54 protein-coding genes and 1 riboswitch (1 of these 55 cut by a window edge) are annotated in these 55,615 nt (G+C 61.5%); of the genes, 32 read left to right on the plus strand and 22 right to left on the minus strand.

Features of this window, described 5'->3' with window-relative positions:
* Positions 1-338, minus strand: a 338-nt coding sequence (locus ADU59_RS26595) for a radical SAM protein (protein ID WP_139093233.1), incomplete at its 3' end; no start/stop codon positions are given.
* A 250-nt stretch (positions 339-588) separates the two neighbouring features.
* On the opposite strand from ADU59_RS26595, the gene ADU59_RS26600 reads away from it, so the two are divergent.
* Positions 589-963, plus strand: a complete 375-nt coding sequence (locus tag ADU59_RS26600) for a gamma-butyrobetaine hydroxylase family protein (RefSeq protein ID WP_068958345.1) — start codon at positions 589-591, stop codon at positions 961-963.
* 18 nt (positions 964-981) lie between these two features.
* On the opposite strand, the gene ADU59_RS26605 is transcribed toward ADU59_RS26600, so the two are convergent.
* Complete coding sequence (locus tag ADU59_RS26605; RefSeq protein WP_068958347.1) at positions 982-1,467, minus strand: MarR family winged helix-turn-helix transcriptional regulator; 486 nt, start codon at positions 1,465-1,467, stop codon at positions 982-984.
* Between the two features lie 48 nt (positions 1,468-1,515).
* Between ADU59_RS26605 and ADU59_RS26610 the strand changes: the two genes are divergently transcribed.
* The 5 genes from ADU59_RS26610 to ADU59_RS26630 all read left to right on the plus strand — a co-directional run bounded on the left by ADU59_RS26610 (position 1,516) and on the right by ADU59_RS26630 (position 5,019).
* Entirely contained in the window at positions 1,516-2,424 is a 909-nt protein-coding gene (locus ADU59_RS26610) for an alpha/beta hydrolase (protein WP_068958349.1), read from the plus strand.
* A 90-nt stretch (positions 2,425-2,514) separates the two neighbouring features.
* Positions 2,515-3,123 carry a pyridoxamine 5'-phosphate oxidase family protein gene (locus ADU59_RS26615; RefSeq protein WP_068958604.1) on the plus strand — a complete coding sequence of 203 codons (609 nt, stop codon included), beginning with the start codon at positions 2,515-2,517 and terminating at the stop codon, positions 3,121-3,123.
* 109 nt (positions 3,124-3,232) lie between these two features.
* Positions 3,233-3,622 carry a hypothetical protein gene (locus ADU59_RS26620; RefSeq protein WP_068958351.1) on the plus strand — a complete coding sequence of 130 codons (390 nt, stop codon included), beginning with the start codon at positions 3,233-3,235 and terminating at the stop codon, positions 3,620-3,622.
* The gene (locus ADU59_RS26625) at positions 3,606-4,409 is read left to right on the plus strand and encodes a M15 family metallopeptidase (RefSeq protein WP_068958353.1); all 804 of its coding nucleotides are present in this window, start codon (positions 3,606-3,608) and stop codon (positions 4,407-4,409) included. Before ADU59_RS26620 ends, ADU59_RS26625 begins: the two co-directional genes overlap by 17 nt.
* 37 nt (positions 4,410-4,446) lie before the next feature.
* Positions 4,447-5,019, plus strand: a complete 573-nt coding sequence (locus ADU59_RS26630; protein ID WP_068958355.1) for a nucleoside 2-deoxyribosyltransferase — start codon at positions 4,447-4,449, stop codon at positions 5,017-5,019.
* Between the two features lie 75 nt (positions 5,020-5,094).
* Here ADU59_RS26630 and ADU59_RS26635 read toward each other — a convergent pair whose 3' ends face one another.
* The 4 genes from ADU59_RS26635 to ADU59_RS30450 all read right to left on the minus strand — a co-directional run bounded on the left by ADU59_RS26635 (position 5,095) and on the right by ADU59_RS30450 (position 8,953).
* Positions 5,095-5,736 carry a L,D-transpeptidase gene (locus ADU59_RS26635; RefSeq protein WP_068958357.1) on the minus strand — a complete coding sequence of 214 codons (642 nt, stop codon included), beginning with the start codon at positions 5,734-5,736 and terminating at the stop codon, positions 5,095-5,097.
* A gap of 168 nt (positions 5,737-5,904) precedes the next feature.
* Positions 5,905-6,972 carry a GGDEF domain-containing protein gene (locus ADU59_RS26640; RefSeq protein ID WP_068958359.1) on the minus strand — a complete coding sequence of 356 codons (1,068 nt, stop codon included), beginning with the start codon at positions 6,970-6,972 and terminating at the stop codon, positions 5,905-5,907.
* Between the two features lie 180 nt (positions 6,973-7,152).
* On the minus strand, positions 7,153-8,565 hold the full coding sequence (gene fumC / locus ADU59_RS26645; protein WP_099050947.1) for a class II fumarate hydratase: 1,413 nt from the start codon (positions 8,563-8,565) through the stop codon (positions 7,153-7,155).
* A gap of 121 nt (positions 8,566-8,686) precedes the next feature.
* Positions 8,687-8,953 carry a hypothetical protein gene (locus ADU59_RS30450; protein WP_139093229.1) on the minus strand — a complete coding sequence of 89 codons (267 nt, stop codon included), beginning with the start codon at positions 8,951-8,953 and terminating at the stop codon, positions 8,687-8,689.
* A gap of 168 nt (positions 8,954-9,121) precedes the next feature.
* Between ADU59_RS30450 and ADU59_RS26650 the strand changes: the two genes are divergently transcribed.
* Entirely contained in the window at positions 9,122-11,005 is a 1,884-nt protein-coding gene (locus ADU59_RS26650) for a L,D-transpeptidase family protein (RefSeq protein WP_068958364.1), read from the plus strand.
* 46 nt (positions 11,006-11,051) lie between these two features.
* On the opposite strand, the gene ADU59_RS26655 is transcribed toward ADU59_RS26650, so the two are convergent.
* Positions 11,052-11,729: an HAD family hydrolase gene (locus tag ADU59_RS26655; RefSeq protein WP_068958366.1), complete on the minus strand. Its 678-nt coding sequence runs from the start codon at positions 11,727-11,729 to the stop codon at positions 11,052-11,054.
* 223 nt (positions 11,730-11,952) lie between these two features.
* Here ADU59_RS26655 and rpiA point away from each other — a divergent pair, with 223 nt between their 5' ends.
* The 5 genes from rpiA (at position 11,953) to ADU59_RS26680 (ending at position 17,192) form a co-directional block, all read left to right on the plus strand.
* Positions 11,953-12,645 (plus strand): ribose-5-phosphate isomerase RpiA, encoded by a 693-nt coding sequence (gene rpiA / locus ADU59_RS26660; protein WP_068958367.1) that lies wholly within the window; start codon positions 11,953-11,955, stop codon positions 12,643-12,645.
* A 221-nt stretch (positions 12,646-12,866) separates the two neighbouring features.
* Complete coding sequence (locus ADU59_RS26665; protein WP_068958369.1) at positions 12,867-13,418, plus strand: DUF2059 domain-containing protein; 552 nt, start codon at positions 12,867-12,869, stop codon at positions 13,416-13,418.
* 206 nt (positions 13,419-13,624) lie between these two features.
* Positions 13,625-15,016: a glutathione-disulfide reductase gene (gene gor, locus ADU59_RS26670; protein ID WP_068958371.1), complete on the plus strand. Its 1,392-nt coding sequence runs from the start codon at positions 13,625-13,627 to the stop codon at positions 15,014-15,016.
* Between the two features lie 272 nt (positions 15,017-15,288).
* Positions 15,289-16,662, plus strand: a complete 1,374-nt coding sequence (locus ADU59_RS26675; protein WP_068958606.1) for a class II 3-deoxy-7-phosphoheptulonate synthase — start codon at positions 15,289-15,291, stop codon at positions 16,660-16,662.
* 131 nt (positions 16,663-16,793) lie between these two features.
* A complete protein-coding gene (locus ADU59_RS26680; protein WP_068958373.1) occupies positions 16,794-17,192 on the plus strand; it encodes a GFA family protein in 399 nt (132 codons plus the stop codon).
* On the opposite strand, the gene ADU59_RS26685 is transcribed toward ADU59_RS26680, so the two are convergent.
* The 5 genes from ADU59_RS26685 to ADU59_RS26705 form a co-directional block, all read right to left on the minus strand.
* Positions 17,181-18,125, minus strand: a complete 945-nt coding sequence (locus tag ADU59_RS26685; RefSeq protein ID WP_068958608.1) for a hypothetical protein — start codon at positions 18,123-18,125, stop codon at positions 17,181-17,183. The genes ADU59_RS26680 and ADU59_RS26685 overlap by 12 nt on opposite strands.
* Before the next feature lie 256 nt (positions 18,126-18,381).
* Entirely contained in the window at positions 18,382-20,115 is a 1,734-nt protein-coding gene (locus ADU59_RS26690) for a pilus assembly protein TadG-related protein (protein WP_068958375.1), read from the minus strand.
* 1 nt (position 20,116) lies between these two features.
* Positions 20,117-20,539 carry a TadE/TadG family type IV pilus assembly protein gene (locus ADU59_RS26695; RefSeq protein ID WP_068958377.1) on the minus strand — a complete coding sequence of 141 codons (423 nt, stop codon included), beginning with the start codon at positions 20,537-20,539 and terminating at the stop codon, positions 20,117-20,119.
* 213 nt (positions 20,540-20,752) lie between these two features.
* Positions 20,753-21,304 carry a DUF1003 domain-containing protein gene (locus tag ADU59_RS26700; protein WP_068958379.1) on the minus strand — a complete coding sequence of 184 codons (552 nt, stop codon included), beginning with the start codon at positions 21,302-21,304 and terminating at the stop codon, positions 20,753-20,755.
* Positions 21,305-21,393: 89 nt separating this feature from the next.
* Entirely contained in the window at positions 21,394-23,340 is a 1,947-nt protein-coding gene (locus tag ADU59_RS26705) for an LTA synthase family protein (protein ID WP_068958380.1), read from the minus strand.
* Positions 23,341-23,612: 272 nt separating this feature from the next.
* Here ADU59_RS26705 and ADU59_RS26710 point away from each other — a divergent pair, with 272 nt between their 5' ends.
* From ADU59_RS26710 to ADU59_RS26720, 3 genes are all read left to right on the plus strand, one after another.
* On the plus strand, positions 23,613-25,292 hold the full coding sequence (locus ADU59_RS26710) for an NAD+ synthase (RefSeq protein WP_068958382.1): 1,680 nt from the start codon (positions 23,613-23,615) through the stop codon (positions 25,290-25,292).
* A gap of 23 nt (positions 25,293-25,315) precedes the next feature.
* Positions 25,316-26,149, plus strand: coding sequence for a TolB family protein (locus tag ADU59_RS26715; RefSeq protein WP_068958384.1), 834 nt, complete (start codon positions 25,316-25,318; stop codon positions 26,147-26,149).
* A gap of 115 nt (positions 26,150-26,264) precedes the next feature.
* A complete protein-coding gene (locus ADU59_RS26720; protein WP_068958387.1) occupies positions 26,265-27,767 on the plus strand; it encodes a diguanylate cyclase domain-containing protein in 1,503 nt (500 codons plus the stop codon).
* On the opposite strand, the gene ADU59_RS26725 is transcribed toward ADU59_RS26720, so the two are convergent.
* Positions 27,768-28,796, minus strand: coding sequence for a LacI family DNA-binding transcriptional regulator (locus ADU59_RS26725; RefSeq protein WP_068958389.1), 1,029 nt, complete (start codon positions 28,794-28,796; stop codon positions 27,768-27,770).
* Between the two features lie 103 nt (positions 28,797-28,899).
* Between ADU59_RS26725 and ADU59_RS26730 the strand changes: the two genes are divergently transcribed.
* The 3 genes from ADU59_RS26730 to bluB all read left to right on the plus strand — a co-directional run bounded on the left by ADU59_RS26730 (position 28,900) and on the right by bluB (position 31,993).
* Positions 28,900-30,093, plus strand: a complete 1,194-nt coding sequence (locus ADU59_RS26730) for a phytanoyl-CoA dioxygenase family protein (protein WP_068958391.1) — start codon at positions 28,900-28,902, stop codon at positions 30,091-30,093.
* An 86-nt stretch (positions 30,094-30,179) separates the two neighbouring features.
* On the plus strand, positions 30,180-31,001 hold the full coding sequence (locus ADU59_RS26735; RefSeq protein WP_068958393.1) for an SDR family oxidoreductase: 822 nt from the start codon (positions 30,180-30,182) through the stop codon (positions 30,999-31,001).
* A 41-nt stretch (positions 31,002-31,042) separates the two neighbouring features.
* A riboswitch (cobalamin riboswitch) is annotated at positions 31,043-31,256 on the plus strand.
* A gap of 44 nt (positions 31,257-31,300) precedes the next feature.
* Entirely contained in the window at positions 31,301-31,993 is a 693-nt protein-coding gene (gene bluB / locus ADU59_RS26740) for a 5,6-dimethylbenzimidazole synthase (RefSeq protein ID WP_068958396.1), read from the plus strand.
* Here the strand turns inward: bluB and ADU59_RS26745 are convergent, their stop codons facing one another.
* The 4 genes from ADU59_RS26745 to ADU59_RS26760 form a co-directional block, all read right to left on the minus strand.
* Positions 31,994-33,058: a DUF2865 domain-containing protein gene (locus ADU59_RS26745; RefSeq protein WP_244506525.1), complete on the minus strand. Its 1,065-nt coding sequence runs from the start codon at positions 33,056-33,058 to the stop codon at positions 31,994-31,996. It lies immediately after the preceding gene.
* Between the two features lie 248 nt (positions 33,059-33,306).
* A complete protein-coding gene (locus ADU59_RS26750; RefSeq protein ID WP_068958400.1) occupies positions 33,307-33,951 on the minus strand; it encodes an acyl-homoserine-lactone synthase in 645 nt (214 codons plus the stop codon).
* Positions 33,952-34,134: 183 nt separating this feature from the next.
* Positions 34,135-34,872 (minus strand): helix-turn-helix transcriptional regulator, encoded by a 738-nt coding sequence (locus ADU59_RS26755; protein ID WP_068958403.1) that lies wholly within the window; start codon positions 34,870-34,872, stop codon positions 34,135-34,137.
* A 171-nt stretch (positions 34,873-35,043) separates the two neighbouring features.
* A complete protein-coding gene (locus ADU59_RS26760; protein WP_068958405.1) occupies positions 35,044-37,356 on the minus strand; it encodes an NADP-dependent malic enzyme in 2,313 nt (770 codons plus the stop codon).
* 205 nt (positions 37,357-37,561) lie between these two features.
* Between ADU59_RS26760 and ADU59_RS26765 the strand changes: the two genes are divergently transcribed.
* Together ADU59_RS26765 and ADU59_RS26770 are read left to right on the plus strand one after the other, a co-directional pair.
* Positions 37,562-38,401, plus strand: a complete 840-nt coding sequence (locus ADU59_RS26765; RefSeq protein WP_068958407.1) for a UDP-2,3-diacylglucosamine diphosphatase — start codon at positions 37,562-37,564, stop codon at positions 38,399-38,401.
* Positions 38,402-38,493: 92 nt separating this feature from the next.
* Positions 38,494-39,714, plus strand: a complete 1,221-nt coding sequence (locus tag ADU59_RS26770) for an MFS transporter (protein ID WP_068958409.1) — start codon at positions 38,494-38,496, stop codon at positions 39,712-39,714.
* Here the strand turns inward: ADU59_RS26770 and dgcA are convergent.
* Positions 39,666-40,649, minus strand: coding sequence for an N-acetyl-D-Glu racemase DgcA (gene dgcA / locus ADU59_RS26775; protein WP_068958411.1), 984 nt, complete (start codon positions 40,647-40,649; stop codon positions 39,666-39,668). The two genes, ADU59_RS26770 and dgcA, sit on opposite strands and share 49 nt — an antisense overlap.
* Before the next feature lie 141 nt (positions 40,650-40,790).
* Between dgcA and ADU59_RS26780 the strand changes: the two genes are divergently transcribed.
* The 4 genes from ADU59_RS26780 (at position 40,791) to ADU59_RS26795 (ending at position 45,085) form a co-directional block, all read left to right on the plus strand.
* Positions 40,791-41,933, plus strand: coding sequence for an MlaE family ABC transporter permease (locus ADU59_RS26780; protein ID WP_099050948.1), 1,143 nt, complete (start codon positions 40,791-40,793; stop codon positions 41,931-41,933).
* Positions 41,934-41,944: 11 nt separating this feature from the next.
* A complete protein-coding gene (locus ADU59_RS26785; RefSeq protein WP_425332062.1) occupies positions 41,945-42,781 on the plus strand; it encodes an ABC transporter ATP-binding protein in 837 nt (278 codons plus the stop codon).
* A gap of 105 nt (positions 42,782-42,886) precedes the next feature.
* Complete coding sequence (locus ADU59_RS26790; protein ID WP_068958417.1) at positions 42,887-44,257, plus strand: MlaD family protein; 1,371 nt, start codon at positions 42,887-42,889, stop codon at positions 44,255-44,257.
* A gap of 213 nt (positions 44,258-44,470) precedes the next feature.
* Entirely contained in the window at positions 44,471-45,085 is a 615-nt protein-coding gene (locus ADU59_RS26795; protein ID WP_068958419.1) for an ABC-type transport auxiliary lipoprotein family protein, read from the plus strand.
* Here the strand turns inward: ADU59_RS26795 and ADU59_RS26800 are convergent, their stop codons facing one another.
* Positions 45,086-45,349, minus strand: a complete 264-nt coding sequence (locus ADU59_RS26800; RefSeq protein WP_068958421.1) for a BON domain-containing protein — start codon at positions 45,347-45,349, stop codon at positions 45,086-45,088. It lies immediately after the preceding gene.
* 157 nt (positions 45,350-45,506) lie between these two features.
* Between ADU59_RS26800 and ADU59_RS26805 the strand changes: the two genes are divergently transcribed.
* Positions 45,507-45,773, plus strand: coding sequence for a hypothetical protein (locus ADU59_RS26805; protein ID WP_068958423.1), 267 nt, complete (start codon positions 45,507-45,509; stop codon positions 45,771-45,773).
* A 75-nt stretch (positions 45,774-45,848) separates the two neighbouring features.
* On the opposite strand, the gene hemF is transcribed toward ADU59_RS26805, so the two are convergent.
* Positions 45,849-46,760 (minus strand): oxygen-dependent coproporphyrinogen oxidase, encoded by a 912-nt coding sequence (gene hemF / locus ADU59_RS26810; protein ID WP_068958425.1) that lies wholly within the window; start codon positions 46,758-46,760, stop codon positions 45,849-45,851.
* A 311-nt stretch (positions 46,761-47,071) separates the two neighbouring features.
* Here hemF and ADU59_RS26815 point away from each other — a divergent pair, with 311 nt between their 5' ends.
* Positions 47,072-47,332: a hypothetical protein gene (locus ADU59_RS26815; RefSeq protein ID WP_068958427.1), complete on the plus strand. Its 261-nt coding sequence runs from the start codon at positions 47,072-47,074 to the stop codon at positions 47,330-47,332.
* A gap of 47 nt (positions 47,333-47,379) precedes the next feature.
* Here the strand turns inward: ADU59_RS26815 and soxR are convergent, their stop codons facing one another.
* Entirely contained in the window at positions 47,380-47,895 is a 516-nt protein-coding gene (gene soxR / locus ADU59_RS26820; protein WP_068958429.1) for a redox-sensitive transcriptional activator SoxR, read from the minus strand.
* Positions 47,896-47,969: 74 nt separating this feature from the next.
* Between soxR and ADU59_RS26825 the strand changes: the two genes are divergently transcribed.
* The gene (locus ADU59_RS26825; RefSeq protein WP_068958432.1) at positions 47,970-48,539 is read left to right on the plus strand and encodes an NADPH-dependent FMN reductase; all 570 of its coding nucleotides are present in this window, start codon (positions 47,970-47,972) and stop codon (positions 48,537-48,539) included.
* A 16-nt stretch (positions 48,540-48,555) separates the two neighbouring features.
* Here the strand turns inward: ADU59_RS26825 and ADU59_RS26830 are convergent, their stop codons facing one another.
* Positions 48,556-49,020 carry a tRNA (cytidine(34)-2'-O)-methyltransferase gene (locus tag ADU59_RS26830; protein ID WP_068958434.1) on the minus strand — a complete coding sequence of 155 codons (465 nt, stop codon included), beginning with the start codon at positions 49,018-49,020 and terminating at the stop codon, positions 48,556-48,558.
* Between the two features lie 395 nt (positions 49,021-49,415).
* Between ADU59_RS26830 and ADU59_RS26835 the strand changes: the two genes are divergently transcribed.
* The 5 genes from ADU59_RS26835 to ADU59_RS26855 all read left to right on the plus strand — a co-directional run.
* On the plus strand, positions 49,416-51,269 hold the full coding sequence (locus ADU59_RS26835; protein ID WP_068958436.1) for an ABC transporter ATP-binding protein: 1,854 nt from the start codon (positions 49,416-49,418) through the stop codon (positions 51,267-51,269).
* 151 nt (positions 51,270-51,420) lie between these two features.
* Positions 51,421-51,837 carry a YkvA family protein gene (locus tag ADU59_RS26840; protein WP_068958438.1) on the plus strand — a complete coding sequence of 139 codons (417 nt, stop codon included), beginning with the start codon at positions 51,421-51,423 and terminating at the stop codon, positions 51,835-51,837.
* A 61-nt stretch (positions 51,838-51,898) separates the two neighbouring features.
* The gene (locus ADU59_RS26845; protein ID WP_068958610.1) at positions 51,899-53,767 is read left to right on the plus strand and encodes an ABC transporter ATP-binding protein; all 1,869 of its coding nucleotides are present in this window, start codon (positions 51,899-51,901) and stop codon (positions 53,765-53,767) included.
* A gap of 373 nt (positions 53,768-54,140) precedes the next feature.
* Entirely contained in the window at positions 54,141-54,719 is a 579-nt protein-coding gene (petA, locus tag ADU59_RS26850; protein WP_068958440.1) for a ubiquinol-cytochrome c reductase iron-sulfur subunit, read from the plus strand.
* 14 nt (positions 54,720-54,733) lie between these two features.
* Positions 54,734-55,615, plus strand: the 5' portion of a protein-coding gene (locus ADU59_RS26855) for a cytochrome b (protein ID WP_068958442.1). The gene runs 375 nt beyond the window's last position; the window shows 882 of its 1,257 coding nt (coding positions 1-882); the start codon lies at positions 54,734-54,736; its stop codon lies beyond the right edge, outside the window.

Genomic DNA, 55,615 nt, shown 5'->3' on the forward strand with positions numbered 1-55,615 from the left:
CCGCAATCGGCAAGCTCGGCGGCATATTTCGCAAGCTGGGAACCGTTGGTGGTCAGCGTCAGTTCGTCGAGCCTGCCGGCATGGACATGCTTGCCGAGTTCGCGCACTAGGAACATGGCGTTCTTGCGCACCAGCGGCTCGCCGCCGGTCAGCCGCAGCTTGCGCACGCCCTTGGCGATGAAGGCGGAACAGAGCCGGTTCAGCTCCTCGAGCGTCAGGAGATCCTTCTTCGGCAGGAAGGTCATGTTTTCCGCCATGCAATAGGTGCAGCGGAAGTCGCAGCGATCCGTCACCGAAACCCGCAGATAGGTCACGGCCCGCCCGAAGGGGTCGATCATCGGTGTTTTGGCATCGACCAGCTTGTGAGCGCCGGTCCTGTCGACGGTGACGGTATTCAACACAATTCTCCCTGTTTGACCAATGTCGTGACCAAACCCGGCGGCGTCAAGGCGCAAGCGCTCGAAAGCATGAGAAAACCGATGCGAAACACTTTGCCGGTGATCACGATAAGTTTGAGAAATGTGTGAGGAATTCCCTCCGGCGGGAATCTGCGCTAGTGCTGCTCCGCACCAATGGAGACTGCCGATCATGAGCGACATCTGGCCAACCGAACTGCGCGTCTCGAAAGACCGCCACCGGCTGACGGTTGCTTTCAACGACGGAAGCTCTTTCGATCTGTCGGCGGAGATGCTGCGCGTGCTGTCGCCGTCGGCCGAAGTTCAGGGCCATGGGCCGGGGCAGGGCCTGACCGTGCCCGGCAAGCGCAACGTCTCGATCATCTCGATGACGCCGACCGGCAATTATGCCGTCCGCATCGGCTTTGACGATCTTCACGATACCGGGATTTTCACCTGGAACTATCTGCGCGAGCTCGGCCAGACCGGCGATACCCTGTTTGCCGCCTATGAGAGCGACCTGGCGGAGAAGGGCATGAGCCGGGACAAGGCGGAAAAACCACGCTAACGGGCTTTCTCCCTTGTTTTAACCGAGATCGCCTTCCGCTTTCAAAAGACGGGCGATCAGCCGTTCCATCGACTGGGCGACGAGCAGGCAATCCTCGATCGGTTCGTTGTCCAGCGACGTGTCGATCAGCGCGGTCTGGATCTCCATTGCCTGCTCCGTCAGTTCACGTCCGCTCGGCGTCAGCGACAGCCGCAAGACGCGCTTGTCCTTGGCATCGCCACGCCGCTCGATCAGCCCGCGCTTTTCCAGCTGCGGCAGCAGCATGCTCATGTTCGAGCGCCCGACCAGAAGTTTTCGCGCCAGCTCCTGCTGGGTGATGCCCTCGAATCGGTAGAGGTTGATCAGGATATCGAGGTGGGGCGGCTTGACGTCGAGTTCGGCGAGCGCGCGCGTCAGCGTCTGCTGCATCAGCTGGCAGGCGCGGGCAACGGCGATCCAGCTGCGGAAACGCGGATGGTCCCAGGGGAAATGATGTGGTTCGATCGTTGCTTGCTTTTTGTTCATCGTTGTACAATAATGTTCATCATTGAACATTTAAACAGGAATCCCACTATGGCATCCTTTGCGATCGAGGTCACCCGTCTCGGGCTCAAATGCGTGTCGGCCTTTTCTCCGCAGGCAGCGGGCCGGCTGGTGTTTCGCCTGTTCAGCCTGACGCCCTCGCGCAAGGCATCGAATGCCAAGGAAAAGGCGGCGCTGGCAGCGGCGGTGCCTGTCATGGCACGGGCGCGGCCTGTCACGCTGTCCTATGCGGGCGGCTGGGTCATGGCGCGGCACTTCGAGGCGCGGGCCGAGCAGGGGGCCGGCAAACGTATCCTGCTGGTCCATGGCTGGGGATCGCGCAGCGATTATCTGGCCGCCATGATCGAGGGACTGACGGCGGATGGCGCCGAGGTCGTGGCGCTCGACTGGCCGGGACATGGCGCCTCGCCGGGGCGGACGCTGACCATGCCGGCGGCCGTGCGGGCGATCGATGCCGCCTGGCGGCATTTCGGCGGCTTCGATGTTGCCGTTGGCCATTCCTTCGGCGGGGCGAGCCTGGTCTGCGCCGCCGGTGGCCTGGTTTGCGATGTGCCGTCGCACAGTGCGAAGAGAATGGTGCTGGTCGGTGCTCCCAGCGAAATGACATGGCTGTTCAAGGGCTTCGGCAAGCTTTTCCGTCTTTCGCCGAAGGCGCAGGCGGCGTTCGAAGGCGTGGTGGTGCGTCTCTCCGGCCGGCGTGTCGAGGAATTCGATGCCGCCCGCGTTCTGGCGCGTGTGGCCGTTCCCGTGCTGGTGATCCATGCGGAAGACGACAAGGAGGTTTCGGCCGATCATGCGCGCCGCTATGCGGCGGCGGGGTGTAATGTCGAACTGCACTGGGCCAACGGTTTCGGCCATCGCCGCATCGTGTCGGCAGCGCCGGTGATCGCGCGGATCAATGCCTTCGTTCATGCCGGGGATCGGAAAGCCGCCGCCTGAGCGTTTCTTGTGGGTTCCGTCATAAAGGTGTCATGCTATCCGTTGAAAGGATCGCCCAGTTTCGATGAGCAAGGGGCGATGGAGGATGGCATGACAATCATTCGCACGGTGGAAGAACTGAACGCACTTTACGGTGGCGCGAGCGAGGCGTCGCTGGTCAAGGTCACCAGCCGGCTGACGCCGGACTATGCTCATATGATCGAGGCGGCTCCGTTTGCAGCGCTTGCCACCGTCGGGCCGGAAGGGCTTGACTGTTCGCCGCGCGGCGACGATGCCTGCGTCGTGCGGATCGCCGACGAGAAAACCGTGCTGATGCCGGACTGGCGCGGCAACAACCGGGTCGATTCGCTGGCCAATATCGTCCGTGACCCGCGCGTGGCGCTGATGTTCCTCGTTCCCGGTTCGAATACGACGATGCGAATCAACGGCACGGCCGTGGTCAGCGTCGATCCGGAGCTGACCGGTTCCTTCGAGGTCGATGGCAAGCATCCGCGCAGCGTCATCGTCGTCACCATCGGCGAAGTCTATTTCCAGTGTGCCCGCGCGCTGATCCGCTCGCAGATCTGGAATCCCGAGCGCTTCGTCGATCCGCAGTCCCTGCCGACACCGGGTACGCTGCTGAAGGCGGCCAAGGCCGATTTCGACAAGGACACCTACGACCGCGAATGGCCGGAGCGCGCCGCAAAGACGATGTGGTAGGCCGGAACTGTCTGAATAAATCCCCGTGGCGAAACGTTTTTCCAGCAACGGATGCGGTGTGCTCCGTGGAATGGGAGGCGGAACGCCGGTTTCGCACGTGGGGGAACACATGAGACACAGGATCGCTTTTCTTCTGGCCGCCACGATGACGCTCGGCCTTTCGGCGGGTGCCGCAAAAGCCGACAGGCTGGTCGAGGAATACAATGCCTATATCGGCGCGGAAGATCTCACCAATTCCTACGGCGAACCATTGACCGAGCCGTGGCAGGTGATCCGGCAGGACAGGGCGAATTACCATCGCTATGGCGTGACGCAGCCGGGCGATGAGGGAGACAGTTTCTTCGCCTCCGCCAAGAACCGCGAGAGAGCCGAGCGCATGCTCGAATACGGCACGATCGAGCCGCGCGCCGCGCGGGCATTGCTGCGTGGTGGAGCCTTGATCAATGTCCAGATCTTCCGGGGACCCCAGGGCGACTATATCAATGTTACGGTCGATTGACCGGAGGCCCGGCTGGGTGATTGCTGCGGCGATGCTGGTTGTGGCATTGCCGGTGCAGGCTGCCGAACTCAGTCTCGCAGACAAGGTGGATCTGCTGATTGCAGCCTATCCGGATTCTCTTCTCAAGAGCCAAGACGGAACCATCCGTTTTCGCGACGGCGGGTCGCTGCCGGTCGATGACGGCAAGGCCAAGGACCATGCGGGTAAACTGGCATCCGGCGATATCGAAGACAGCCTGTCGCAGATTTATCCCGCCGGGCCGTGCGAAACCACTCTTGATGTCAATTTCGATCCGGGCCGCATCCGCAGCGATGCGCTGATGATGCGGCTTTATGGTGCGTCGGCCCGGGAAGTCGAAGCCTCTCTCGTGGATGTGGACTGGTTCGGCAAGACATTGCGCGTGACCAAACGGCAGGGCGCGGCGGCGGCGCTGGAAAAGGTGCGCGACGCGCTGAAGGAAATGCCTGATCTCAAACCCTTTCTCTCGCCATCGGCCGGAACCTTCAACTGGCGCAAGGTGGCGGGGGCTCCAAACATGTCGGTGCACAGTTTTGGTGCGGCTATCGATATCAACACGAAATATGCCGATTACTGGATCTGGTCGGGCGGCAAGCCGGGCAGGGTACCGCACTACAGGAACAGATACCCGATGAAGATCGTCGATGCCTTCGAGCGGCACGGTTTCATCTGGGGCGGGCGCTGGTATCACTATGACACCATGCATTTCGAATACCGGCCCGAACTTCTGGCGATCGCCAGGGTAGCGGGTGGCGACGCTTGCCGCTAACGTCTGCCTTTCGATCGAATCCAAGGCAGACAGTCATATGCAGAAGAAAATCTACCTCGCCGGACCGGACGTGTTTCTTTCCAACGGCAAGGAAATCCTCGGCAGGAAGGCCGACATGACGCGTGCCGCCGGTTTCATTCCGCTGTGCCCTGGGGATCTGGCGCCGCCGCCGGTGGAGACCAAGAATGCGCGGGGGCTGGCCATCAGCGGCATCAACGAAGGCATGATGCGGCAGGCGGATGCGGTGCTGGCCAATTTGACGCCGTTTCGCGGTCTGGCGGCCGATGTCGGCACGAGTTTCGAACTGGGCTTCATGTGCGCGCTCGGCAAGGCAGTCTATGCCTATACCAATGTTCCCGACGATCACTTCAAGCGCTGTGCCGAATATTACAAGGGCGATCTAACGCAATCCGCGGACGGACGCGTGCGCGGCCCGGACGGGTTGTCGCTCGAGGATTTCGACATGGCCGACAATCTGATGCTGGACGGCGGGATCAAGAGCCGGGGCGGGGCTTTCGTCATCGGCAATGCGCCGGCCGACCGGATCTACACGGATCTTACGGCCTTCGCCGAATGCCTGCGGCTCTTTGCCGAACGCCACGGCGATTGAGACGATGCGCGGTTGATAAGGTGGCGGGACCGAAAGACCCCGCGTCGTCATTGTTATCTCCGGCGGTCGGACGTCTTAATCGCGGACGATGACCTTGGTGCCGATCGTGACATTGGCGTAGAGATGCTCGACATCCTCGTTGGCCATGCGGATGCAGCCGGATGACATTGCCTTGCCGATCGAGGACGGCTGGTTGGTGCCGTGGATGCGGTAGATGGTCGAGCCGAGATACATGGCGCGGGCGCCGAGCGGGTTCTCGATGCCGCCCTTCATGGTGACGGGCAGGATGTGGCCCTTCTTCGCTTCACGGGTGCGCATCTCTTCCGGCGGGTTCCAGGTCGGCCATTCGGCCTTGCGGCTGACCGTGTTGGTGCCGGTCCAGATGAAACCCTCGCGGCCGACGCTGACGCCGTACTGCATGGCAACGCCGTTGCCGAGCACGTGGTAGAGGCGGCGGTCGGAATTGTCGATGATGATCGTGCCGGGGGCGACGTTTTCGGTGAAGGCGATCAGTTCGCGCGGGACGGGCGACAGGTTGATGTTCCTGCCGGCGGTCTTTGCCTTGGCCGGCTTGCCTTCCGAGAGCACCTGCAGCCAGCCGGTCTTGGCGGATGAGGACTGGAGCGAGGCGACGTCGAAGGAGCCGTCCTTGCCGGCGGCATGTGCTGCGGGCGCAAGAATGGCGGTTGCGATCAGGGCTGCGAGAATGGTCTTCATGTCCGTATCTCCCGGTTCGTGCGGGAGATTTTCCGGTTCATTCCGGCGCGCTCCCTTGTCTGGAGCTTTTCTAGCCAATCGGCGGGAGCGGGGCTGTTTCCTGGGGAACGCGGCGAAAACACGGCAGAATGCGTTGCCGCCATCCCGGTCCGTTCTGGCTGCAACCGCCTATTTGCGGTAGATCAGCCAGTTCTTGCCGGTATCCTTCTTCATGCCTTCCTCGAACAGGATCGTCCTGTTGCGGCCGGCATTCTTGGCGCAGTAGAGTGCGATATCGGCCTTGTTGTAGAGATCGACCGGATCATCGGCATGCGATGCCTGGCAGACGCCGAGAGACAGCGTGATCGGGCCGTAGTTGACGCCGGTCTTGGAGTTCTTGAAGGGCGTGGTCGAAAGCGCATTGCGGATACGCTCGGCCACCTGCAGGCTTTCCTCAAGGCTGCTGTCGCCGAGGATGATGGCGAATTCCTCGCCGCCGGTGCGCGCCACGAAGGCGTCACGGCGCAGATTGGCGCGGATGACCGTGCCGACGGTCGCCAGAATCTTGTCGCCGACCGGATGGCCGTAGCTGTCGTTGACCTTCTTGAAGTGGTCGATATCGGCAATCAGCAGGCCGGTATAGGTGCGAAGCTGCTCGGAATTGTAGACGGATGCCAGTTTCTCGTCGAAGGCCCGGCGGTTGGCAAGGCGTGTCAGCGAATCGGTGTTGGCGATGCGCTTGTATTCGTCGAGTTCCTGGCGGATGACTTCCATCTCGAAGGATTTGAGCGAGACGTTTTCGGCCCGTTCCTTGCCCTGGTTCATCGTGTCGGCGGTCGCTTCGGTCAGGATGCTGACGCACTGGCGCAGGATTTCGGCGCTGGAGCTGCTTTTGCCGGTGATGTTCTGGTAGGTCTCGTCCAGCAGCTTGTTGTAGTTTTCAAGCGCGAACTGTTCGTCCTTCAACAGCTTGAGGAGATCGCCGAGTTCGCTTGCAAGATGATTGTGGGCCCGGTCGATGCCGGCCGCATGGTGGACATGGGCGAAGTAGCGCGCGCCGATCTCGTCCAGTTCTTCCTGGGTCGCCCGGCTGCCGAGTGCGGCCAGTTCCTTGGTCAGCTTCGGGTTGGAACCGATATAGGCTTCGTAATAGAGCTCGTAATTGCGCGGTAGTGGCGAGATGCCCATGATGCGCATCGCATAGGTCACCTGCGCTGCAATATCGGGTACTTGCGTTTTGTTCGAAGCCGCTTGCATGGCAAGCTCCTGTCCTGTTGTCTCCGGTTGCTAGTTTTAGGGATGAAAGATTTTGGAAGGCTTAACGTTTGAGAAAACAAATCGCTCAGATTGTATGTATATTTTGTGGCACGCAAAAGTAACAAGGCCGCGATGTCCGCGGCCTTGTTATGCGTTACCGGATGATACCGGACGCCAGGATCAGGATGGGCTGATCATCGTTTCCGGGCGAACGACGGCGTCGAACTCGGCGTCGGTTACGTAGCCGCCGCCAACGGCTTCCTCGCGCAGCGTCGTGCCGTTCTTGTGGGCAGTCTTGGCGATCTTGGCGGCATTGTCATAGCCGATCTTCGGGGCCAGCGCCGTGACCAGCATCAGCGAGCGGTCGAGCGCCGCCTTGATGTTGTCCTCGCGGGCCTCGATGCCGACGACGCAATTGTCGGTAAAGGAGACGGCCGCATCGGCCAAAAGCTGGACGGACTGGAGGAAGTTGTAGGCCATCAGCGGATTGTAGACGTTGAGCTCGAAATGGCCCTGGCTGCCGGCAAAGGTCAGTGCTGCATTGTTGCCGAACACCTGCACGCAGACCTGCGTCAGCGCTTCGCACTGGGTGGGATTGACCTTGCCCGGCATGATCGACGAGCCCGGCTCGTTTTCCGGCAGCGACAGTTCGCCGAGGCCCGAGCGCGGACCGGAGCCCAGAAAGCGGATGTCGTTGGCGATCTTGAAGAGGGCGGCAGCTGCCGAATTGATGGCGCCGTGGCTGAACACCATCGAATCATGCGCGGCCAGCGCCTCGAACTTGTTGGGCGCGGTGACGAAGGCGATGCCGGTGATCTTGGCAATCTCTTCGGCGACCTTTTCGGCAAAGCCGATCGGCGCGTTGAGGCCGGTTCCGACCGCCGTGCCGCCCTGTGCCAGTTCGCAAAGACCGGGCAGGGTCATCTCGATGCGCTTGATCGAGGAGGCGACCTGCGCGGCATAGCCGGAGAACTCCTGGCCGAGCGTCAGCGGGGTGGCGTCCTGCGTATGGGTGCGGCCGATCTTGATGATGTGATCGAAGGCCTTCACCTTGGCTTCGAGCGCCTGATGCAGATGCTTGAGGGCCGGCAGGAGGTCGTGAACGACGCGCTCGGCGCAGGCAATGTGCATGGCCGTCGGATAGGTGTCGTTCGACGACTGGCTCATGTTGACGTGATCGTTCGGATGCACCGGCTTCTTCGAGCCCATGACGCCGCCGAGCATTTCGATGGCGCGGTTGGAGATCACCTCATTGGCATTCATGTTCGACTGCGTGCCCGAACCGGTCTGCCAGACGACGAGCGGGAAATGGTCGTTGAGCTTGCCGTCGATGACTTCCTGTGCGGCTTCGATGATCGCCTTGCCGACGGTCGGGTCGAGGCCCTGCAGCTCCATGTTGGCGCGGGCGGCGGCCTGCTTGACGATGCCGAGCGCACGTACGATCGACAGTGGCTGCTTTTCCCAGCCGATCTTGAAGTTGCCGAGCGAGCGTTGCGCCTGTGCGCCCCAGTAGCGGTCGCTTGCGACTTCGATCGGGCCGAACGTATCTGTTTCCGTGCGCGTTGATGTCATCGTAATCCCTGCTTTCGTCATTCGATGTCGAGACCGGCGATATCGAGACCGGCGATGTTGAGACCGGGCGGTGTCGAGACCGGAAGGTGGATGAGGCCGCCGCGCTGCGACGGTCTGAAGCTTTGATGCGGTTCTCTCTGGCTCAGGAGGCCGGTGCTTGTAAAGGGGTTGCATGCCTTCGGGGCATGCTACAATCGTTTGAAATGCCGGCTTGCGCGTGCACCGGGCATTGCAGTCTGCCGATGGTCTGCCCGGCAGCCTGCCGGCGGTGTTCCTGTGCCTTTTCAGACACAAGCGGGTGGATAGTTTGCAAGGCGATCGCCGGGATTTTTGCAAGGGACTGCGATTTTTCGCGGGTGTCGAAAAATAATCCAAGGAATTCAAATTTTTGGACGGCCTCATCCGTCATTCTGCTGCCGGTCTGTCACGCATTTGTGAGGGTTGGCGCAGGGCCGGAAGGGGTGGCGTTTCCTTTTCATTCACCATCCTTTCTTATAAGTACGAAAGCTCGGTGACATGATGGGCATCGGGCGCGAACCGCTGACGGCGGCAATGCGATACGGGGACGAGTAAGCCAATGAAATTGATGAAGACTGCAGCGATTGTGACACTGATGGCCGGGTGTGCGCTCACCTCTCTTGGTGTTCATCGCGCGGAAGCGCTGAATTTGCTGGATATCTTTCGCAAGAAAAAGCCGGTTGTCGAAGAGGTTCAGCCGCAGCCAAGCGTCCAGCAGACGCCGCGGGCCCAGAAGCAGGCCCAGGTCGTGCGGCCGCTGCCAAAGGTGACCGCGCCGCAATATTATACCTACAAGGCCGAGCCGTTGCGCCGTATCGCCACGGCAAAGCTGCTTGATCCGGTGGTGACCGGTTCCGTCGACAGCGATCCCCAGCCGCCGGTGCCCGGCGCCTCGCTGGCCGATGCCCGACGGTTTCTGCCTGATGTCGCGGTCTATGCTCCGGCCGATGTCGCCAAGGCGATCGAGACTTTCTATACCGGTCGCGACGGATTTGTCTGGATCGATGGCGATGCGCCGAATGCGTCAGCCAGGGCTGCGCTCGCAGTGCTCGAGAAGGCGGCCGATGTCGGGCTCGACCCGAAGGATTACGCCGTTACCGTGCCGTCCGATACATTCGACCGCAACGACATGGCGGCGCGCGAAAAGGCGCTGGTCGAATTCGAAATCCAGCTTTCGGCGGCATCGCTGACCTATATCGCCGATACCGTGCGCGGCCGCATCGACCCGAACAAGATTTCCGGTTACCACGATTTCAAGCGCAAGGACGTCAACCTGACGGGCAAGCTGGACAATATCGCCAGAAGCCACGATGTCGCGGCATACCTCAATTCGCAGACGCCTGCCGGCCCCGAATTCCTTGCCCTGAAGAACGAGCTGAAGACGCTGCAGGCGGCGACGGATGATGCGCCGCAGATCACGATTGCGCCGGGCACGCTGCTGAAGCCGGGCATCAGCAATCCCGAGCTTGCCAATGTGGTTGACGCCATTCGCGTCAAGGGTTCGGATGCGCTGAAGGCCGAGCACGTAGCGACCCTCTCTGCCTATCAGGGAACGCCGGACTATACGCCGGAACTGGTGGCGCTGATCGAAGGCTTCCAGAAGGAAAACGGCCTGAAGCCAGACGGCATTGTCGGCAAGGCCTCGATCCGTATCCTGACGGGCGGCGACAGCACCGCCGGCAAGATCGACAAGGTGCGGATCGCCATGGAGCAGGCGCGCTGGCTGCCGGCCGATCTGGGCAGCCGCTATGTCTTCATCAATCAACCGGCCTTTATGGTCTATTACCACGACAAGGGCGCCGAGCAGTTCTCGATGCGGGTCGTGGTCGGTTCCAAGGCGCACCAGACGTTCTTCTTCGAAGACCAGATCCAGACGGTCGAATTCAATCCGTTCTGGGGCGTGCCGCAGTCGATCATCATCAACGAGATGCTGCCGAAGCTGCGCAGCGATCCGGGTTACCTCGATCGTCTCGGCTATCAGGTGGAGGTTGGCGGGCGTCCGGTTTCGTCCTACGACGTCAACTGGAACGGTTCGACGGCCGGCGTTTCCGTCCGCCAGCCGCCGAGCAGCGACAACGCGTTGGGTGAGCTGAAGATCCTGTTTCCGAACGCGCATGCCATCTACATGCACGACACGCCGTCGAAGAGCTTCTTCAAGAAGGATGATCGTGCCCTGAGCCATGGCTGCGTGCGGCTGGCCGATCCGCGCCGGATGGCGGCTGCCGTGCTGGGCACGACGGTCGATGATGTCGCCAAGCAGATTGCCGGCGGCCGCAACAAGGGTGTGTCCGTGCCGCAGAAGATTCCGGTCTATGTCGCCTATTTCACCGCATGGCCGAACAAGGACGGCACGGTGGAATATTTCCACGACGTCTATGACCGCGACATGTACATGAATCGCGCGCTCGAAGCGACGCGCCTGGCGCGCCGCGCGGAAGGCTGAGCGTTGTTCAGAAGATGATGAAAAAGGCGGCTTCGAGCCGCCTTTTTCATGCCCGCGCGATCAGCCGTTCGATCAGTTCGGGGGTCAGGTCGTCGAAGTGGCGCACGATCAGATCGGGTTCCAGGCTTTCGATCGACACGTCAGAATAGCCGAAGGGAACGCCGATCGAGCGGACGGAGGCGTTTTTCGCGACGAGAATGTCGTTGAGGCTGTCGCCGATCATCACTGCCTTTTCCGGTACTCCACCGGCAAGACGGATGGTCGACAGCAGATGTTCGGCATCGGGCTTGCGCACGGCAAACGTATCGCCGCCGGTGATCGCCGCGAAGCGGGGGGAAAGCCCAAGCCCGTTCAGCAGGCTCCTGGCAAGCATTTCCAGCTTGTTGGTGCAGACGGCAAGCGTGTAGCCGGCAGCGGCCAGGCGATCCATGGCGGTGACGACACCCGGATAGGGGATGGAATCGCCCGGCATCGAGCCGTGATAGAAATCCACGAATTCCTTCATCTGCCAGTCGAGGTCAGCGGCGCTGAGCGGCTTGCCGCGCAGCGTGAAGGTGCGCTCGATCATCGCCTTGGCGCCGTGCCCGACCAGATGGGTCAGGTCACCGTAACTCACCGGTGCGAGGCCGGCCTGCGTGATCGCATGGTTGAGGCTTGCGACGAGGTCGGGAGCGGTATCGACGAGGGTTCCATCAAGATCAAAAACGACTACGGATGCGGACACGGGACCCTCTTGAAACAGGTATGAATGGCTGCAATCCGGGTAGGGGAACCGGTGGCAAAAAGCAATCGCGACTTTGCCAGCAGGCGCAGTTTCGCCATTTGCGTCTCGCCTGCTATTTTGGCTTTTGTTTGCCGTTGCAGCCGTGTAAACGTCTCAGCGGAATGGCAGGATGGCATTTTTGGCCCCTGTCTGATCGATCAAGCGGCTGAGGAGAGCGTGGCGCATGGACGCCCGTGAAATGAAGATCAAGGCTGCCCAGGCAGCGCTCGACTATGTCGAGGATGGTATGCGGCTCGGTATCGGCACCGGCTCGACGGCGGAAGAGTTCGTCCGGCTGCTTGCCGAAAAGGTGGCGTCCGGCTTTCGCATCGAGGGTGTGCCGACATCGGAGCGCACGGCCCGGCTTTGCGTCGAACTCGGCGTGCCGCTGAAATCGCTGGAAGAACTTCCCGAACTGGACCTGACCATCGACGGCGCGGACGAAGTGGATCCGATGCTGCGGCTGATCAAGGGCGGCGGCGGCGCGCTTTTGCGGGAAAAGATCGTTGCCTGCGCCTCGGCGCGGATGATCGTCATTGCCGACGAGACCAAGGTGGTCGATACGCTCGGCGCCTTCAAGCTGCCGATCGAGGTGAACGTCTTCGGGCTGGCTGCCACGCGCATTGCCGTCGAGAAGCTGGCGGCGCGGCATGGGCTTTCCGGTGAAATCGCCGTCAGAACCTCGGGTGACGGGCCCTTCATGACCGATGGCGGACATCTGATTCTGGATGCATCTTTTGGCCGCATTCCTGATGCAGATGCGCTGGCATGCGAACTGAACGCCATTCCCGGCGTGGTTGAGCATGGGCTGTTCATCGGCATCGCATCGCTGGCCATCATCGCCGGTCCGGCGGGGGCGAGGGTGATGACGGTCTGACCGGCTGCGGTTCGGGTGGCTGCCACCGCCTGAGCCTCTTGCCGGTGGTTGCAAGGTTTCTACCTGTGGCCGTGCGCGGTTGCAGAGGATCGTTACAGTGTCGCCGCCGGCGGGGATTGTCCCGGCAGGGTGGCGATGGCTTTGAAATTGGATTATGCAGGGGTTTCGCAGATGCACGACGCGCGTGGAACCCGGCGTCAACTGACAGGAGCGTTACAGACATGATCAATCTCGCAGGTCTCGGCCGTACAATGGCTGCAACTGCCATCATTCTTTCCGCCGTCATGGTCCCGACCCTGCGGGCGCAGGACGTGACCGACGAGCAGCTCAAGGCCGCCCGTGGCGCGATCGAGGCGATCGCTGCCACCAACGGTTTCGACAACATCCTGCCGAGCCTGGCCGAGCGGCTGAAGACCACGCTCATCCAGTCCTCGCCGAACTACGAGGACCTGATCACCAAGACGGTCGATGCCAAGGCGCTCGAACTGGCCGCCCGCCGCGCCGATCTGGAGCGTGAAGCGGCAACGATCTATGCCAAGACCTTCACCGTCGATCAGCTGAACGCGATCACGGCGTTCTACACGTCCGACGCCGGCAAGAAGCTTCTGAACGACGGTCCGATCGCCTCGCGCGAAATGGTCAAGGCTGCCGATATCTGGGCGTCGGGCATCTCCCGCGACCTGAACGCGGCCGCGACCAAGGAACTGAACGCGACCCTGACCGCCGGCCAGCAGCCGATTGAAGGTGCGACGACCACACCGCCTGCCCAATAAGGCGATGATCGCCGGTTCCGTCCGGCAGATGTTTCGTCATGAATTGCTGAAGCCCGGGTCATTCCGGGCTTTTCATTTTGTATCGTGCCACCCTATATCAGCATCACACGGCGGATTCGCCGGCGAGGCGCTGTATCGCGATTGCGGCTGTAGCCCTCCCGCGACCCGTCTTCCTTCGCATATGACCCGGCCGGGAGTTTTTCAGCATGGCTTCTTACGATTATGACCTCTTCGTTATCGGTGGCGGTTCCGGGGGCGTGCGCAGCGGGCGCCTCGCGGCGGCCCTGGGCAAGAAGGTCGCGATCGCCGAGGAATTCCGCTACGGCGGCACCTGCGTCATCCGCGGCTGCGTGCCGAAGAAGCTCTATGTCTACGCCTCGCAATTTGCCGAGCATTTCGAGGACGCGGCAGGCTTTGGCTGGAGCGTCGGCGAAAGCACATTCGACTGGCAGAAACTGGTCGCCGCCAAGGAAAAGGAAATCACCCGGCTGGAAGGGCTCTACCAGAAGGGCCTCGCCAATGCCGGAGCCGAAATCCTGCATACAAGGGCGGAGCTGACCGGACCGAACACCGTCAAGCTGATGGACAGCGGCAGAACCGTGACGGCGGAGCGGATCGTCATCGCGGTGGGCGGCCATCCGACGCCGCACGATGCACTGCCGGGCCATGAACTGTGCATCAGCTCGAACGAGGCCTTCGACCTCAAGGAACTGCCGAAATCCATCGTCATTGCCGGCGGCGGCTATATTGCCGTCGAATTCGCCAACATCTTCCATGGCCTGGGCGTCGAGACGACGCTGATCTATCGCGGCAAGGAGATCCTGTCGCGCTTCGACCAGGACATGCGGCGCGGTCTGCATGTGGCGATGGAACAGAAGGGCATCCGCATCCTCTGCGAGGATCTGCTGCAATCCATCACCCGGACGGCCGATGGCCGGCTGGCCGCGGAAACGCTGAAGCATGGCACGCTGAGTGCCGATCAGGTGATGCTGGCGCTCGGCCGTGTGCCGAACACCAAGGGGCTGGGGCTGGAGGCGGCGGGGATCGCCGTCAACGAGCGCGGCGCCATCATCGTCGATGCGTTTTCGCGCACCAGCGCGCCCGGCGTCTACGCGTTCGGCGATGTGACCGATCGGGTACAGTTGACGCCGGTCGCCATCCATGAGGCCATGTGCTTCATCGAGACGGAATACAAGGGCAACCCGACATCGCCCGATCACGATCTGATCGCCACCGCCGTCTTTTCCCAGCCGGAAATCGGCACGGTCGGGCTTTCGGAAGAGGACGCGGCCAGGAAATTCGACGCGCTGGACGTCTACAGGGCCGAGTTCCGGCCGATGAAGGCGACATTGTCCGGGCGCAGCGAAAAGACGATCATGAAGCTGATCGTCAATGCGGCCGACCGCAAGGTTCTGGGCGTGCATATCCTCGGGCACGAAGCGGGCGAAATGGCGCAATTGCTTGGAATCACGCTGAAAGCGGGCTGCACCAAGGACGATTTCGATCGCACCATGGCGGTGCATCCGACAGCGGCGGAGGAGCTGGTGACGATGTACACGCCGAGCTACCGTATCAAGAATGGCGAGCGGGTCGGCTAAGCTACCGGCCTACCGCTTGCAAACCAGCCGGCAATTTGTGCGCGAGCCGCCCGGCAGCGCGCAGTTTGCTGGTACAATGGCTTTGCAATCGCCATGTTAACGTTTATAAGCCCGCATCCGCAAAATCGCCGTTTTCCCGAGAGGGGGAGCTGCGGCCGGGGATTGTGCCGCCGAAACGCGGTTGAAATCCGGTTTCAGGCGGCATTGCAGGGACATGGATCCGGCGATGCGACTGCTGCGGCGGACCTTGCGCAAGAGAACAGGTGATCGACATGGCACAGAATTGGACCCCGAACAGCTGGCGGCAGAAGCCTATTCAGCAGGTGCCGGACTTTCCGGATATGGCAGCGCTTGCGAGCGCGGAAGCGCAGCTTGCGACCTATCCGCCGCTGGTCTTTGCCGGCGAAGCGCGCCGCCTGAAGAGCCAGCTTGCCAATGTTGCGGACGGCAAGGGATTCCTCCTGCAGGGCGGCGATTGCGCCGAGAGCTTTGCCGAACATGGCGCGGACACCATCCGCGACTTCTTCCGCGCGTTCCTGCAGATGGCCGTTGTCCTGACGTTCGGCGCCCAGCAGCCGGTCGTCAAGGTCGGCCGCATCGCCGGCCAGTTCGCCAAGCCGCGTTCGTCGAATATCGAGCGCCAGGGTGATGTCGAGCTGCCGAGCTATCGCGGCGATATCATCAACGGCATCGAATTCACCGAAAAGGCCCGCATTCCGGACCCGGAGCGCCAGATCATGGCCTACCGGCAGTCGGCTGCGACCTTGAACCTCCTGCGCGCTTTTGCGATGGGCGGCTATGCCAACCTTGAAAACGTGCATCAGTGGATGCTCGGCTTCGTCAAGGAAAGCCCGCAGGCCGAGCGTTACCGCAAGCTCGCCAACCGGATTTCCGAAACGATGGATTTCATGAAGGCGATCGGCATCACCTCGGAGAACCATCCGAGCCTGCGCGAGACCGATTTCTTCACCAGCCACGAGGCGCTGCTGCTCGGCTACGAGCAGGCGCTGACGCGTGTGGATTCGACCTCGGGTGACTGGTACGCCACATCCGGCCACATGATCTGGGTCGGCGACCGGACGCGCCAAGCCGATCACGCGCATATCGAATATTGCCGCGGCATCAAGAACCCGCTCGGCCTGAAATGCGGTCCGTCGCTGACCGGCGATGGTCTGATCGAGCTGATCGACATCCTGAACCCGTCGAACGAAGCCGGCCGTCTGACGCTGATTTGCCGCTTCGGCCATGACAAGGTGGCGGAAAACCTGCCGCGCCTGATCCGCGCCGTCGAAAAGGAAGGCCGCAAGGTCGTCTGGTCCTGCGATCCGATGCACGGCAACACGATCACGCTCAACAACTACAAGACCCGTCCCTTCGAGCGGATCCTGTCGGAAGTCGAAAGCTTCTTCCAGATCCACCGCGCCGAAGGCACGCATCCGGGCGGCATCCATATCGAGATGACCGGCAACGACGTGACGGAATGCACCGGCGGCGCCCGTGCGCTTTCCGGCGCCGATCTCGGCGACCGTTACCACACCCATTGCGATCCGCGTCTCAACGCCGACCAGGCGCTCGAACTGGCCTTCCTTCTGGCCGAGCGCATGAAGGGCGGCCGCGACGAAAAGCGGATGGTCGTCAACGGTTGATCCCGGGCCGATCAGCGCTGCTGATCCGCGTGTGAGCGAATTGAAATTGACAGAACCGGGTTGGCTGACGAAGCTGGCCCGGTTTTTTCATGCCTGTTTGACGGGCCAATACGCATTTTTAGGGGATGAAGATGGCGGAAGAGCATACCGGGTCGTGCAATTGCGGCGCTGTCCGTTTCCGGACGCATGGCAGGCTGCGCGAAGTCATCGCCTGCCATTGTTCCCAATGCCGCAAGCAGACGGGGCTTTACTATGCGGCCACCAATGTTTGCGACAGCGAGCTGGATCTCGACGGCGCGGAGAACGTCACCTGGTACCGGTCAAGCGCGGACGCCCGTCGCGGCTTCTGCCGGACCTGCGGCTCGGCCCTGTTCTGGAAAATGGACGCCCTCGACTATACGTCGATCATGGCCGGTACCTTCGATACCCCGACCGGCCTGGCCTTCGGCGTCCACATCTTCTGTGCCGACAAGGGTGATTTCTATGAGATCAATGACGGCCTGCCGCAGTTTGCGCAGTCAAACGGGTGATGTGCCGGCACCGGGCGTGCCGGTGTCGATCGAGCGGACAGCATCGTTATAGGCCCTGTCGAAGGCGCACAGCTTGATGGACTGCCAGCGCTTGTAATCCTCAACGAACGCGGCTGTCGCCCAGGTCCTGTTCCTGCTGCTGCCGCGATCCTGCCAGCCAAGCGAGCCCAGCGCTTCGGCACGGGAAAACAGGCGGCGGACATGTGTGCGCGACAGGGAATAGTGGCTGGACAACTCGGCAAAGCGCAGGTTTTCGACCCAGTGGCAGCCGTCCTGCGGCACCGCGTTGACGATCCGAGAGATGAAATCATCAAGGATCAGGCCGCCATGTTCGGTCCAGACGAAACAGGAAATGCTGAGCGGCGGTTCGCGCCATGCCCTGTCGGCGATCAGCTGTTTTGCCACGATCGGCTGGGCGCGGTGGAAAATCTCCGGATTGGCTTCCAGCCGCGCGACGCGGCCACCACTGTCGAGCAGGTCGAGGCTGTGCATCTGGCCACGAAACCACAGCGTCATCGCCTCGTGGCTGACGTCCGTCGGCTCCAGAGGACGGCTGCGTTTGCTGGGGGAGCCTGGAACATCGCGGATGAGCTTGTAGGCCAGCATTTCCGCCAGAAAGGCGGTCGCCGTGTTGCGGCTCGCCGCGTCGAATTCGACGATGATATCGAGAAGCCGCGACGCGGTAATGCCCGATAGCGGATCCGTGGGGTCGCGTTGCAGATGCAGCGCGTAAGCGGCCTGGGTGAGAAGCCATTTCTGCTGGGACGCGACCAGGCGGGCGATCCTTGGGAAATGGTCGTAAAGCCCGATCATGTACTGCGTGCTCTGCTGCAGGACGCCAAGCAGCGCCGGGTTCGCCGCCAACGCATCAACCTCCGGGGAGGAGCGGCCGGTGCCCGGGGTTTCGATCGGTGATGGCTGTATGCCGGTCATGAGCTTGGCGAGAATCCAGTGAAGAGATGAAACAGCAAGATGAATCAATGACGGGTTGAACGGGTATTATGTCACCCGCAAAACGGCCAAAGTCTACCCTTTGTTCGCGGAATGGCGGGTAATAGCGGGGAACGATGACGTGAACGCGCCGCATGGCTCAAACGGCTTTGCGGCAAACCGCGGTCTCCATGCAGCAGAAAAGCCGGACAGCGATTTGCTATCCGGCTTTGGAGGAGGAGGGCGCAGGTTGCGGTGGTTACTGCACCAGCACCGGCTGCAGGCAGTTGACGCCGGTTACACGGAGATCAGCTTCGCCGATCCGCACGCCGACGGCCAGCAGCAGATTGTAGAGCAGCGTATCGACCGCGGGCGTGACCGCGCCCAAGGTATTGGCAAGAGCCTCCAGCACGGCTTTCGGAGTGCCCAGCGTCAGGAACAGCAGCTGGATCTGGACATCCAGGTTGGAGAGCAGAGACTGCGTGACCGATGTCAGGGCGTCCTTGGTCGAGACGGTCTTGACGACGCTCGAGGCGACTTCGGATGGGCTGAATGTCACCCGCTGCGCCTTCGTGTTCGTGGCTTCGATATGGGCCATGCCGTCGATCTGCAGCAGCAGGGAATCGAGGATTCTGGCTTTCTGAACCCGCGCGGTGGTGCTGAAATTCTGCAGCGCCGTGGGGTCGACCGTACCGATGGCGATTTCTGCCAGACCGGGGACGGTATCGATGGAGACGCTGGCATTCGTGTTCGAGCCGCCATAGCAGCGGATATCGGCCAGCTTGCCTTCCGCATAGGCGATTTCGACATAGATAGGCAGCTTGATCTTCAGTCCGAGCAGGACGGCCAAGCCGTCGACGTTGACTTCGACCATCAGCCGCGTCTGCGCGGTGCGAACGGCCGAGCCTGGCGAACCCAGCTTGTTGGATGGCGTTGCAACAGGCGGTTCGCCTATGGCGAGCTTGACCGTGGCCGAGGCTATTCCGGGCAGGCCCGCCATGGCGCCCAGCGCTATCTGGTTGCTGCCGTTGGAAAGCGCGGCGGTGGTCGAGATGATGTTGAAAGCGTTGATCTTCATGTTCCAGTTCGAGCCGGCATCGACGCTCAGACCCTTCTTGGGGTCGATGTTGAGAAGCTGCGACAGCGTGAAGGTCTTCTTGTTCTTGCTGGTGGCCGTTTCCAGCGACTTGAGGGCGGAGTTGACAGTGCTGGAGAGCCCCTGGACCAGTTGCATCGAGGCTAGCAGCTGCGGCATGGTCAGGTTCGCCTTCAGCACGTCGTCATAGGTGGCGGCCGTCAGGTTCAGGCGCGTGGAGATGATCTTCAGGAAAGGCTGGATATCGATGTCGGCATTCAGCAGCGCCTGGTAATCCATCACCTTGAGCGAAATCGTCGTGCCCAGCATCTGGCCGAGAAGGCTGTTGAGGATGCCGCCGTCGAGGCTGGCGAGCCGCGAACCGATCGAGAAGGATGCAAGCTTGGTGCTGGCCGCCGTACCGACGGCACTCATCGTCGGCGGAGGGCTGAACATGGCTGCGAGATGAAGCGATCCCTGCTTTTCGATCGAAATCTGGGCCGCATCCTCGGGCGTGGCATTGGCGACGAACCGCTGACCGGTCGGCAGGGCGGGATCCGGCACATAGCGGCCCTTGACGATGGTGAGGATGCCGTTTTTGATCGCGGTAAGGTCATTCGGGATGATCTTGCCGTCCGTAGTCATCAATCCACTCTTGGTTGCAACGGCAAGGTTGAGGCCATTGGTCTTGAGGTGGTTGAGCGTTGTCGCTTCCGCGTTCGGCAAATCCGATGCCGCGACGATGGCGGTAATGTCGGCAATTCCCTGCATTTCGCGCTTTTGCAGCGTCAGGTAACCGTAGTCGACACCCAGCCCGAGCGATAGAACGACCAGGGGCAGGACGAAGGCGGCGGAAATGCCGATATTGCCGGCCTTGTCGGCAAAAAAGCTGCGATGCTTCGAAGTTGTGTGGGGCATATCAGATTCCTCCCAGCCTGATTGTTGCGTATCGTCTGATCACCTTGTCGGGCAACGCGAAGGCAAACAGGTTCCAGATCGGTAAGTCACTGGAATCATAGGCAACGGTGACGGTGAATTGATTGAGGTTGCTGGCATCGTCCTTGACGTCGACGTTCAATTTGCTCTTGTTGATGAAGGCATAGTCCAGCTTTGACGACTGAATGTAGGTGTTGCTCAGGCTCTTTCGTTCCACCGACGATAGACCCGCCACGGCTGTTCGCGCCGTATCGGCGGCGATCTGCTGGACCGAGTAGCTGGCACTCAGATAGATGCCGTAACCGATCATGGTGAATATGGTCATGAAGAACAGCGGAGCGACGAGCGCAAATTCCAGCGCCGCGGTCCCCTCGACATTCCTGCGCATTCGCGTAAGGAGAGACATGAAACACACTCCCAGGTTTATATCGGGGCAATATACTGGCCTCGATACACCTATATCGTGTGCTTCATTTGTTAATTTTTCGATATACCAATAAATTGTATTTTATGTTTCTGCGTCTCATTGTTGTATTTCATATATTTAGGGTTGTATCATTCTTGGCCGGCCGGGCGTTCCGGCTCCGATGCCCGCACCGGAATGACACAGACGGGACAATCATGCCGGTGAACTGTCTCCACTCTTGTATTGTGCCAGCTGTCCGTGCAGCCGGCTCACATCGGCGCGCAGCTCGGCGATTTCGCGCAGCAGCACGGTATCGATCTTGTGGTGCAGTGAAATCAGTTCCACTTCCGACTTGAGGTTGACCTCATAATCCTTCGAAGCGTCGAAGCGATCCTTCATGGCCTGCCGGTTCTGCGACATCATGATAATCGGCGCCTGCAGGGCCGCGATCATCGACAAGAGCAGATTGAGGAAGATGAAAGGGTAGGGGTCGAATGCATCCCGGGTCAAAAGGATGGTGTTGGCGGTGGCCCATACGGCCAGGAATATCAGGAAGCCGATGATGAAACCCCAGGAGCCGCCGATGCGGGCAATGGTATCGGCCATCCGGTCGCCGAAGCCCTGTTCGGCGACGAAGGCGGCATTGGTGTCCTGCGACAGGGTTTTCCGTTCCTTGGCGTGGTGCAGAACATGGCGTTCCACCGGGCCGAGCTCACTGCTCGGTTTGCCGAAAAGAAGGTGGGAGACTTCATCGATATGCGACATGGGGTGGCTCCGCTGGAAGACGTTGCCGTTGTTTTAACCCATGCCGCCGATTTGCGGAAACGCCGAACGTCCGGCGTCCCCTGTGTCTTTTACATCGCGCCGGCGAACAGGTCGGCGTGGGACTGGAAGAAACGGTCCGTGCCGTAGCGCTTGCCGAACATCATGTCGTGCTGCAGGAAGCGATAGTCGCGGATGAGCGACGGGATGGTTTTCTTCCGCCCCCAGGCCGGCGTGTCCTTGCCGTCGGTATCGATGAGCATGTAGCGGTCGATGACGGGATACTTGTCGAAGATGTTGCCAAGGAAACCGGTGTAGTAGGGATGCTCGAAGCCGCCCTGCTTGAGGATCTGGTAGGACAGGAAAGCCGGGCTGATCGTGCCGATATCCTTGACCGGGCCGGTCTTGTTCGACCAGACCACCAGCGGCGTTTCGTGCTGGGCCTTCATCTGCTCGAGCGATCCCTTGCGCGAGGCCGTCAGGCTGTTCATGAATCCGGTGTTCGGATAAACCGTGTTGAGTGGCGGCAGGTGATCGCCGAACAGCACGATGATGGTTTCGCGGTCGCGCTCGTTGGCCCAGTCCATCAGTTTCTTCAGGCTGTCGTCGGCTTCCTTGATCCCCTGCGCATAGGTCGCCAGCGCCGCGCGGTCGGATTCGGGCAGGTTGCCCTCCACCTTGATGGTATTCCGTGCATAGCGGTTGGCCTCGTAGGGACCATGGCCCTGCAGCGTCACGGTAAAGAAGAAGAAGGGATCGCGCAGATCGTCGGCCTGGCGGATGATCTCCTCAGTCAGCGATTCGTCGGAGGCGAAGATGCCGCGCTTCTGCATGGGCGGCATGTTTTCCTCGGATTTGAACTGCTCGAAGCCGAAGGCCTTGTAGACGGCGCTGCGGTTCCAGAACCATTTCTGGAACGGATGCACGGCGCGCGCGACGTACCCTTCGCCACGGAAGAAGGTGGCAAGCGAGGGGATCGGGTTACGGATATACTGCTGGTAGGGAATGCTGCCATAGGGCAGGAAGGCGTTGGAAAACCCTGTCAGAGCCTCGAATTCGACATTGGCGGTCATGCCGCCGAATTCCGGCGAGAAGACGTTGCCGGACTGCATTTCGCGGATCGTCGGCATCGGGTCGGGCGAGAGCTTGACGTTTGGCAGGCGGGTCGGATCCCAGAAGGACTCGCTCATCAGCACGATGACATCGGGCTTGCCGCGATGCGACGTGCCGGCCGGCATCGGTCTGGTGGGGATGTTGTCGATGGCGTTCGCCATATAACCGGCTGGCGCCGTGACGTTGGCCATCGGCAGGTTGAGCGCAAACGCCATGGCAAAGCCGTTGTGACGGTAGTTTTCGGTCTGATCCCACATGATCGGGATGACCTGCAGCCGGTCGCGCACCCAGGAGAAATTGTTGTAGTCCATGATGTGGACGAAGGCGCCGAGCAACGGCAGGGCGACGGCCAGCCGCGCGATGCGCTGGCGGCGGGCGAGAACCGGGAAACGGCGCCATGCGAACCGGCCAAGCCAGACAAGGGCGAAGACTGCGACAATCAGGCCGACGACGATGCCGGCCGCCGTCCACGGGCGGTCACGCACCAGAACCGGCATCAGTTCCATGATCTGGCGCCCGAACAGGAAATCGGTCGGATAAAGCGGATCGGACAGGAAGATCTGCTTCTGGCGGCTGACGAATGCCGGGATGAGGGCCAGCGGCGCAATCAGGATAATGCTGTAGTTCTCGCGCGCGAAGGCTGCGTCGAGCGCCAGGAAGAGGAGGAAGAACACGCCGATCGTGGTCCAGGCCGGGCGGGCTGGGTTCAGCAAAAACTGGGTGGCTTCCAGAGCGGAATTCCGGGCGATCCATTCGACGAGAAAAATCAGTGTGATCGACAGAAGCAGCGACAGGATGAGACGGCCGGCAATCGACAGCGCCTTGGCTTGGCGGGCACCGAAACCGATTTGCGGGCCATAGGCCTTAGAAGCGGTGGCAGCGTGAACTGCCGTCTCAAAACTGGCCAAGGCCGTCTCCAATTTCATAAAACTATCGTAGGGATGTCATATAGATGTCATCTTGAACGGAGGATGAATAATTAAAAAGGGTGTTTCCCCGATTTTTTCAACGGTCTGCCCGACCGGGAAAACAGGCCGTCCGCAGCCTTCAGTCGTCATTTCGGTGCAGAGATTGCCGAACCGGACGGATTTTTTTCTGACTTGGCGGCAAGCACGGGGTATTTTGACGCGGAATGCGATAAACAGCTCTCCGGATGCGCAAAACATCCGCGATAGCAAGATCAAGCACAGGCCTGTTCATGACCGCGCAAAAGACCATTTCCACGACATTCCGCATCGCCGTTGCCCAGCTGAACCCGACCGTGGGCGACGTTTCGGGCAATCTTGCCAAGGCGCGAGAAGCCCGCACCGAGGCGGCGCGCAGCGGCGCCGACCTGCTTCTGCTGACGGAGCTGTTCATCTCCGGCTATCCGCCGGAAGATCTGGTGGTGAAGCCCGCCTTCCTGAACGCATGCCGCAAGGCTGTCGATGCGCTGGCTGCGGACACGGCCGATGGCGGCCCGGGTATCATCGTCGGTTTCCCGCGGCAGGACGAGACCGGGCGCTACAACGCGGTTGCCGTCATCGATGGCGGACAGGTGATTGCCATCCGCGACAAGGTGGACCTGCCGAATTACGGCGAATTCGATGAGAAACGGGTGTTCGATCAGGGACCGATGCCCGGACCGGTCAATTTTCGGGGCATGCGGCTCGGCATCCCGATCTGCGAGGATATCTGGGGCGACCTCGGGGTTTGCGAAACGCTGGCCGAAAGCGGCGCCGAGATCCTGCTGGTGCCGAACGGTTCGCCCTATTATCGCGGCAAGATGGATGTCCGTCATCAGGTGGCGATCAAACAGGTGATCGAGACCGGCCTGCCGTTGCTCTATGCCAACCAGCTCGGCGGCCAGGACGAACTGGTCTTCGACGGGGCAAGCTTCGCCGTGAACACGGACAAGCTGCTGGCTTTTCAGATGAGCCAGTTCGAAGAGGCCATATCGATCTGCGAATGGAAGAAGCAGGAGGCCGGCTGGGTCTGCCAGAGCGGAATGATGTCGCGCCTGCCGCAGAACGAGGAGGCCGACTACCGCGCCTGCATGCTCGGCTTCCGCGATTACGTCAACAAGAACGGCTTCAAGAATGTCGTGCTCGGCCTTTCGGGCGGTATCGATTCGGCGATCTGCGCGGCGCTTGCCGTCGATGCGCTGGGCGAGGAGCGGGTGCGCACGGTGATGCTGCCCTATCGCTACACGTCGTCGGATTCGTTCAAGGACGCCGAGGATTGCGCCAAGGCACTTGGCTGCCGCTACGATATCGTGCCGATCGAGGAGCCGGTGCAGGGATTTCTCAGTGCCCTTTCAGACATGTTCGAGGGCACGGAATCCGGCATTACCGAGGAAAACCTCCAGAGCCGGACGCGCGGCACGATCCTGATGGCGCTCTCCAACAAGTTCGGCTCGATGGTGGTCACCACCGGCAACAAGTCGGAAATGTCGGTCGGCTACGCGACGCTCTATGGCGACATGAACGGCGGCTTCAACCCGATCAAGGACCTCTACAAGATGCAGGTCTACGGCCTGTCGCGCTGGCGCAACACCACCGTGCCGCCGGGCGCGCTTGGGCCGTCCGGGGAAGTGATCCCGAAGAACATCATCGACAAGGCGCCGTCGGCCGAACTGCGCCCCAACCAGACCGACCAGGATTCGCTGCCGCCCTATCCGGTGCTGGACGATATCCTCGAATGCCTGGTCGAGAAGGAGATGGGCACCGAAGAGATCGTGGCACGCGGCCATGACGAGGCGACGGTGCACCGGATCGAGCATCTGCTCTACATCGCCGAATACAAGCGCCGCCAGTCGGCGCCCGGCGTGAAGATCACCCGGAAGAATTTCGGCCGCGACCGCCGCTACCCGATCACCAACCGGTTCCGCGACCGCTAGAACGAGAAGCCGGAGGAGACGAAATGCGCAGTTCAGTCGAAATCTACACGCTTGCAACCGGCAAAAGCCGCGTCGTCTGGCAGACGGAGCAGCTGGTCGAGGCACCCAACTGGTCGCCCGACGGACAGTCGCTGGTCATCAATGGCGACGGGCTGCTCTACCGCTTGCCGCTTGCGGGCGGCGAGCCGGCGTTGATCGACACCGGCTTTGCCCGCACCTGCAACAACGATCACGGTATCTCGCCGGATGGCCAGACCATCGTCATCAGCGACAAGACGGAATTCGGCGCATCGACCATCTACACGCTGCCAGCCATAGGCGGTCAGCCGAAACAGGTAACGCAGAACCGGCCGTCCTACTGGCACGGTTGGTCGCCGGATGGGAAAACGCTTGCCTATTGCGGCATTCGCGATCAGGTCTTCGATATCTACACCATCCCGGTCGACGGCGGCGAAGAGACCCGCCTCACCTTCGGAGAGGGGCGCAATGACGGCCCCGACTACAGCGCCGACGGAGAATGGATCTACTTCAACTCCAGCCGGACCGGCCGGATGCAGATCTGGCGCATCCGGCCTGATGGTTCGGATGTCACCCGGATCACCGACAGCGCCTATGGCGACTGGTTCCCGCATCCGTCGCCCGACGGCAGGCACCTGCTCGTCATCTCCTATGACGGCGACGTCTTCGATCACCCGCGCGATCTCGACGTCCGGCTGCGGCTGATGGATCCGGATGGCGGCAACGCCCGCACGCTGTTCGAGCTGTTCGGCGGGCAGGGCACGATCAACGTTCCCAACTGGTCGCCCGACGGTACGGAATTCGCCTTCGTGCGCTATGAACCGGTCGTTGGCGATTAACGGTTTTCCAACCAGCTTGTTTAAATGAAACTTCCGCTTTCCCTGCTAGGCTTCGTTCCAATCAGCAGGCCGGAGCCCTTTCATCAGCTTCGGCGCAATGGACCGGTGAGGCGGCATGGCGGCAAGGGTGGCGACGCGGAAGACGGACGGGGCGGTTCTGGGTATCCATGCGGCCTGCACGCTTGTTGCGCTCCTGCTGGTTGCCAGTCTTGCCTTCGTTCTCGATCGCTCCGCCACCGAGGCGGATCGATTCGGACTGACCGCCGAGCGGACACTCATCGAAAGCGAGATGCAGCATCAGATCGATGCGGTGGTGCAGTATCAGGCGCAATTGTCCTATTGGGACAAGAGCTTCGCCCAGCTCGAAAACGGCACCTTCACCGATGCGTTCGTTCAGCAGGAGTTGACGGACTGGCTGTGGAAGGATTTCGGCTTTTCCTGGATGATCTTTGCCGATTCCTCCGATCGCACATTGCTGGCCATGGAGAACGGCCGCAAGGCCGCCCTTCAGGATGGCAACAGTACCCTGAAATGGGCCGACGACCTGATCGAGAAGGCGAACGATCTTTACGAAGCGGCGCTGGTGGCCAGGAGCGGCGGCTGGGCGCTGCGATCCACTGCGCCGGACAAGGATGCATTGACGGCACCGGTGCCGAATATCCATGCCGCAGATCTGCGGATGATCGATGGCAGGATGAGCATCGTCGTCGCTCAGGCCGTCGTGCCAAGAACGGAGGATATTCCGGCGAGCCGCCGCAGACCGGTGTTCATGATCACGGTCAAGCCTTTCAGCGACCGGATGCTCCGCGACATGGAAGACAGGCTTGGTGTTTCCGGTCTCGGCTTTGCGCCGCTGCGTCAGGTGCCGGAAGGCTCCATTCATGTGGCGATGAGCAACTGTTCGCAGCCCGCCTGCATGGTGGCGTCCTGGGTGCCGCGCGCGCCGGGCAGTTTCGTCCGCTCCGAGACACTGCCGAGCGTCATCGTCATCGCGATGGCCGGTGCTTTGCTCATGGCCTTCATCGCCGCGCGGTTCGGTTCGGTATTTTCCGCTCTGCGGACAAGCGAGGCGGAAAACCGGCATCTTGCCAAGCATGACCGGCTGACCGGGTTGTTGAACCGCAGCGGTTTCGATGAGCTGCTCGAAGCGTCGCTCGCCAGTGTCAGGCTGCATCCCTTTTCGCTGCTCTGCATCGATCTCGACATGTTCAAGGCGGTCAACGATACCCATGGCCATCCGGCCGGCGACGCTGTGCTGAAGACGCTGTCGTCCCGCTTTGCCGCACGTGTCGGGGATCGCGGCGCCGTTGCCCGGCTTGGCGGCGACGAATTCATCATCCTTCTCGATCGAACGGTTGCACGCGATCAGGTGGTGGCGTTTGCCAATGCGCTGATCGCCGAGGCGCAGGTGCCGGTGCCGTTCGATGGACAGATGCTGCACGTCGGCTGCAGCATCGGCGTCGCCTTTGCCCCGGAACACGGCGGTATCGCCCGCGAAATCGTACCCTTGGCCGATCAGGCGCTGTATCTGGCCAAGAACCGCGGCCGCAACCGCGTCCAGACGGCCGATGATCTGGTCAATACGGACTATCCTTCGCAGACCGGGCAGGCTGCCTGATCAGCGCCCGGAGGGCGGGATGTTGTAGGGCGTGATGACTTCCACCGCCGACAGCCGTGCGGCGCCCGGCCCGGCCAAAGCGCCGCGCCGGCTCATGATCGCCCGGAACGCGGTCCGCACGTCGGCTTTCAGATCATGATGCAGGATGAAATGGATCTGCCCCTTGCGCAGGAGTGCCAGATTGTCAGTGTCGAGATCATGCGCCACGAAGATCGAGCAGGCCCGACCGGCAGCGGTGAAAGCGGCCAGCACCGCCCGGTTGCCGCCGCCGATCGAATAGACGGCGTTGATGCCCGGATGGCTGGACAGCGCGTCAGTTGCAAGCGCGCCCGTTGCGTCGTCGCGGCCAAGGCCTTCGCTGATTTCGACAATGCCGATCGCCGGGTAGCGGTCACGCAGGGTGCGGCGAAAGCCGATTTCCCGCTCTTCCTCGCCTCGAAACCGGCTGCTCGACAGCGTTGCCAGCACCGTTGCCGGAGTGCCGGCAAAGCGCTCGCCGATCAGATAGGCCGCCGTCTCCCCGGCAGCCCGGTTGTCCGCCCCGGCATAGGCCGTGCGCGGCGCGTTCGGCAGGTCGGTGACCAGCGTCACCACCGGAATGCCGGATTGTTCGAGCCGCGTGACGGCGGCGCTGATATCCGGCACATCGGGCGCCTTGAGCACGAGACCGTCGGTGCCGCGCAGGCGAATGCGGTCGAGAAGCTGGACGATGTCCTGCGGCCGCATGGACTCGGCGACATGGAAGCGCGACCGGAAGACCGTCGGCAGGAAGGTCGTGCTCTCGCTTTCGAAAGCATCGCGCACGGTGTCGGTAAAGCGGTCAGGCGCTTCCATGACGATGTCGATGCTGAATTTGCGGCCCTGGATCTCGACGCCGGCCTGCTGTTTTTCCAGCTCCCGGATGGCGGCGCGCACCCGCAGTTCCGTCTGCCTGCGCACGCCCGTCCGGCCGTTCAGCACGCGATCGACCGTGGCGACGCTGAGGCCCGCCTGAAAGGCGATGTCCTTGACCAGAAACTCGTGCGCCATCGTGCTCCGTTCTGATGGTTTTTTGATGGGTTCCTGCTCTATATCAGCTTTTGGTCCCGCGTATAGTGCTGCCATCGAGGAGCATCCGACGGGAGGAAATGGGATGAAAACCGACAATCTGCTGAAGCAACGCGCGGACCGGGTCTGGCTGACAGAGGCCGCGTGCGATCTGGAGGATTTCCGCATTGAGGTGGAGCGCACCACACAGCTGGGCGACTATCCGCATGCCGCAGGCGTGGAGAAGAATGTACTGATCTACGACGGCGCCAGCGTGCTGAAGGCGGCGGCGACCGAAGAGGGGCGCCGGGCGGTGCTGGCCGAAATCTGCGAGGCTTTTGCGACAGGCCCCGGCGTTGTCGTGCTCAAGCGCGCCTATGCCGATACCGCCGTCATCGATGCGGCGAGCGGCATCTTCGACGAGATCATCAACGAGCAGCACCGCACCAATAGCGGCGGCGGCGACCACTTTGCCAAGCCCGGCGCCAACGACCGCATCTGGAATTCGCTGGAAAAGCACTGCCTGAAGGATCCGGAGAATTTCGCCGCCTATTACGGCAATGCCCTGATCGCGCTGGTCAGCGAAGCCTGGCTCGGGCCGAGCTACCAGATGACGGCGCAGGTCAACCGGGTCAATCCGGGCGGGGCGGCGCAATCGGCGCATCGCGACTATCATCTCGGCTTCCAGACGTCTGCCGTCATCGAGCAGTTTCCGGCCCATGTCCACCGGCTGTCACCGGTGCTGACGCTGCAGGGGGCGGTGGCCCATTGCGACATGCCGCTGGAAAGTGGGCCGACGCTGTTCCTGCCCTATAGCCAGACCTATGTGCCCGGTTATTTGGCGCTGAAGCGTCCGGAATTCCGCGACTATTTCGACCGCAACCATGTGCAACTGCCCCTGTCGAAGGGCGATCTGGTGTTCTTCAATCCGGCACTCTATCACGCCGCCGGCACCAATCGCTCCGAAGGTATCAAGCGGGTCGCCAATCTGCTGCAGGTATCGTCGGCTTTCGGCCGGGCGATGGAGACAGTGAACCGCGAGCGGATGAGCGCAAAGCTTTACCCGGCGCTGAAAGCCATGTTGGCAGACGGCCGTCTGTCGGAGGCGGAGGCCGCCTGCGCTATCGCATCCTGCGCGGAAGGCTATTCCTTCCCGACCAATCTCGACCGCGATCCGCCGGTGGGCGGATTGGCGCCGAAGACGCAGGCGCAGCTGATGCACGAGGCGCTGGCCGAAGGCTGGGAAGCGGCTGCCTTGACCGCAGCGCTTGCGGCGCAGTCGGAAAAGAAGCTCAGCTAAATCAGGCAGACTAAACGTGGCGAACTTCCGTCCGGTTTCCGGGCGGGAGTTTTGCGTATGACCAGCATTCAAATGGAGGAAATGGAATGAGCAATGATTATGGCCGGCTTGACGGCAAGATCGCCATCGTTACCGGCGGCACGCAGGGGCTGGGCGCGACGATCGCGGCGCTGTTTGCCGAACGCGGTGCCACCGGCATCGTGATCTGTGGCCGCAACGCCGCCAAGGGCGAAGCCAAAGCCGCCGAGATCGGCAAGGCGACTGGCACCAAGGTGGTTTATGTGCAGGCCGATCTTGGAGAGGTCGAGGACGCGCGCAAGGTGGTGGCCACCTGCGACGCGGAATTCGGCCGGGTCGACGCGCTGGTGAACGCGGCGGCGATCACCGATCGCGGCACGATCCTCGATACCAGTCCGGAACTGTTCGACCGGATGTTCGCCGTCAACGTGCGTGCGCCATTTTTCCTGATGCAAGAGGCCATCGGCGTGATGCGCCGGGAAAAGATCGAGGGAACGATCGTCAATATCGGCTCGATGTCGGCCAAGGCCGGCCAGCCGTTCATATCGGCCTATTGCGCCTCCAAGGGCGCGCTGGAAACGCTGACCAAGAACACGGCTTATGCGGTGCTGCGCAACCGCATCCGCGTCAACGGCCTCAACATCGGCTGGATGGCGTCGGAAGGCGAGGATCGCATCCAGCGCGAATTTCATGGGGCTGCCGGCGACTGGCTGGAAAAGGCGGCGGCAAGCCAGCCCTTCGGCCGGCTGGTCGATCCGGCCGAGGTGGCGCGGGCCTGCGCCTATCTGTCGTCGGCGGAATCCGGCCTGATGACCGGCTCGGTGATCTGCTTCGATCAGTCGATCTGGGGCGCCTATGACGGCTCGCCGCATCCGGTCGCTGCCCTTTAGGGAGAACAGGCGGGCCGCCTTGCATTCGGCGGCCCGCTATGACCATATCGCTCTCGTTCAGGTGCCCGTGAAAGCGGGAGAATCGGGAATCCGGTGAAAATCCGGGACGTGCCCAACGCTGTGACGGGGACGGTTTTGCATTGATGAATCTCTGAGTGTTCTCAGAGTTCTGCCACTGGATCTTCAAGTAATCCGGGAAGGCGGCAAAGCCGGATGATCCGCAGTCAGAAGACCGGCCTGACGCGATAGACCAGACCCGCGCGGACGGCGGGAGGTTTCGCATTGTTGGGGATCAAACGATGCAGGTTGAACCACAGGACCGCCTTGTGAAGGCGGACGCATTTTCATCGGACGAGCGCGCCGCCGTCTACCGTGCCATCGAAACCCGCCGCGACGTGCGCGACCAGTTTCTGCCGCAGCCTCTGCCGGATGACGTGATCGCACGCTTGCTTGCGGCCGCGCACAGCGCGCCCTCGGTCGGCTTCATGCAGCCCTGGAACTTCATCGTCGTGCGGGACGAGGACAGGCGCGCACGCGTCTTCGACGCCTTCCAGCGGGCCAACGAAGAAGCGGCGCTGATGTTCGAGGGGGCCGCACAGGACAAATACCGGTCATTGAAGCTTGAAGGCATCCGCAAGGCGCCGGTCAGCATCTGCGTCACCTGCGATCCGACGCGCGCCGGCAAGGTCGTCCTCGGCCGGACGCACAATCCGCGCATGGATGCCTTTTCGACGGTCTGCGCCGTTCAGAACCTGTGGCTTGCGGCACGCGCCGAAGGGGTGGGCGTCGGCTGGGTCAGCATTTTCCATGAGCAGGATATCAAGACGGTGCTCGGCATTCCCGATCACATCGAGATCATCGCCTGGCTGTGCCTTGGCTATGTCGATAGGCTCTATGCGGAGCCGGAACTGGCGGTCAACGGCTGGCGCCAGCGGCTTCCGCTGGAGGACCTGGTGTTTTCGGACGCCTGGGGCGTCCGGCCTGCCGGTTGATCAATTGGTCTGCTGCGGTTGATAGCCGGGGCCGGCCGGATGCCTGAGGTCGATCGACGTTTCCTGCGAGGGCAGGAAGCTTGGGCCGACGACGCGCACCTTGCTGTCCTGCGGATTGTAGGGCCGATCCGCGATGGTGCTCTTGACCTCGGTGTCGACCTTCCTGGGGGTATCCGTGGTGTCGTCCGCCTTCTTGCGCGTGCGAAACTCGATAATGCCTTTGCCATCGTCGGGCGTGCTCTGGTTCGTCGCCGTGCGTCCGGCGGGCGCGCAGCCGCACTGGCCGGGCTGGCTGAGGTCGCGTGTCTTGTAGGCGAAGGCGGCCGGCAGTGCGGCATAGGGTTCGCCGGTGGCGGCGGAGACCATCTGATTGGTCTCCTCGGTCGCCAGCGCATGGTAGTAAAGCGCCGTCTCCGTTCCCGGGCAGCGCCGCTGGCAGGTCTCGGCGTCGCGCTGGAAATCGGCGGGCGATGCATTGGACGAGATCGGAAAGAACGCCCCGTCGCACGTGCGCACGCAAAGTGTGCGCAGGGCGCCGGAATAGGCGTCGCCCGGCCCGAAGCCATCGTCCAGCGTGAAATCGGACATGGTGGTACTGCCGCGCAGGTCCGAATAGGTTTCGCTGATCGGTGGCAGGTCTTTGAGGATATTGCGATGGGTTTCCGGCTCTTCGGCCGCGGCCCTCAGAATGTTGTCCTGTTCTTCGGCGCAGCGATTGACGTTGAGCGCGGCGAGAATGCGCCGCCGGGTGATATCGCTGTCGCTTCCGTTGACGAGATACTGGCGGCGGGCCTTCAGCGTTTCCAGATCCATTTCCATCTGCGCGATTTCAGCGCTGAGGCTTTCGCAGGCTTCCTCATTCGGGCCGCCGATAACGATCACGCTTTCCGAGCTGCACCCCAGCCGCCGGCGGTCGCTGCGGGCCTGGCGCAGATTCAGGTTCTGGCGCGAGATGGCCCCGGTATAGTCACGCAGATTGGCGTTGGAGGCGACGATCTTCGGCAGGCTGGCGAGCCGCGCGTTCAGCCGTTCGCACACGGACGAGGCACCAGCCGTGGTCGCCATGACCAGAAGGAGCGGCGCTACCAGCGCCGCGAAGGATACCGAACGGACGATCACGTGTTTCTCTCGCCTGAGTAGACCGGCATCTCGCCGGGTGCGCGGGAACACCCCCGCCCTAGACTCTGCGCCCATCATAACGCCATTCGAAAGCGGTGCAACGCAGACCGTGTGCCAGCGTTAATGCGGCCTGGCAGATTTAAGGCAGGCGAGGCGGGAGCGCCACAATCGGTGGCGCTCCCGAGCCGGAATACTCAGGCCGCGCGGGCGGATTCGAGCGACATCGGCCGTTCCAGAACCGAACCGCCGATTTCGGCGACGGCCTTCATCCGCTCCAGCAGGTCGGTCGTCACGTCCCACGCGACGGCGACGGCATGGACGGAGCCGATCCGCTGCGGTTCGCCGATCCGTTCGCCGGGGCATCCCATCCGCCGGAACATCCGCTCGAGGAAGACATCGGTGACCGTGACGATATGGCTGAGGCCGGACGACAGCCCGAGTTCGCCGACGCCGCACATCAGTTCCGCCGCAGCGATCGTCACCTGGTTGGAGCCGCGATCCTGCGAGATGGCGGGATCGATGCAGAAGCGGCTGGATTCCCAGATGGAGGCGCTGCGTACCTGCGGATTGTCGCCGAGCAGGATCGGGAAGGTATCGTCGAGCATGTTCGGCCCAAGCGTCGGCAGTAGCCGCAGCGAGCCGCGCAGGCGTCCGGTCTGGTCGGAATAGGACAGGACATAGAGCGGATTGGCATCGTCATAGTGGTCGATCTCCCAGTCGCCGCGCACCGAGACGTCCCATTTGAGCAGATCGTGAAAGACGCGCTTGCGCAGCTTGAACATCGCGTCGATGTCGCGGGGATGGTGTTTGCCGGTGTTGCTGTTGAGAATTCTGATCATCGTTTGCTCCTGTGATCGAAAGCGAGGAGCAAATGCTGTCAGTGATCGTCAGCGGGCATAACTGTCGGTAGTGACAGGTTTCCGATACACGCGGATATGCGATGCTAGCCGGTACGTCCCAGGGACGAACCGGCTAGATAGGGTTCGTGGGTGGGCGTCGTAGGGGCTTGCGTGGCGGAAAGGTCAGAATGTCGGGATCAGATCGCGCCGGACCGCCTGGGCAACGGCCTGGCTGTTGGACACGACGTTCAGCTTGCGCCGGGCGTTGGTCATGAAAAAGCGGACGGTGCGCTCGGAAATGCCGAGGATGGTGCCGATTTCCCAGTAGCTCTTGCCGGCCGCCGCCCAGCCGAGCACTTCGGTTTCGCGGTTGGTCAGGGCTGCGGGGCACTCCTCCGGATCTGAAATCTCGCTGTCGTTTTCCAGAAGGGAGGCATGGAAGAGATTGGCCAGCAGTTGAAAGTCGCGCAGATGGCAGCGCCTGTAGGCGGGCCATTCCTCCGTCGGGACATCGGCCTGGATCGCCAGAAAGGCCAGCCGCCGTGTCGGGGCGGTGAGCGGCAGCGTGACGCCGTCGAGGCCGAGGCCGAGTTGCGTGGCGGTGGAAAACAGCGGCTCGCTCTCCGGGTGAAGCTTGCGGGCGGTTGCCCAGTCCACAGGCCTCAATCCGCCCATGGTCATCCGCAGGACCGGATCGATCCGCTGGTAACGCTTGTCGACATAGGTTGTGAGGCTACGCGCGCTGAAAGTGTGGTGCAGCCGGTGGATGACGAAGCCCGCGGTTAAGACGTCGACGTCGAGATAGAGCAGATTTGCAATGCTGAAAGTGCCGCGCATCAGGTCGAAAAACCGTTTTGGTTCAACGAGTTTCTCATTTTCCATAATGTCCAGCAGGTCAAAGAATGCCTGTTGGTCAGCCATGCTGCAATACCCTTTTATTTTAGGTATTTTAGCATGGTAACGGTTTAAGTCTTTGTCCAGTGCAATCTTTGGTTAACTGTGTAATTTTAATACATTAAACTATAAATTGTAATTTTGATCAATTTTATGAATAGACTGAGCCGGCTCCGGGCCGGCTCAGTCTGTGCTGAATTACGCCGGGTACGATGCTTCCACGACGGCGAGAGCGGCCATGTTGACGACGCCGCGCGAGGTAACCGACGGCGACAGGATATGGGCAGGCAGAGCCGTTCCCAGAAGGATCGGTCCGACATGCAGGCTGTCGGTCATCGTCTTGACCACGCCGAGCGTGATGTTGGCTGCGTCGAGATTGGGGAAGACGAGCAGGTTGGCTTCACCGGCTAGCGTGCTGTCGGGCATCACACGCTTGCGCAGGATTTCCGAGATGGCGGAATCCCCGTGCATTTCGCCATCGGCTTCCAGATCCGGCGCCAGTTCGCGAACCAGCTGCATCGCCTTGCGCATCTTGAAGGCGCTTTCCGAATCCCGCGAACCGAAGTTCGAATGGGAGACCAGCGCTGCGCGCGGGGTAATGCCGAACCGGCGGATTTCCTGGGCGGCCAACACCGTCTTCTCGGCGATTTCCTCCGCCGTCGGGTTGAAGGTGACGTAGGTGTCGGTGAGGAATGTCGCGCCGCGCTGTGAAATCAACAGGCTGAGGCCGGAAAAGTCGAGTACGCCTTCGCGTTTGCCGATGATCTGCGAAACGGCCCGCAGGTGGGCGCTGTAGCGGCCTTCGACACCGCAGATCAGCGCATCGGCTTCGCCGCGCCGCAGCGCCAGCGCGCCGATGACCGTCTGGTTGGTTCTGACGATCGTGCGGGCGGCTTCCGGGATGACGCCGAGGCGGCCGACCAGTGCGAAATACTCGTCGACATAATCGCGGAAACGCGGATCGCCTTCCGGATTGATCACTTCGAAGTCGGTGTCCGGGCGGATGCGCAGACCGTAGCGCTTCAGCCGGGTCTCGATGATGTGGGGGCGGCCGATCAGGATCGGGCGGGCCGTTCCGTCTTCGAGCAGCACCTGGGCGGCGCGCAGGACACGCTCGTCTTCGCCTTCGGAGAAGATCACGCGGTTCTTCTGCGCATTCTTGGCGGCAGCGAAGATCGGCTTCATGATGAAGCCGGAGCGGAAGACGAAGCGGTTGAGCTGATCGAGATAGGCGTCGAAATCGGTGATCGGCCGGTTGGCGACGCCGCTGTCGGCGGCGGCCTTGGCGACGGCCGGCGCAATGCGCAGAATCAACCGCTGGTCGAAGGGCGAGGGGATCAGATAGTCCGGGCCGAAGACCGGCGTTTCACCGGAATAGGCGCGGGCGGCAACATCGGACGGTTCCTCGCGGGCAAGGGCGGCGATGGCGCGCACGGCGGCCATCTTCATTTCCTCGTTGATCGTGCGGGCGCCGCAATCGAGCGCGCCGCGGAAGATATAGGGGAAGCACAGGACGTTGTTGACCTGGTTTGGAAAGTCCGAGCGGCCGGTGCAGATCATCGCATCGGGACGGGCTGCGCGCGCCAATTCCGGCATGATCTCGGGATTGGGGTTGGCGAGCGCCATGATCAGAGGTTTTTCCGCCATCTGGACCAGAAGCTCCGGCTTCAGGACGCCGGCCGCCGACAGGCCGAGGAAGACGTCGGCACCGGCAATGCTGTCGGCCAGCACGCGGTTTTCGCTGTCCTGCGCGTAGATCGACTTCCACTGGTCCATCAGAACCTCGCGGCCGACATAGACCAGGCCTTCGAGGTCGTGCACCCAGATGTTTTCACGCTGAGCACCGAGCGTGACCAGCAGGTTGAGGCAGGCAAGAGCGGCAGCGCCCGCACCCGAGGTGACGATCTTTGCCTTGGCGATGTCCTTGCCGGCCAGTTCAAGGCCGTTGAGAATGGCGGCTGCGACGATGATCGCGGTTCCGTGCTGATCGTCGTGGAAAACCGGGATATCCATCTTCTCGCGCAGCCGGCGTTCGACCTCGAAACATTCCGGCGCCTTGATGTCTTCCAGGTTGATGCCGCCGAAGGTCGGCTCCAGCGCGGAGATGACATTGACCATCTGGTCGATTTCGGGCGCGTCGATCTCGATGTCGAAAACATCGATGCCGGCGAATTTCTTGAAGAGGACGGCCTTGCCTTCCATCACCGGCTTGGAGGCCAGTGGGCCGATATTGCCGAGCCCGAGCACGGCCGTTCCGTTCGAGACGACCGCGACCAGATTGGCACGTGCCGTATAGTCGGCGGCGGTCGATGGATCGTCGCGGATCGCAAGGCAAGGGGCTGCGACGCCCGGAGAATAGGCGAGCGCCAGGTCGCGCTGGTTGCCGAGCGGCTTGGTCGGCTGGATCTCGAGCTTGCCGGGGCGCGGGTAACGATGGAAGAACAGTGCCTGTTCATCGAGATCGCCGCTTGCGGGAGCCGCTGGGGTCTTGGCCTTGTCGCCGGTGCTCATCTTTGTCTATCCCTACCTGTTCGTCGCGGCTCTTTTTGCATGAAACGGCCGCCTCGTACAGTTTCGAACCGACCGTTTATCCCCGGTTTTCCCGAACACGTGTTTCTCCCGGTCAATGGCTGGTTCCACAGGCTGTCATTCTCCTGAAACAAGAGTCTGTTTTTGAGGGGCCTGAAGAGAGGCCGATAGACCGTTGCGAGGCAGCATGACCGAGAAAGAGCACGTTGAAGCCATCAGGCATTTCAGAACCCTGTTCATTTCCGACGTTCATCTGGGATCCAAGGCATCCAAGACCGATTATCTGCTCGATTTCCTGCGCGTCACCGAAGCCGAAACGATCATCCTGGTCGGCGATATCGTCGACGGATGGCGGCTGAAGCGCAGCTGGTACTGGCCGCAGGCCTGCAACGACGTCGTCCAGAAGCTGTTGCGGAAAGCCCGCAAGGGTAGCCGCATCATCTATATCCCCGGCAATCACGACGAATTCATGCGCGATTTCCCGGGCGTGCATTTCGGCGGGATCGAGGTGGCGCAGCGCCACATGCACGAGAGTGCCGACGGCCGCAAATACCTGGTGCTGCATGGTGATGAGTTCGATGTCGTGGTGCGCAACGCGCGGCTGCTCGCCTATCTCGGCGACTGGGCCTATGACATGGCAATCCTGATCAATATCGGACTGTCGGCCGTTCGCCGGCGTCTCGGTCTGCCCTACTGGTCGTTTTCCGCCTGGGCGAAGCTGCAGGTCAAGCACGCGGTCAATTTCATCGGTGAGTTCCAGCAGGTCGTTGCCGACGAGGCGCGGCGCGAAAATGCCGACGGGGTGATTTGCGGCCACATCCATCATGCGGTGATCGAGGATATCGGCGGTATCCGCTACATCAACACCGGCGACTGGGTGGAAAGCTGCACGGCGATTGCCGAGCATCACGATGGCACGATGGAACTGATCACCTGGAGCCAGCTGAGCGGCGTTCCCGCCGTTCGCGAGGACACGGCCGAGGTGGAGGCGATCATGGCGCGGGCTCTTTCGCAACAGGCGGCATAAAACTGCGCGCACAGAGGCTGTCGGGAAATCTAGCTTCTGGCGCCGCTCCAAGCCGCTGTGATAAATCATGGGCGTATTCATCAGGTCCTCCCATGATTCCCTCGTCTCCGCCTCCTTACCGCGAGGAAGCGCCACCCTATTTCGTGCCGCGCATCGCCTTGCTCTTCTGCGCGCCTTTGGTCGTCAACGGCTTTGCCATGCCGTATTTTCCGGTCTGGCTAAGCACGCTGTCGCTGAACGATTTCGAGATCGGCATCATCCTGGCGGTGCCGATGTTCGTGCGGGTTATCACCGCGCCGCTGGTCGGGCTTTTGGCTGACAGGATCGGCGAGCGTGCCAAGGTGCTGATCTGGTCGGCGGTGCTGTCGCTGCTGACGGCGCTGGCTTTGTTCGTGTCCCACAGCTTCTGGTTCGTGCTGATCATCTATGCGCTGCAGGGCGGGGTCTATTCGCCCTATGTGCCGATCGTCGAGGCGATTGCACTCACCGGCGTGCGGCGCTGGGGATATGACTATGCGACCATGCGTGTCTGGGGCTCCGTTGCCTTCATCGGGGCGACGATGTTCGGAGGCGTGATGATCGGCCTGCATGGCGGCTCGATCGTGCTGCCCGCCATGGCCGGCGGTTTCGTGCTGATGATCCTGTTAACCTTCATCGCGCCGCATGTCGGGCGGCCACGCCGGCCATCGACCTTGACGGCGCTGACCGAGCCGCCGCCGAAAGCCCTGCGGAAACTCGATCTGCAATTGCTCCTGATCGGCGTGACGCTGGTCAACGGCAGCCATGCGATGCTGTTTGCCTTCTCGGCGATCTACTGGCAGCACATCGGCTTTTCAGGAACGCAGATCGGGCTCCTGTGGAGCGCCGGTGTCGCGGCCGAGGTGGCGATGTTTTTCTGCGCCAGGATGATCATCCGCCGGTTCAGCCTGTGGACGATGATCTTTTCCGGCTGCGGCCTTGCCGTCGTGCGCTGGATCGTCTTTCCGATGGATCTCGGTTTCTGGGGCTATTTCGCCCTGCAGTGTTTTCACGCCTTCACCTATGCGATCATGCATACGGGCATGCAGAACATTCTGGTCCGGCGCGTCTCGGAGGAACAGGAAGCCTCCGCGCAGGGGCTGTATTTCTTCTATACCGGCGTGTTCTCGGCGATCTTCACCTTCACCTCCGGCTATTTCTATACCTGGTTCGGCGTCCATGGTTTCTACTCGATGTCGGTGGTCGCGCTCGTCGGCTGCGGTTCGGCGCTGGCGGCCTGGTATCTTCAGCCCCAGAGATCGGGCAGAGGCGGGAACACCAGCGACGCCTCGTAGCGCAGGCCGGGTTCGCGGTCACGGGCCAGCAGCAATGGCCCGTCGAGGTCGACGAAATCGGCCCCTTGCGCCAGCAGCACCGCCGGCGCCATGCCGAGCGAGGTGCCGACCATGCAGCCGACCATGATTTTCAGGTTGAGTGCTCTGGCCGCATCGCGCATCCGCAGCGCCTCGGTCAGGCCGCCCGTCTTGTCGAGCTTGATGTTGACGGCGTCGTAGAGCCCGGCGAGTTTCGGCAGGTCCCCGGTCTTGTGAACGCTTTCGTCGGCGCAGACCGGAACGGGGCGGGGAACGGATGCGAGCAGGCCGTCCTTGCCGGCGGGCAGGGGCTGTTCGATGAGGGAAACGCCCGATTCGGCGCAGGCGGCGAAATGATAGGCGAGATTGTCTTCCGTCCAGCCTTCGTTGGCATCAAGGATGATGGCACTGGCTGGCGCTGCGGCCCGGACGGCGCGGATGCGCGAGGCGTCATCGGCCGTTCCGACCTTGACCTTGAGAAGTGCGCGATGGGCATATTGCTCTGCTTGTGCCGCCATCGTCTCCGGCTCCCCGAGCGAAATCGTGTAGGCGGTAGTCAGCGGGCCGGGCTCGGCAAGGTTGGCGAGGATGAAGGCGCGCTTGCCTGACAGTTTCGCTTCAAGGTCCCAGAGCGCGCAATCGACGGCGTTGCGTGCGGCACCTGCCTTCATCGTTTGCCGCAGTTCCTCCCGATCGATCCCGGCTTCGACCCGCGGCCGGATCGCCTCGATCTCGGCCAGCACGCTGTCAATGGTTTCGCCGTAGCGCGCATAGGGAACGCATTCGCCGGCTCCGGTGGAGACATCGTGGGAAAGACGGCAGGTGACCACGGAGGCTGTCGTCTTGCTGCCGCGTGAAATCGTAAAGCTCCCGGCGATCGGAAAGTGTTCGACAGCGGTTTTCATGAAACGGGGCATGGGCTTCTCCTGTGGCATCGATATCTCAGCGGCGGACCCGTTTGGTACGGAAACGTTTCAATCGGTGACAGATGGGGTTCGAGCGGCTATGAGTCGCTGACGTTTTATCAAATGCAGCCATCTCCGGAAGACCCAACAGACGTGACGCGTTCCCAAGAGAAAACCGACACCGACGTGCAGCTCGATGAGGCTGGCAAGGACGGGTCCCGGATTTACCGTTTCAGCGGTGATTGGCGGTGCGTCTCCATTCACACGGTCATGCCGCGGCTCGATGAGCTTGCGTCCGCGGGCGGGCCGGCGGGAAATGTCGATCTAAGCGCCGTGACCGCGATGGACACGGCCGGCGCCTGGGTCATCCGCCGATTCATGAACAGAATCGGCGATGCGACGCTGACCAGCGACAAGCCGCGCTATATCGAGCTTTTGAGCGCTCTTCCCGAAGAGTTGCCGGAGCCAGCTGAAGAGAGCAAGCCATCCGATTCTCTGTTTGTGCGTTTCTTTACCCCGATCGGCGCGGCGGTGATGTCGGCCTGGGGAGACACGATCGCGGCGATGTTCATTCTCGGCTCTGCCGTTCGCGGCGCGCAGCTGAAGCTCGGACGTCACAGCGGCTTGTCGCCGGCGGCAATCGTCAACCAGATCGACCGTATGGGCGTACAGGCCGTACCGATCATCACGCTGATGTCCTTTCTGATCGGCGCGATCATCGCCCAGCAGGGGGCCTTCCAGTTGCGCTATTTCGGTGCCGAGCTGTTCGTCGTCGATCTGGTCGGCATTCTGCAGCTGCGCGAGATCGGCGTGCTGTTGACGGCGATCATGATCGCCGGCCGGTCCGGCAGCGCGATCACCGCTGAAATCGGCTCGATGAAGATGCGCGAGGAAATCGACGCGCTCAAGGTCATGGGCCTCAGCCCGATCGGCGTCCTGGTGTTCCCGCGGCTCGTTGCGCTGACCGTGGCGCTGCCGCTTTTGACGATCATCGCCAATTTCTCGGCCCTGACCGGGGCTGCCGTGGTGACCTGGAGTTATTCCGGCATCACCTTCGCCACCTTCCTCGCACGTCTGCAGGAGGCGGTTGATTTCTCCTCGGTGCTGGCCGGCATGATCAAGGCGCCGTTCATGGCGTTGATCATCGGTGTTGTCGCCGCCGTCGAAGGCCTGAAGGTCGGTGGCAGCGCCGAATCACTCGGCAAGCACGTGACGCAATCGGTGGTGACGTCGATCTTTGTGGTTATTCTCGTCGATGGCCTGTTTGCTATTTTCTATGCGTCGATCAATTTCTGATGGGGGAGATTTTGCCGGTGCAGACCAGAGATGACAGGACGGCGGCGGAAGAGGAGCGCCGCGAAGGCGGTTCGGAGATCGTCCTGTCGGTGCAGGACCTGACGGTCGGATTCGGCTCCAATATCGTTCTCGACAAGCTCAATCTCGATATCTACCGCGGCGAAATCCTCGGTTTCGTCGGTGCGTCCGGCACCGGAAAGTCGGTGCTGATGCGCACCGTGCTGCGGCTTCTGCCGCGCCGCTCCGGGTCGATCAAGATTCTCGGTGCCGAATATGATGCAGTCAGCGAAGAGGAGCGCATGGAGCTCGACATGCGTCTCGGCGTGCTGTTCCAGCACGGCGCGCTGTTTTCGGCGCTGACGGTCAAGGAGAACATCCAGGTGCCGATGCGGGAATATCTCAACCTGCCGCAGGAACTGATGGACGAGCTTGCGCGGCTGAAGATCGACATGGTGGGACTGGCGCCGGAAGCGGCCGAAAAGTTCCCCTCCGAACTGTCCGGGGGCATGATCAAGCGCGCTGCTCTGGCCCGCGCGCTGGCTCTCGATCCGGATCTGGTTTTCCTCGACGAGCCGACCTCCGGTCTTGATCCGATCGGGGCTGCGGAGTTCGACAACCTGATTGCCAAACTGCGCGACACCCTGGGATTGACCGTGTATATGGTGACTCACGATCTCGACAGCCTGTTTTCGGTCTGCGACCGGATCGCGGTGCTGGGGGAAAAACGGGTTCTGGTCGAAGGCACGATCGAGGACATGCTGGCCTGCGACGATGCGTGGGTGAAGTCCTATTTCCAGGGCAAGCGGGCGCGCTCGATTGTCCGCGAGGACGATAAGCAGGCTTCCTGAAGACGCAGTGCTTTCAAGTGCTGCGTGAGTGATGTGATTGAAGCCGAGTAATTTGATTGAAGCAAGGAGCCGCAGTGGCGGCGTCCCCCAAGGGTACCGGTAGCAATGGAAACAAAAGCCAACTACACCATCGTCGGATTTTTCACCGTCATGGTCATCTTCGCGGCCTTCGGCTTCGTCTACTGGATGTCCCAGTATGGCCGCAGCGGCGAAATGGTGGAGCTGGTGATCAGCATTCCCGGATCGGCCAACGGCCTGAGCGTCGGTTCGCCGGTGCGCTTCAACGGTATTCCTGTCGGTTCTGTCCGCAATCTGGCGATCAATTCCAACGATCCGCGCTATTCGGTTGCCGTGACCGAGGTGTCCGCCGATGCGCCGGTCTTGAAGTCGACTACGGCGACGCTGGAAATCCAGGGCCTCACCGGTGCTGCCTATATCGAACTCAGCGGCGGCAACAAGGGTGAGGAAAACATCCTGCAGAAGGCGCTGGAGACCGGAAATTCGGCCCAGATGACGGCCGATCAGTCCAGCGTCACCAGCCTGCTTGCCACCGCCGACAAGATTCTCGACCGTGCGAATGGCGCGATCGGTGACATTCAGGGATTCGTCAAGGATGTGCGCGGACCGCTGACCGCCACGATTTCCAACGCCGAGCGCTTTACCAAGTCGCTTGCCGACAATTCGCAAGGCATCGATCAGTTCCTCAAGAGCGTCAGCGCTCTGTCCACCTCGATCACCGCTGCTTCGGTCAAGCTTGATTCGACCCTTTCGGCGGCGGACACGCTGGTGAAATCCGTCGATCCGAAGAAGATCGATCACATCGTCAGCAATGTCGAGAAGATGAGCAACGACCTGAGTGCTGCCTCCGGCGGCGTTGCCGATACCATCGCCTCGTTCAAGAAGACGGCCGAGACCTATGAGCGTTTCGGCGAAAAGGCGACGGCGACGCTCGATCGCGTCGATACGCTGATCGCGGCCGTCGACAGCCAGAAGGTGACCGGCGTCGTCAACGACGTCTCGGCAGCCAGTGCCGATGCCCGCAAGGCAGTTGCCTCGATTGCTGAGCTCGCCGATCGGATCAAGGGCCGTCAGAAGGATATCGACCAGATGATCACCGACGTGACCCAGACGGCCAGCAAGCTGAATGCCGCTTCCAGCCGCGTCGATGGGATTCTCGTCAAGCTCGACGGCTTCCTTGGCGATGCGGACGCGCCGTCGCTCTCGGCCGATGCCCGCGCGACACTCGATTCCTTCCGCAAGTTTGCCGACAATCTGAATGCGCAGATCGGCCCGATCGCCGAGAACCTGAAGCGGTTCTCCGGTTCCGGATTGCGCGATATCGAGGCTCTGGTGAGCGACACGCGGCGCACCGTGAACACGCTGGACACCACGCTCTCCACCTTCGACAAGGATCCGCAGCGGCTGCTGTTCGGCGGCGAAACCGTGAAGCAGTATGACGGGCGCACGCGCCGTTGACGCCTTGATGTCACGTTGTCCGTTCAGGCCTGTGATTTCTGCCGGCCGGAACCGCGAATCGGGTATGGCCTTGCAATGCGTCCGGTTTGCGTGGCACGGCTGCAAGCCTCGCCAGGTTTTTACCGTATCTGTCCCGGGTTGGGCGCTTTTTTGATTTGTTTTGGCCGGATCAGCCTCTAAGTTGCTGCTGATTGGCGAAGGATCGTGTTTGAAATGAATTTTCCCGGCGTTGCGAGTGGTCGAAAGGCAGGATTGATCCGGGCCTGCACAATCTTCGTTCTTGCGGCTGCGCTGTCGGCCTGCGCCAGCAAGGCGAGCAACGATACCTACAGCCTGTCCGCTTCGCCGATCATCGAAGGCCCGTCGTCCACTGCCAAGCAGATTCTCGTTCCCGAGCCGACGGCGCTGAAGGCGCTCGACAGCGATCAGGTCGTCATCCGGCTGTCCGGCTCTGAAATCCAGTATCTCGCCAAATCGCAGTGGAGCGACCGTCTTCCGAAGATGGTTCAGGCCAAGCTGGTGCAGGCGTTCGAGAATACCGGCAAGATCGGTGGTGTCGGCAAGCCGGGCGAGGGGCTCGCCATCGACTATCAGGTGATCACCGAAATCCGGTCGTTCGAAATATCGACGGTGGGGGGAAACACCGCCATCGTCGAGATTTTTGCCAAGATCCTCAACGATCGCAACGGCACTGTCGGCGTGCAGAAAGCTTTTCGCGCCACCATGCCGGTGCGTGGCAGCGGAGCGCCCGCGTTCGTCACAGCCCTTGACGGGGCTTTTGCCCAGGTCGCCGCCGATATCGTCCGCTGGACGCTGAAGGCCATCTGATCAGCTAACCGCAATCCGGTTGACGACCTCTGCGACGCCGGCAATGCTCCTTGCGGCGTCCTCCGCTCTTGTCGCCTCCACGGCGGTGGCAACCGTGCCCGCCAGCAGGATCGTGTTTCCCTTCGACACCACCGAAACATCCGATGCATCGAGCCCGTCCACCGTCGCCAGGCAATTGGCAACCCGGGTTTCAAGGTCGGCCTGATCCGGAGGAACAGTCCCTTCGGGTGGCTCGCCGTAAAATGTGCGTTCCTTGAAGACCATGGCTCCGTTCTCCGGTTTCGGTTGTCTGCCGATAACGCGGCTGAAACGCTTTTGTTCGGGCCTGTTCCATTCGAAACAGCGCGGATAAGCGGCTCATGAGAGTGTTGGGTCACTGGATGAGACAACCTCATCAGCAACCAACAGAGGAGAAGCCATCATGCGCAAGTTCATCATTTCCGCCGCCATCGCCGCCGTCGCCGCCCTTTCGTTTGCCACCCCCTCGCAGGCCGGCGGTCATGGCCATCACCGGCACCATGGCCATCATCACGGCGGCGGGTTTTCGATCGGGTTCTTCGATACCGGCTACTATGGCGGTGGCTACTACGGTGGCGGATATTACGAGCCGTCCTGCTACATCCAGAAGGTGAAGCGCTGGGACAAGTGGGGCAACCTGCGCATCAAGAAGATCAGAATCTGCGACTGATCCCCCGGCGTTGCACTCAACGAAAGACCCGGCCGTTTGCGCGGCCGGGTCTTTCGTCTGGAAAGAGGACCTGCATCAGGGCCAGCGGACCACCGGCGGCAGCGACGACAGGATCGAATCGACATTTCCGCCGGTCTTCAGGCCGAAGATCGTTCCCCGGTCGTAAAGCAGGTTGAATTCGACATAGCGGCCACGGCGCACCAATTGCTCGTCGCGGTCTTCTTCCGTCCATGATTTGTTGAAGTTGGCCCGCACGATCTTCGAATAGATCAGGCTGAAGGCCTTGCCGACATCCTGGGTGAAGGCAAAATCGGCGTCCCAGCCGCCCTTTTCGTCATCCGAATGCTGCCAGTCGAAGAAGATGCCGCCGACGCCACGCGCCTCGTTGCGATGTTTCAGGAAAAAATACTCGTCGCACCACTGCTTGAAACGCGGATAGTCGGCAACTTCGTGGCGCTTGCAGGCGATCTCCATGCCGCGATGAAACAGCATCGTATCGGGATCGGTCTGCGTGCGGCGGCGATCGAGCACCGGTGTCAAATCGGCGCCGCCGCCGAACCAGTGGCTGGTGGTGACGACCATGCGGGTGTTCATGTGCACGGCGGGCACATTGGGATTGACCGGATGAGCGATCAGCGAAATTCCGGAGGCCCAGAAGGTCGGGTCCTCATTGGCGCCGGGGATCTGGCTGCGGAATTCCGGCGAGAATTCGCCGTGGACCGTCGACGTATGGACGCCGACCTTTTCAAAGACGCGGCCTTCCATCATCGACATGCGGCCGCCACCGCCGGCGCCTTCGTCGCGCAGCCAGTCCCTGGCCATGAAACGGCCCGGTTCGCGGTCGGACAGCGGGCCTGCCAGTTCGTCCTCGATGGTTTCGAACGCAGCGCAGATGGTGTCGCGCAGGGATTGGAACCATGCCGTGGCTTTGGCTTTCTTGTCCTCGATATCCGCGGGCAATCCCTGCGGCAGGTTCGGTCGTTCCATGAAAAGTGATCCTGTTTGGCGGGTAAAGCGCGTCGCATGAATGCGTTGGGCGCCGCCGTGCTTCATTTCTTTGTCTTATCTATGCCGTGGTCCCAAAGCCGCTGCGCATTTTTGGGTGACATGCAGCCGGAGCGGCCCGAAACCGCCGATTCGCATATTGGCTGACAGTTCATATTTTTGCCATCTCTGGCAACGGTCGAGCGTGCTCCCGGTCAGTCTGCCGCAGGGCGGGGCAATGAAATTCCGGCTGGCAAAAGCGGCAATATCTCCCTATCTTCGGTTTCGAGGCTCAACTGGCGAAAGGTGAGCTTATGGCAAGGATTCCGGCAGGGCCGCCGCTCGACGGGTTGAAACGTCAGATCGCCCGGCACCGCAATGGCAAACCCGCTCGCAGCGACGGATTGTTCGTGCGCGAAACGTTCCGGCTCGACCGTGTCCATGCCCGGGAAAAGGCACAGGAATGGTTCGATGCCTGGCCGAAGGCGGCTTATTGGACCGAGGTCGAAAGCTGGCGTCAGCTTGACGGCGACGAGATCGAATTCACCATGCGACGCCTGCCCAGCGCCGATTGATGTCTGAAAGACGCCGGGACTGCGCTTGCCAAGCGATAGAGGTGACCTCAGAGCGCATCCGGTTTTGGCGCCTGGCAGGCTCCGGCGCTGTCCGCTTCGCCTGCATGCTCGAGCAGATAGGCGCCTGTACCCGCCTGCGAATAGGCGTCATCGGGATTGCGTAGCGGACAGTCCCGCATCGAAAGACAACCGCAGCCGATGCAGGAAGTCAGCTGGTCGCGCAGCGCGGTCAGCTTGGCGATCCGCTCGTTCAGGTCCGCCTTCCAGTGTTCCGACAGGTGGGCCCAGTCACTTGCCAGCAATTGGCGGTCGTCGGGCAGGGTGGAGAGCTCTCTCTGGATATCGGCGAGCGGTATGCCGGTGCGCTGAGCAATCTTGATGACGGCGATGCGGCGCAGCACGTTGCGCGGATAGCGGCGCTGGTTGCCCTGGCTGCGCATGCTTTTGATCAGGCCCTTGGTCTCGTAGAAATGCAGGGTGGAAACCGCCACGCCGCTGCGTGCGGCGACCTCTCCGACGCTCAGTTCACGGCGCAGCAGATCGTTTCGATTTTTTTCCGGCATGGCTCTTGACCTCAAGTTTAGTTGAGATCTTATACCGTGAGTTCCACGGGTTCAACAATGGAGCATTCGCAACTATGAACGAAAAAATGACCATCGCCATCGTCTATGGCAGCACACGCCAGGGCCGCTTTTGCGATACGATCGTCAACTGGACCCTGACCGAACTCTGGGCCGAAAGCGGTGTCCGCGTCATCCTGATCGATCCGCTCCAACTCAAGGGACCGGCCGAGAACGCAGCGGTGAGCGAAGCTGCACTGGAGGTCAAGATCGGTGAAGCCGATGCCTTCATCGTCGTGACGCCGGAGTATAATCATGGTTATCCGGCGGCGCTGAAAGAGCTGATCGATAGTTGCTACGAGCCCTGGCATGCAAAGCCTGTCGGTTTCATCTCCTATGGCGGCGTCTCGGGCGGATTGCGGGCGGTCGAGCAGCTGCGCCAGGTGTTCGCCGAACTGCATGCCGTTACACTCCGCGACAGTGTCAGTTTCGCCAATGCCTGGGCGCAGTTCGACGAGGCCGGAAACCTGTTCAAGCCGGCGGAGGCCAAGGCCGCGCTGACGGTGATGTTGCGGCGGCTGAAATGGTGGGCAAGGGCGCTGAAGGCCGCGCGGGTTGAAAATGCCTATGGCGAGGTCGCCGCGTGAGAAAAGCCGGCAGGCTTCAAGCCGAGACCTGCCGGATCGCTTCGCCCGCGATCATCGCCACCGACATGGCGACGTTCAGTGAGCGCTGCCCCTCGACCATGGGGATGATGATGCGCCCGTCCGCTTTGTCGTGGACGTGATCGGGGACGCCGGCGCTCTCGCGGCCGAAGAGCAGGGTATCGCCGGGCTGGAAATGGAAGCGCGTATAGGGTTCGGCAGCCTTGGTGGATGCCAGGACCAGCCTGCGGCCCTGCGCCAGCCGTGCGTCTTCGAACCGCTCCCAGTTGACGTGCCGGGTCAGCGTCACCGAGGCGATGTAATCCATGCCGGCGCGCTTGAGGTTCTTGTCCGACAGATCGAAGCCCGCGGGCTCGATGATATCGACGGCGAGCCCGAGGCAAGCGGCAAGGCGCAGGATCGTGCCGGTATTGCCGGGGATGTCCGGCTGGTAGAGTGCGATGCGGAGCGGATGTGATGACATATCAACAAGTCTTATGGGGTCCATCACTGCCCGTAATCAATCTGTGCCGTAATGGCAACAGCAACTGGCCAGCGCCAGAAGTGATGAAAAAAGTGCCTGCGACAATCTGGCATATCGTCGCGAAACACTTTATGTCTGCTGCATCTTCAACGCGAACCACAGGAGGCATGCATGGATTACCGAATGATCACCAGCCTCCAGGCTGTGCCTCCAGTCCGAATGGACTGACCGGTTTCGCGCTTTTCCTTATTTGGCACCATTGCGCTCGACCGCCCGCTTTCCGGACGAACACGTCTCGCGTGCAAGATTGAGCTGTTCTTCCTGTTTTTGACTTTCTGATCGATGAATGCGGGGCTTCCCGCCTTCCTTCACAGGATTCCTGAAGGAGCTTGATAATGTTCGGCTGGTTTGAATCCCGCCTCAATGCCTATCCCGCCGAGGAGCCCAAGGTTCCGCCGCAGGGTCTGTTTGCGTTCTGCTGGCACTACACGAAGCCGGCGGCCCCCTGGCTGCTGACCATGTCGATCTGCACCATGCTGATCGCCATCGGCGAAGTGGCGCTGTTCCAGTTCCTCGGCAATGTCGTCGACTGGCTGTCGTCTGCCAGGCAGGATACGTTCCTGGAGAGCGAAGGCACGCGCCTGTTCTGGATGGGCGCGCTGATCCTGATCGGCCTGCCGGCCATCGTCGCCTTCGATTCGATCATCATGCATCAGGTGCTGCTCGGCAACTATCCGATGATCGCCCGCTGGCAGATGCACCGGTATCTGCTGCGCCAGGGCATGACCTTCTTTGCCAACGAGTTTGCCGGCCGTGTCGCCACCAAGGTGATGCAGACCTCGCTTGCCGTGCGCGAAACGGTGATGAAGATCCTCGATGTCTTCGTCTATGTCGTCAGCTACTTCGTCTCGATGCTGGTCGTGGTTGCGGCGGCCGATTGGCGGCTGCTGGCGCCGCTGGTCGTCTGGATCATCACCTATATCTGCATCGTCAGCTATTTCGTGCCGCGCCTGCGCAAGATTTCCAAGGATCAGGCGGATGCGCGCTCGATGATGACCGGCCGCGTCGTCGACAGCTATACCAATATCGCCACGGTGAAGCTGTTTTCGCATGCGGGCCGCGAGGAGGTCTATGCCAAGGAAAGCATGGATGCCTTCCTGCAGACCGTGCACCGGCAGATGCGCAAGGTGACGCTGTTCCATGTGCTCGTCTACACCAACAACTGTATCGCGCTGTTCTCGATCTCGGCGCTCGGCATCTATTTCTGGATGACCAGCGGCATGTCGGTGGGCTCGGTCGCCATTGCCGTGTCGCTGGCCATGCGGATCAACGGCATGTCGCAATGGGTGATGTGGGAGGTCTCGGCGCTGTTTGAAAACATCGGCACCGTCTATGACGGCATGAGCATGATGACCAAGGCGCATGACATCGTCGACAGTGACGATGCCAAGGTGCTGAAGGCGCCGCAGGGCGCGATCGCGTTCGAGAACATCGGCTTCCACTACGGCAAGAACAAGGGCGTCATCGACAACCTGTCGCTCGATATCAAGCCGGGTGAAAAGATCGGTCTTGTCGGCCGCTCAGGTGCGGGCAAGACGACGCTGATGAACGTGCTGCTGCGCTTCTACGATCTCGAATCGGGCAGGATCCTGATTGACGGACAGGACATCGCCACGGCGACGCAGGACAGTCTGCGCGGCCAGATCGGCGTGGTGACGCAGGATACCTCGCTGCTGCACCGCTCGATCCGCGACAACATCGCCTATGGTCATCCGGAAGCGGATGACGCCGACATCATCGCCGCGGCCAAGCGGGCCAATGCCTGGGACTTCATCGAACTGCTCGAGGACAACCAGGGCCGCAAGGGCTTGGATGCGCAGGTCGGCGAACGGGGCGTCAAGCTGTCCGGCGGCCAGCGGCAGCGTATCGCGATCGCCCGCGTCTTCCTCAAGGACGCGCCGATCCTGATCCTCGACGAGGCGACGTCGGCGCTGGATTCGGAAGTGGAAGCCGCGATCCAGGAAAACCTCTTCGCCCTGATGAAGGGCAAGACGGTGATCGCGATCGCCCACCGCCTGTCGACGCTGACGGAGATGGACCGGCTGGTGATCCTCGAAGCCGGCAAGATCGTCGAGACCGGCAGCCATGCCGAGCTGATCGCCAGGAGCGGCCTTTATGCCGATCTCTGGTCGAGACAGTCCGGCGGCTTCATCGCAGACGATGCGGAAAAGGAAGTGGCGGCGGAATAGGTTCGCTTCCAGCGCGCTCGGCGAACATCGCGTCGACGCGCGCAAGATCCACCGCGGATCACGATCGATTCGCGGTGGTCTGCTGTTAGAAAGAGTATCGAGATCCTGATTCGTTGAAACGGACACTGTTGGTGGCAAGGCGAGGTGCGATGTGAGGTTCAGCGCCTTTTTAGAGAATGCGACACGCTGGGGGCGGCAGATCAAGCGGGATGTCGTGGCTTTGTGGATCGCCGCACGAGACCGTCGAACGCCGCTTGCGGCAAAGCTGGTTGCCGGTGCCGTCGCCGCCTATGCGCTATCTCCGATTGACCTCATTCCGGACTTCATCCCGGTTTTCGGTTACCTCGATGACCTTTTGATCGTGCCGCTCGGTATTCTGCTGGCCGTGAAACTGGTGCCTGTTGGTCTCATGATGGAGTTTCGCGCCACCGCCGCAGAGCGCCATGGTCGTCCCGTCAGCCACGCCGGTCTTGCTATTATCATCGCCATTTGGCTTTGCGCCGCCGTTTTGACTGCCTGGTGGGTTTGGACCGGTCCCTTTGGGGGCATGACAGCCCACCAAACATGAAATTTTGGACACATTTCGCCCGGTGCTTTGCCGCAACGGCGAAAGCGCCTATATCGGAACCATGATCCTGCGCGCCCTCTTTGCCCTGTTCGAGAACTGGATACAGCCTTTTGCGGCGCGCGACGGGTTGCAGCCGCCCGAGAGGCTGATTCCCTACGTCTGGTTTTATATAAGGCAGGCGAAGGCGCCGTTCATCGCCATGCTCGTTCTCGGCGGCATGACGGCGGCGATCGAGGCGACACTGTTCTGGTTCGTCGGCCGCGTCGTCGATATCCTCGCCACCGTCAAGCCAAGCGACGGCTGGAGTGGGTTGCTTGCTGCCCACGGCGCCGAATTGTTCGGCATGCTGGTCCTGATCGGCATCGTGCGATTCGTCGTTTCGCTGCTGATGTCGCTGGTCGATCAGCAGGTCATTACCCCGGGTTTTTACAATCTGGTGCGCTGGCAGTCCTATCTGCATGTGGCGCGGCAATCGCTGTCCTTTTTCCAGAACGATTTTTCCGGCCGAATCGTCACCAAGGTCTGGTCGGGCGGGCAGGCGGTCGGCGATGTCGTCACGTCGCTCATGGAGAGCGTCTGGTTCGTCGGCATCTATTCGGTCTCGACTCTGGTGCTGGTCGGCCAGCTCGACATGTCGCTCGCCGTCGTCGTCCTGCTCTGGCTGATCGGCTTTGCCTTCCTGGCGCGCTATTTCGTGCCGCGCATCCGGCAGCATTCCAAGGAAACGGCGGAAGCCTCTTCCATGCTCAGCGGCCGCATGGTCGATTCCTACAGCAATATGCAGACGCTGAAACTGTTTGCCCGCGACGAAGAGAACGACCGCTACATGCGGCAGGGTTTCGATATCTTTCAGGACAGCATCATCCGTTTCACTCGGTTCATCACCGGCGTGCGTGCATCGATGGCGCTTTTGTCCGGCATCATGATCGTCAGCATGGCGGCGCTGAGCGTCGATCTCTGGCTTTCGGGGGCAATCAGTTCCGGCGCGGTCGCCTTCACCATGGCGCTCATCCTGCGGCTGAATTTTCTCCTCAGCCGGATGATGGTTCAGTTCAACGGCATCATGCGTAATATCGGCACAATCCAGAACGCCGCCGAAATGATTTCGCAGCCGGTGCAGCTTGTCGACCGGCCCAATGCGCCAAACCTCACCATTGAAAGTCCGGCGATCCGGTTCGAGGGCATCCGCTTCCATTACGGCAAGGGTTACGGCGTCATCGAAGACCTGTCCCTGACCGTCAAACCGGGCGAAAAGGTCGGGATCGTCGGCCGCTCCGGGGCGGGCAAGACCACGCTCGTCAATCTGCTGCTGCGCTTCTACGATCTGGAGGCCGGCCGTATCCTGATCGATGGGCAGGATATCGCGATGGTGCGCCAGGAATCGCTGCGCACGCAAATCGGCGTCGTCAGCCAGGATACGTCGCTGCTGCACCGGTCGATCCGCGACAACATTCTTTTCGGCCGGCCGGATGCGGATGAGAACGGCCTTCGGGAGGCCGCGCGAAAAGCCGAAGCGCTCGATTTCATCGAACATCTGCAGGACCAGCGGGGCCGCAAGGGATTCGACGCCCATGTCGGCGAGCGCGGGGTCAAGCTGTCCGGAGGGCAGCGCCAGCGGGTGGCGATCGCACGGGTGATGCTGAAGGACGCGCCGATCCTCGTGCTGGACGAGGCGACATCGGCGCTCGATTCGGAAGTCGAAGCGGCCATCCAGTCCAATCTGGACCGTTTGATGCGCGGAAAAACCGTGCTGGCGATCGCACACCGGCTTTCGACGATCGCCGCGCTCGACCGGCTGATCGTCATGGACGCGGGCCGGATCGTCGAGGACGGCACGCACGACCAGCTGATCGCTGCCGGCGGCCTTTATGCGGACCTCTGGCTGCGCCAGTCCGGCGGCTTTCTGGCACGCGACGCGGCGGCCGAATAGTGCGCTGAAAAACCGCGGCCGGCAACCGCGGTAAAGCCGTGTTCCGGCCTCACCGGACCGCAAAAAGCGGTTTGCGAACATTGGCTTCGGTTTTCCCGCGACATTGTGGCTCACCTCTTGTGCTCAAGGCTGGACATCACCAGCGATCAAGCATAGAACGCGCCGGATTGCCGGGGAATCTGCCGTTTTTTTGACGTGCGAGGTTTACCCGGTTTTGATGCATGAGGCGGAAAGACGAAAGTTTTCTTCAAATCGTGTATCGGCTTATTGATTTGGCGCCGCTCTTTCGCTCAAGTGTGCACACGGGGCGCGGATCGACGCTGGGGGACAGTGCGGTTTCCGCAAAAACATTGCGTGAGAGGATGGTTTAGCCGTGAGCGAACACGAGACATCAAGCGAAACCCTGGGCGAGCCTACTCGCCGCGATTTCCTTTACTTGACCACCGGGATGGCGGGTGTGGTCGGTGCGGCTGCGGTCGCCTGGCCATTCATTGACCAGATGCGTCCGGATGCTTCGACGCTGGCGCTCGCCTCGATCGAGGTGGATGTCTCGAGCCTGCAGCCGGGCATGTCGCTGACCGTCAAATGGCGCGGCAAGCCGGTGTTCATCCGCAACCGCACGGACGAGGAAGTCAAGGAAGCCAGCGCGGTCGCGCTTGCGGACCTGAAGGATCCGGTCGCGCGCAACGCCAATCTGGCGCCGGATGCGACGGCCACGGACCTTGATCGCTCCGCCGGCAAGGGCAAGGAAAACTGGATCGTCATGATCGGCTCCTGCACCCATCTCGGCTGCGTGCCGCTGGGCCAGGCAGGCGAATATAACGGGTGGTTCTGTCCCTGCCATGGCTCGGTCTACGATACGGCCGGCCGCATCCGAAAAGGTCCCGCACCGGAAAACCTTGCGGTTCCGACCTTTGCTTTTGCAACTGACACAGTCATCAAGATCGGTTGAGGGGAATACTGATTATGAGTGGGGATCATTCAACCTACACACCGACGACGGGTATCGAAAAGTGGATCGATTCGCGCCTGCCGCTGCCGCGCATGGTGCATGACAGCTTCATTTCCTATCCCGTTCCGCGTAACCTGAACTACGCCTACACGTTCGGCGCGATGCTGTCGGTGATGCTGATCATCCAGATCCTGACCGGCATCGTTCTGGCCATGCATTACGCCGCCGAAACCACGGTTGCCTTCGTCTCGGTCGAAAAGATCGTGCGTGACGTCAACCACGGCTGGCTGTTGCGCTACATGCATGCCAACGGCGCGTCGTTCTTCTTCATCGCCGTCTACCTGCACATCGCCCGCGGCCTCTACTACGGCTCCTACAAGGCGCCGCGCGAAATCCTCTGGATCCTCGGCGTGGTCATCTATCTCTTGATGATGGCGACCGGCTTCATGGGCTACGTGCTTCCTTGGGGGCAGATGTCGTTCTGGGGCGCCACCGTCATCACCGGCTTCTTCTCCGCCTTTCCGCTGATCGGCGAATGGCTGCAGCAGTTCCTGCTCGGTGGTTTCGCCGTCGACCAGCCGACGCTCAACCGCTTCTTCTCGCTGCATTACCTGCTGCCCTTCATGATCGCCGGCGTCGTCGTGCTGCACATCTGGGCGCTGCATGTGGTCGGCCAGACCAACCCGACCGGCGTCGAGATCAAATCCAAGACCGACACGGTTCCCTTCACGCCCTATGCGACGATGAAGGATGCGCTTGGCGTCTCCGTGTTCCTGATTGCCTATGCCTGGTTCGTCTTCTATATGCCGAACTATCTTGGCCATCCCGACAACTACATCATGGCCAACCCGCTGAAGACACCGGCTCACATCGTTCCGGAATGGTATTACCTGCCG

This window comes from Pararhizobium polonicum, assembly GCF_001687365.1.
In the GTDB taxonomy this organism is placed as follows: domain Bacteria; phylum Pseudomonadota; class Alphaproteobacteria; order Rhizobiales; family Rhizobiaceae; genus Pararhizobium; species Pararhizobium polonicum.

Excerpts from the sequence above, each read along its gene's own strand:
- soxR (WP_068958429.1), bottom strand. The coding sequence starts at position 47,895 with ATGCCGGAAAAAAATCGAAACGATCTGCTGCGCCGTGAACTGAGCGTC.
- ADU59_RS26830 (WP_068958434.1), bottom strand. The coding sequence starts at position 49,020 with ATGTCATCACATCCGCTCCGCATCGCACTCTACCAGCCGGACATCCCC.
- ADU59_RS30450 (WP_139093229.1), bottom strand. The coding sequence starts at position 8,953 with ATGACGGATGAGGCCGTCCAAAAATTTGAATTCCTTGGATTATTTTTC.
- rpiA (WP_068958367.1), top strand. The coding sequence starts at position 11,953 with ATGGACGCCCGTGAAATGAAGATCAAGGCTGCCCAGGCAGCGCTCGAC.
- dgcA (WP_068958411.1), bottom strand. The coding sequence starts at position 40,649 with ATGCCCCGTTTCATGAAAACCGCTGTCGAACACTTTCCGATCGCCGGG.
- ADU59_RS26615 (WP_068958604.1), top strand. The coding sequence starts at position 2,515 with ATGACAATCATTCGCACGGTGGAAGAACTGAACGCACTTTACGGTGGC.
- ADU59_RS26725 (WP_068958389.1), bottom strand. The coding sequence starts at position 28,796 with ATGGCGCACGAGTTTCTGGTCAAGGACATCGCCTTTCAGGCGGGCCTC.
- ADU59_RS26640 (WP_068958359.1), bottom strand. The coding sequence starts at position 6,972 with ATGCAAGCGGCTTCGAACAAAACGCAAGTACCCGATATTGCAGCGCAG.
- ADU59_RS26745 (WP_244506525.1), bottom strand. The coding sequence starts at position 33,058 with ATGGCGACCACGGCTGGTGCCTCGTCCGTGTGCGAACGGCTGAACGCG.
- ADU59_RS26845 (WP_068958610.1), top strand. The coding sequence starts at position 51,899 with ATGATCCTGCGCGCCCTCTTTGCCCTGTTCGAGAACTGGATACAGCCT.
- ADU59_RS26630 (WP_068958355.1), top strand. The coding sequence starts at position 4,447 with ATGCAGAAGAAAATCTACCTCGCCGGACCGGACGTGTTTCTTTCCAAC.
- ADU59_RS26675 (WP_068958606.1), top strand. The coding sequence starts at position 15,289 with ATGGCACAGAATTGGACCCCGAACAGCTGGCGGCAGAAGCCTATTCAG.
- ADU59_RS26730 (WP_068958391.1), top strand. The coding sequence starts at position 28,900 with ATGAAAACCGACAATCTGCTGAAGCAACGCGCGGACCGGGTCTGGCTG.
- ADU59_RS26690 (WP_068958375.1), bottom strand. The coding sequence starts at position 20,115 with ATGCCCCACACAACTTCGAAGCATCGCAGCTTTTTTGCCGACAAGGCC.
- ADU59_RS26835 (WP_068958436.1), top strand. The coding sequence starts at position 49,416 with ATGTTCGGCTGGTTTGAATCCCGCCTCAATGCCTATCCCGCCGAGGAG.
- gor (WP_068958371.1), top strand. The coding sequence starts at position 13,625 with ATGGCTTCTTACGATTATGACCTCTTCGTTATCGGTGGCGGTTCCGGG.
- ADU59_RS26710 (WP_068958382.1), top strand. The coding sequence starts at position 23,613 with ATGACCGCGCAAAAGACCATTTCCACGACATTCCGCATCGCCGTTGCC.
- bluB (WP_068958396.1), top strand. The coding sequence starts at position 31,301 with ATGCAGGTTGAACCACAGGACCGCCTTGTGAAGGCGGACGCATTTTCA.
- ADU59_RS26790 (WP_068958417.1), top strand. The coding sequence starts at position 42,887 with ATGGAAACAAAAGCCAACTACACCATCGTCGGATTTTTCACCGTCATG.
- ADU59_RS26755 (WP_068958403.1), bottom strand. The coding sequence starts at position 34,872 with ATGGCTGACCAACAGGCATTCTTTGACCTGCTGGACATTATGGAAAAT.
- hemF (WP_068958425.1), bottom strand. The coding sequence starts at position 46,760 with ATGGAACGACCGAACCTGCCGCAGGGATTGCCCGCGGATATCGAGGAC.
- ADU59_RS26650 (WP_068958364.1), top strand. The coding sequence starts at position 9,122 with ATGAAATTGATGAAGACTGCAGCGATTGTGACACTGATGGCCGGGTGT.
- ADU59_RS26705 (WP_068958380.1), bottom strand. The coding sequence starts at position 23,340 with ATGAAATTGGAGACGGCCTTGGCCAGTTTTGAGACGGCAGTTCACGCT.
- ADU59_RS26815 (WP_068958427.1), top strand. The coding sequence starts at position 47,072 with ATGGCAAGGATTCCGGCAGGGCCGCCGCTCGACGGGTTGAAACGTCAG.
- ADU59_RS26805 (WP_068958423.1), top strand. The coding sequence starts at position 45,507 with ATGCGCAAGTTCATCATTTCCGCCGCCATCGCCGCCGTCGCCGCCCTT.
- ADU59_RS26685 (WP_068958608.1), bottom strand. The coding sequence starts at position 18,125 with ATGACCGGCATACAGCCATCACCGATCGAAACCCCGGGCACCGGCCGC.
- ADU59_RS26715 (WP_068958384.1), top strand. The coding sequence starts at position 25,316 with ATGCGCAGTTCAGTCGAAATCTACACGCTTGCAACCGGCAAAAGCCGC.
- fumC (WP_099050947.1), bottom strand. The coding sequence starts at position 8,565 with ATGACGAAAGCAGGGATTACGATGACATCAACGCGCACGGAAACAGAT.
- ADU59_RS26600 (WP_068958345.1), top strand. The coding sequence starts at position 589 with ATGAGCGACATCTGGCCAACCGAACTGCGCGTCTCGAAAGACCGCCAC.
- ADU59_RS26620 (WP_068958351.1), top strand. The coding sequence starts at position 3,233 with ATGAGACACAGGATCGCTTTTCTTCTGGCCGCCACGATGACGCTCGGC.
- ADU59_RS26735 (WP_068958393.1), top strand. The coding sequence starts at position 30,180 with ATGAGCAATGATTATGGCCGGCTTGACGGCAAGATCGCCATCGTTACC.
- ADU59_RS26700 (WP_068958379.1), bottom strand. The coding sequence starts at position 21,304 with ATGTCGCATATCGATGAAGTCTCCCACCTTCTTTTCGGCAAACCGAGC.
- ADU59_RS26680 (WP_068958373.1), top strand. The coding sequence starts at position 16,794 with ATGGCGGAAGAGCATACCGGGTCGTGCAATTGCGGCGCTGTCCGTTTC.
- ADU59_RS26695 (WP_068958377.1), bottom strand. The coding sequence starts at position 20,539 with ATGTCTCTCCTTACGCGAATGCGCAGGAATGTCGAGGGGACCGCGGCG.
- ADU59_RS26720 (WP_068958387.1), top strand. The coding sequence starts at position 26,265 with ATGGCGGCAAGGGTGGCGACGCGGAAGACGGACGGGGCGGTTCTGGGT.
- ADU59_RS26770 (WP_068958409.1), top strand. The coding sequence starts at position 38,494 with ATGATTCCCTCGTCTCCGCCTCCTTACCGCGAGGAAGCGCCACCCTAT.
- ADU59_RS26760 (WP_068958405.1), bottom strand. The coding sequence starts at position 37,356 with ATGAGCACCGGCGACAAGGCCAAGACCCCAGCGGCTCCCGCAAGCGGC.
- ADU59_RS26800 (WP_068958421.1), bottom strand. The coding sequence starts at position 45,349 with ATGGTCTTCAAGGAACGCACATTTTACGGCGAGCCACCCGAAGGGACT.
- ADU59_RS26605 (WP_068958347.1), bottom strand. The coding sequence starts at position 1,467 with ATGAACAAAAAGCAAGCAACGATCGAACCACATCATTTCCCCTGGGAC.
- ADU59_RS26825 (WP_068958432.1), top strand. The coding sequence starts at position 47,970 with ATGAACGAAAAAATGACCATCGCCATCGTCTATGGCAGCACACGCCAG.
- ADU59_RS26635 (WP_068958357.1), bottom strand. The coding sequence starts at position 5,736 with ATGAAGACCATTCTCGCAGCCCTGATCGCAACCGCCATTCTTGCGCCC.
- ADU59_RS26665 (WP_068958369.1), top strand. The coding sequence starts at position 12,867 with ATGATCAATCTCGCAGGTCTCGGCCGTACAATGGCTGCAACTGCCATC.
- ADU59_RS26750 (WP_068958400.1), bottom strand. The coding sequence starts at position 33,951 with ATGATCAGAATTCTCAACAGCAACACCGGCAAACACCATCCCCGCGAC.
- ADU59_RS26795 (WP_068958419.1), top strand. The coding sequence starts at position 44,471 with ATGAATTTTCCCGGCGTTGCGAGTGGTCGAAAGGCAGGATTGATCCGG.
- ADU59_RS26765 (WP_068958407.1), top strand. The coding sequence starts at position 37,562 with ATGACCGAGAAAGAGCACGTTGAAGCCATCAGGCATTTCAGAACCCTG.
- ADU59_RS26610 (WP_068958349.1), top strand. The coding sequence starts at position 1,516 with ATGGCATCCTTTGCGATCGAGGTCACCCGTCTCGGGCTCAAATGCGTG.
- ADU59_RS26625 (WP_068958353.1), top strand. The coding sequence starts at position 3,606 with ATGTTACGGTCGATTGACCGGAGGCCCGGCTGGGTGATTGCTGCGGCG.